Source organism: Trinickia symbiotica (assembly GCF_002934455.1).
GTDB classification, from domain to species: domain Bacteria; phylum Pseudomonadota; class Gammaproteobacteria; order Burkholderiales; family Burkholderiaceae; genus Trinickia; species Trinickia symbiotica.
Map to the genome: position 1 here is coordinate 56,855 of NZ_PTIR01000021.1, position 55,064 is coordinate 111,918.

The window sequence follows — 55,064 nt, forward strand, 5'->3', positions numbered from 1 at the left end:
CGATTTTCCTGCTGTCGATCTTCGCCGAGATCTATACGACGACCTCGGGCGGGCCCGGCAACGCGACGACGATCCTCTCGTACCTGATCTACGCGCTGGGCCTACAGCAGTTCGATGTCGGCCTCGCATCGGCGGGCGGCATTCTCGCGGTGGTGCTCGCGAACATCGTGGCGTTCTTCCTAGTGCGCATGCTCGCGAAGAACTTGAAAGGGGAGTACGAAAAATGAGCAATCCGACCGTACCTGTCGCGCGCCCGCCCGTGCACATCACGGTGCCGGCACTCGGCGCCGTCAAGCGCGTGCTGCCCGGCGCGCTCGCGTGGCTGATCTCGATCGCGCTCTTCTTCCCGATCTTCTGGATGACGATCACCGCGTTCAAGACCGAGCGCGATGCCTACTCGCTGTCGCTCGTCTTCTCGCCGACCTTCGACAGCTTCCGCGAGGTCTTCGCTCGCAGCGACTACTTCGCGTTCGCGCGCAATTCGATTCTGATCTCCGTCGGCGTGACCGTCTTGTGCCTTGCGCTCGCCGTGCCGGCCGCCTATACGATGGCCTTCTTTCCGACGCGCCGCACGCAAAAGCTGCTGCTCTGGATGCTGTCGACAAAGATGATGCCGTCGGTCGGCGTGCTCGTGCCGATCTACGTGCTCTGGAAGGACGTCGGGTTGCTCGATACCGTCTCCGGCCTCGTCATCGTCTACACGCTGATGAATCTGCCGATCGCAGTGTGGATGGCCTTTACGTATTTCAACGAAATTCCACGCGACATTCTCGAAGCAGGGCGCATCGACGGTGCGGCGACCTGGCAGGAGATCGTTTATCTGCTGATGCCGATGGCGTTGCCGGGGCTCGCATCCACGGCGTTGCTGCTCGTGATTCTTTCGTGGAACGAAGCGTTCTGGAGCATCAATCTGTCGAGCTCGGCCGCCGCGCCGCTCACCGTGTTCATCGCGTCGTACTCGAGCCCCGAAGGGCTCTTCTGGGCGAAGCTGTCGGCCGCCTCGCTGCTCGCCGTCGCGCCGATTCTGCTCGTCGGCTGGCTGTCGCAAAAGCAGCTCGTGCGCGGGCTCACGTTCGGGGCCGTCAAATGACGAGAGAAGCGAGCGACGAAGCATCGCGCGAGGCGCGTCTGCTCATTTGCGATTGTGACGGCGTCCTCATCGATAGCGAGACTGTGGCGGCGAGCATGCTCGTGCGCGAGTTGAGCGCGCGGTGGCCCGACAGCGATATCGAGCCTGTGGTGCTGCCGCTCCTGGGCTTGCGCATCGAGCGCGTGCTCGAGGAAAGCGCGGTTGCGCTCGGCAAGACGCTCACCGCCGCCGATATCGATGCGATACGCGGCTCGGTGGAGGCGGCGGCGCGCCAAGCGCCCGTCGTAGACGGAGTCGAGGCGGCGCTCTCGCAGATCGCGCTGACGAAGGCTTGCGCGAGCAACAGCTATACCGGCTATGTCGAGGCCGTCCTCGCGCGTACCGGGCTCGGGCGTTTCTTCGGCACACGGCTTTTTTGCGCGGATCGCGTTGCTCGACCGAAGCCCGCGCCCGATGTCTACGTCGCCGCGGCCGATACGCTCGGTGTCGCGCGCGAGGCGTGCCTCGTCGTGGAGGACAGCGTGGCCGGCGTGGCGGCCGCGAACGCGGCGGGCATGCCCGTACTAGGCTTCGTCGGCGGCGGACACGCCACCCGGGCGCAGATGGAAGCGCTCATCACCGCCGGTGCGAAACATGTGTTCGACGATATGCGCGAGTTGCCAGCGCTCGTCGATCGATGGATCGAGGCGCGGCTCGAAAGCGCGCGCCTGGCAACGAACATCAAAGGAGACGAATCATGGCAAGCGTGACTTTGCGCGGCGTTGCGAAGCGCTACGACGAGCATGAGGTGCTCAGGAATGTCAACCTCGATATCGCCGACGGTGAATTCGTCGTTTTCGTCGGCCCGAGCGGCTGCGGGAAATCGACGCTTTTGCGCATGATCGCGGGGCTCGAAGAGATCAGCGCCGGCGATCTCACAATCGACAATGCGCGGATGAATGAGGTGCCGCCCGCAAAGCGCGGCATCGCGATGGTGTTCCAGTCGTACGCGCTCTACCCGCACATGTCGCTCTACGACAACATGGCATTCGGGCTCAAGCTCGCCGGCACGAAAAAGCCCGAGATCGACGAGGCCGTCCGCAACGCGGCCAAGATCCTCCACATCGATCATCTGCTCGACCGCAAGCCGAAGCAGCTTTCGGGCGGGCAGCGCCAGCGCGTCGCGATCGGACGCGCGATCACGCGCAAGCCTAAGGTCTTTCTCTTCGACGAGCCGCTCTCGAACCTCGATGCGGCGCTGCGCGTGAAGATGCGGCTCGAGTTCGCGCGGCTGCATGACGAGCTCAAGACGACGATGATCTACGTCACGCACGATCAGGTCGAGGCGATGACGCTCGCGGACAAGATCGTCGTGATGTCGGCCGGCAACGTCGAACAAGTCGGCAGTCCTAATCGTCTCTATCATGCGCCGGCCAATCGCTTCGTGGCCGGATTCATCGGCTCACCGAAGATGAACTTTCTTTCGGGCGTCGTCGAAGAGACGAACGCCGACGGCGTGCTCGTTCGCTACGAGACCGGCGAGACGCAACGCGTGGCCGTCGAGCCGCGCGGCGTGCAAAGAGGTACGCGCGTAGCCGTCGGCATTCGGCCCGAGCACCTCCATACGCGCGCGGCGGGGGCGACCGAGTTTGGCGTGGCTTCGACCGTTACGGCGGTCGAATCGCTCGGCGATGCGGCTTATCTCTACGCCGATTCGCCTGTCGCGGCCGATGGCTTGATCGCGCGCATTCCGCCGCTCGAGCGGCACGAGCGCGGCGAAGCGCTGAAGCTCGGCGCGGACCCGGAGCATTGCCATCTCTTCGACGAGGAAGGACACGCGTTCGAGCGCAAGATCGTCGAGGTGCTGTCGGCGGCGTAGGCTGTTTGAACGATTGCGCCGGGTGCGCGGTGAAGCGCTGACACGAGAAGCCGAAGCTTCATGCGCGCAACCGGATTTTGCTCGTCACTTCACATCACGCGCGACGCGAAACCCGTTCGCCGTGTAGCGAACGCCGCTGTCGTACTTGAAGCGCGTGGCCGTGAGCATATACGAGGCGCCGTCGCGCCATGAGCCGCCGCGAATCACGTGGGACTGGCAATTGGGCTCGTCCCACGAACGGCCGTCGGCCGGTGCGTTCTTGTACGAGATGTGCCAGCAGTCGCTGACCCATTCCCAGACACCGCCCCCCATGTCGTAGAGACCGAACGGATTGGCAGCGAACGAGCCCACATCGGCCGGAGCTTCGTCGTGCCACGGCTGCCCGCAGTCCTTGCAGTTCACCTTGCCCGCGCGCATTTCATCGCCCCACCAGTAGCGTGTCGTCGTGCCGCCGCGCGCCGCGTATTCCCATTCGGCCTCGGTCGGCAGGCGGTAGTGCTTGCCCGTCGTTTTGCTCAGCCACGCCACGTATTGCTGTGCATCGTCCCAACTGACATCGTGCACGGGCGCGTTGGGTGACGTACTGTTGTCGCTCGCGAGCGGTGCGCATGCACGCGCGCTGACACACGCATTCCATTGCGCGACTGTCACGACGTATTTCGCGAGCGCGAACGCGTGGTCGATCGTCACGCGATGAGGTGGCCGCTCCGAAGGATCGTCCGCATTGGTCCCCATGACGAAGCTGCCGGGCGCGATCGAGACGAGCGCCGGGCAGGCGGCGCAATCTTTGATCTCATGCGCGCTCGCGGCGGCGGAAGGGCCGGGCGCCGGGGGTGCCGCGGCCGCGGCGGGTGGCGCGCTCGAAGCCGCTGTCGCAGGTGGTGCCTTCGCAGCGGGCGTCGGTGTCTGAGCCGGTCGCGTGTTCGGCGCGGCGGTTGGAGGCGCTGGTGCCGTCGGCGACTTTCCCGCCGACGTTGGCGGCGTCGCCGACGCGGCGGCGCGCAAGCGAGCGAGGCGCGCTTGCGCGAGCGGCGCGAAACGACCATTCGGATACGCCTTCAGGTAGGCCTCGTAGTCGCCGGCGTAGTTGCTGTCCTTGATCGACTCCCAGAACGTGATCTCGTACTGCTCGCTGCTGTCTTTCGGCAGCACACCGGCGTGCACGAGGCCAGCCCCCGTGCAGACCGTCGACGCGAGGAGCGCAATGCACAGCAGTCTTGGCAGCATTGAAACCCCCGTTCGGGCATCGATATCGATAGCAGCAGTTTGCGCGCAAGGAAGAACGCGCAGTCTGTGCGCCAGCGCGCAGTGGCGCCCCATGCGCATGGGCCAGCATACGGTTCTAGCCTGTCGCGGCCCATCGAGCGTCGGCATGCGCCGCTCGAATCAGAAAGATCGCGCCGGGCGACCGGAACCGCTATGCGGGAAATCGCGAAGAGGAGGGGGCGGCCATGCAACGGAGAACGATGCTCATCGCATGCGTGGTCGCCGGCGTGGCGCCGCGCGTTGCGTTCGCCGGCCCCACGCCCTCGCCGCCTGGCGCGCAGGTCTACATCATCTGGCCATACGACGGCGCCCGCATCAAGGGCGCGTTCTGGCTCCGCATGGGGCTGACCAACATGGGCGTGTGTCCGAAGGGCGTCGACCGGCCTGCCACGGGTCATCATCATGTGCTGATCGATGCCGACTTGCCACCCATGGACCAGGCCATTCCGTCGGACAGAAACCATCTCCATTTCGGTGCGGGCGAAACGGAGGCGCGCATCGAGCTGCCGCCGGGCAAGCATACGCTGCAGTTGCTCATGGGCGACTACAACCACGTCCCACACAATCCGCCGGTCTACTCGAAGAAGATCACGATAACGGTCGAGTGACTGGACGCCCACCGCCCTCGCCCCGAGCAGGCAAGGCTTGATGAAACGTCGGAGCTCACGTCATGAACCATCGCTTCGGTTTCTCCGCAATCGCCGCACGATTCCTGTCTTTCATCGTAGCAACGCTCGCAATGATGCTGCTGGCGATTTCGATCACTGCAGCTCCAGCCTTTGCGGGCGGTACGCCGGCCGATCCGCGCGCGCTCGTCTATATCGGCTGGCCAAACGATGGCCAAGTGCTGCCCGCCGGCAAGCCGTTCAAAGTCTGGTTCGGACTCCGCTACATGGGCGTCGCGCCGGCCGGCGTGAGCTTCCCGAATACGGGCCACCACCATCTGCTCATCGATACCGACCTGCCGCCGATGGACCAAAGGATTCCGTCCGACCGGAACCACCTGCATTTCGGCGCGGGCCAGACTGAAACGATGATCGAGTTGCCACCGGGCAAGCACACGCTGCAACTGCTGCTCGGCGATGAGAATCATGTCCCGCACAATCCCCCCGTCTTCTCGAAGAAGATCACGATCTACGTGAAATGAGGCGGGCGCTTAAACGTGTCCGCAATCGGCGGCATTGTTCCGACGGCGAGCGCGTCCGCATCTCGATCCGCATCAGCATCCGCATGTCGGTTATCGACCGACACCTCGTCCCGTGACTGTCGGCGTACCGCCATCACTCTCGATGCGCAGTGTTCCTCGGCGCGCGTGCGCGCAAAGCCCCTGTCAGCGCTGAGCCCCTTATCTGGCAAGCACTTGCGGGCTGCTGCGCATCGTCACGGGCACGCATGGCACACCCTGTGCAGTAGAAGGCTCGAGCCCGCAACACATTGCAGCTCAATTCGAAACCCAGCCTTATCTTTACTTGCCTTCAGGAGAACTGCCATGAAATCGCTCATGATCGAAGACCTCGGTGCCGCCAAAGAACTCGACGCCCGCGCCATGTCCGCCGTACGCGGCGGTACGCTCGGCTACTTGCCTCTGCCGTACTACTCGCCCGTTCACGTCACTGACACGACGAACTTCAGCGCGCAACAGCTGATCAGCCAGTCGAACAGCATCGTCAACAACACGGGCAACGATGTCGCGTTCTCTTCCGGCATCCACTCGACGGTCAACCCGTCGCAGAGCGCGAAGAACACGATCAACTTCTGATCGCATTCACGCGCTCGAGCCGCGAGCCGTCCGTCAGGCGGCACATCGCCTGACCTGACGGCGGCCCGGCCCGAAAGAGCCAGCCGATATCGGCCGCATCGCCCACCGCCCCGCCGTCCCCCACCGCTCGCCGACATTCCGAAAGGAGCCCGTCGTGAACACGTCGATCTGTTCCGTTGGCACCGTCCTCAGCCGCGTCGTTGCACGTTCGTTCTTTTCTCGCGTCGTGACAGCAGGAGTCTGCGCGGCGGCGTTCTCGGGCTGCATGGATCTGAAGATCCCGGCCTACCAGCGCCCGGATACGCCCGCGAAGACGAATTGGGCGCACGTGGATCATCGCGTGTCGGCCGCGGATACCGTCGATCCGCAGTGGTGGAAGGCATTCGACGACCCCTATCTCGACACGCTGATCGACAAGGCGATCAGCGGGAACGTCGACATCAAGGTGCTTGCCGCCCGCATCGGCATCGCGGGCGCGCAAATCGGCGAGGCGCGTGCCGGCGCGCTGCCGAGCGCCGATCTCGGCGCGGGTGTCGACATCGAAAAGAACACGCACCAGCCGGTCACGAAGTCCTACAACCTCGGCGCACAGGTGAATTGGGACATCGACATCTGGGGCAAGGTCGCGAAAGGCGTCTCAGCGCAAAAGGCGGAATTCCATGCGACCGAGGCGGACTGGCGCGCAGGGTATCTGACGCTCGTCGCCGGCGTCTCGAGCACCTACTTTCAGATTCTTCAATTCGACGATCAGATCGACGAGGAGCAAAAGACGCTCTACAAGAATCGGCAGATTCTGACGATCTATCGCTCGATGTACGCGAACGGCGTCGTGCCGCAAACCGAAGTGCTGCGGCAGGAGGCGGAAATCAACGGGCTCGCGAACGAGCTCATCGAACTGCACCGCTCGCGCGATCTCGCCGAGAATGCGCTGGCCACGCTCGTCGGCGTGCCTGCGGGCGAGTTCAAGGTTCCCGTCGGTCACTTGCGCGAGCGGATTAAGCTGCCCGATGTTCCGATGGGGCTGCCGGCCCAACTGCTCGCGCGCCGGCCCGACGTCGTCGCCGCGCAATTTCGCGTGCTCGAATCGTACGACGAGATCGGCGCCGCCAAGCTCGCGCAATTGCCGAGCATCAGCTTGACGGGCCGCGGCGGCACGGCGGCGTTCGCGCTGACCGACTTGATGAAAGCGTTCACGTTCAGCTTCTTGCCGAGCATCGATCTGCCGATGTTCGATCCGAGCGTGAAGGCCCATATCAAAACGACGGAGGCGCAAAGCGAGCTCGCGCGGCAGCAGTATCGTCAGACCGTGTTCGCGGCGTTCGAGGAGGTCGAGAATGCGCTCGTCGATCTCACCGCGCACAAGCAGCAGCGCGTCGAGCTTGAAGCGCAGAACGCGCGGTTGCAACTCGTGGCCGCGCAGGTCGAGGCGCAACTGAAAGAAGGCATCGTGTCGCAACTCGAGGTGCTCGAGTCGGAGCGCTCGCTTGCCGCGGCCGAGCTCGCGCTCGTCGCCAATCATCAGCAGATCCTCGCCGACACGGTGACGCTCTACAAGGCGATCGGCGGCGGCTGGCCCGAGGTGGTCGTCGCCGACGAGAAAGGCGCAGACACGCGCTCTCCCAGCGCTCATGAATTGGCCGCCAATCACTGATCGGGACCGATGCCATGCACACGATCGAAGAGGCGACGAGCGGTGCCGCGCTTGAGGCACGGCGCGCACCGATTGACTGCCGCACCGCGTCGCCTACACTTTGGACACACTCGCTTCATCGCATGCACCCCTGCGAACCGTGCCGCACCGCGGTCTTTCGGGCTTCGCGCCGCCAACGAGGTGGCCGATAAATGCTGAGTGTCGGAACGAGCCCCCGGTCCATTGCGTCGCGACGGTCGCTCGTGGCGGAACCTACAGCAGCAGGCGCCGTGGGCGGCGACCCGGCGTTTTCCCGCAGGTGTCGAACGATGGCTTCCGACGATGCTCCGATTGCCGAAACGAAGCGACCCGCGCGCTCGTCAGGCTCGCTTGTGGACGAACCGTCGCATTGCGCCGAGGCGGACGCCGCGCCCACGCGCTGCTACGACGTCGTGCTCGAGCCGCTCTCGCATCGCGAGCTCGGCGAGATTCGCATCACGCGCGAGCTCTTTGCGGTAGGGCGTGCCGAAGCGCCGTTCGCGTCGGCGCGAGCCGAGGTCGTCGCCGAGCTGTCGCGCCGTCACGCGAAGATCTTTTTCGAGCGCGGCGATGCTTATGTCGCCGACTTGAGCAGCAAAAACGGCACGACGGTCGGCGGCGTCGAGGTCCGCGAAAGACCGCGTCAGCTTCGCGACGGCGATACGCTATCGTTCGCGGGGGTCTTCACCTATCGCGTGGCATTCGTCCCGCGCGACGCGCGCGCCGACGCCGGATGCCAGCGCTCCGTACTTCTCACCCTGACGCCCGAGCGCGGCGATCTCGGGCTCGAACCGATCGTCGTGACCACCTTTCCGTTTCTGATCAGCAAGACCGACGAGACGTTCTCACGCTATCGCAGCACCTACGCGCATCAGGTCAACTACCTGTCGCGCCGGCATGCGCATTTCTTCGTCGCCGACGGAAAAGTCTTCATCGAAGACCTCGGCAGCACTAACGGGACGTTCCTCGACGGCAAACGTCTCGACGAAGGCGCGCAGCCGCTCGAAGATGGTGCGCGGCTCGCATTCGGCGGCAATCATTTCGTCTACCGGGTCGGCGTGAAAAGCGGCACGCCGGCGGATCCAACGGTGACGCAGGTCGATGCGGCGGCGCGTGCGGAAGCAGCAAACGCGAAGGCGCCAGCCGCGGCGATCGATGCGCGCATCGGGGCGGCCGGCGCCGGCGCCGATGCCGATCGCACGACGTTCATCGCGGCGCCGCACTCGTTCCTCGACATCTTTTGCGTCGATCCCGCGCGCGCAGAGGACGACGAAATCAATCCCGACGCCGTCGCGCCGGCTGTCGATTCGAAGCGCGCGGTTTCGCATTGGCGCTGGAGCGCGAGACTTGCCACGGTTCTCAGCGAATTGAGCGCCGCGTTGGGCGGTGGCGCCGATGTCGACATTCGGAAGATCGGCCGCTGGGCCGGCGCCGCCTTGGCGCTGCTGGCGGCGCTGGCCGTATTCTCGTATTGGCGCGGCGCGCCGCAGCGCGACATGAAGACGCTGCTTGCGGCAGCGCGGTACGAAACCGCGTCGCGCTTCGCGGACCAGTATCTCGCGCAGCATCCCGACGACGCCGCGTTCCAGTCCGAAGGTGCGGAGGCCCTCGTCAAATCGAAGGTGCCCGATTGGATCGGCGCCGAGAAGGCGCATGCGTTCGATCGCGCACGCTCGATCGCCGCGCAAATGAGGCAGCTTGCGCGCCACAACGCGCAGGCGGGCGCGCTCGTCGACGAGATCGAATGGATCGGCGATCTCGAGGCCTTCTGGGCGAGCCGCGGTGGGGCTCAGGCGCCGGTCGCGATTTACCGCGACGAGCCGGTCATCGAGGGATTGGTCGCGCGTTGGAACCGCGACACGAACGCGCATCAGCACGCACTCGATCAAATTGCGTCGTACGTCCCCGCATTCGGCGAGTTTTATGCCGATGCGCTCAGTCATCTGCGCGCGCTCGAGAGCGACAATTCGGTCTACGTGGCAGCACTGGAGCGTCTTCAGACGGCCATCGCCAAAGCGCTGGACGACGGTCGCGACGATCAGCTCGACGCCTTGTCGAACATGCTCGCCGATTATGGCGATCGCTATCCGCGGCTCGCGGGCCTCGATCGTGTACGTGACGATTTGCAACGCTATCGACAGATCGAGCGCGACGTTCGCGCTGGCCGCGCGGACGAGGCAGCCGCGGCGCTGAAGGCGGCTCGCTTTGCGACACCGCCCTTCCAGGCCCGCGTACCGGCGCTTGCGAAGCGGGTCGGCGAGACGCCAAGGAGCGCGCCATGACGTCCGGCGCCCATCAATCGCGAGGCATGAAGCCGCTCGCCGAAGCGCTGACGGACCATGAGGCGGAAGGCATCGCGATCCTCAGCGAGCAACCCAAGCGGCTCATCGAGGCGGCCATCGCAATCGTGGCTGCGCTCGTATTCAGCGGCTTTCTCTGGTCTTTCTTCGGGCACGCGGACGTCATCGTGACGGCCGGCGGCACGCTTGCGCCGGAGTCCGAGGTGCGGCGCATCTATGCGCCGGTCGACGGCGAGCTGGCCGATATTTATATCGCCGAAGGTCAGCCCGTGAAGAAGGACGACGTGATCGGACGCATCAACGCGCGCGGCGCGATCGAGGCCGCGACGAACGCGCTCGATGCACGTCTGAAGCTCGAGGATGCGGAGCGCGAATGGCAACAGTTCCCGCAGAAGAAGGCGCTGATGGAGCGCAAGGCGGAAGCGCTGAAGGCGCAGATCGAAGTCGAAGAGCATCTGCACGAGAACCGCATCGCCGAAGGCACGAGCAAGCTCGTGCAGGCGCAAAAGGCGCAGCTCGACGAGGCGCGCAGCAATGTCGACAGCGCGCAGCACGCGCGCGATCTCGCTCGCGACGAGGCCGAGAAGTTCGCGCGCCTCTTGGCGCTGCCCGGAGGCGGGGGCGTTTCACAGACACAGGTCGCCGAAAAGAAGAGCGCGTACCTGCAGGCGGAAAACAACGTGCGAATCGCCGAGGCGCGCCTCGCGCAGCTCCAAGCGCAACTGTCTCATGACTTCGCGCAGGCGAAGGCGCAGCTCGAAGGCAGTGCCGAGACACTCACGAACCTGCGCATCGAATACGATGCGACGTTGCGCGAGATCGCCAACACGGAAGACAAGCTGCGCCTTCAAGTGCAAACGGCCCGGCTCGCCGCCGACGCGGCCGCGCGCATACGCTTCGAGAACATCGACAAGGACAACTTCCTGCTCGTGCTCGCGCCCGTTTCGGGCGTCGTCACGGATGTCACGACGACGCAGCCCGGCGACAAGATTCAGGCGAATACACCGCTCGGCGGCATTGCGCCCGCCAACGCGCGAGCCGTCGTGCGCATCGAGATCGCCGAGGAAGACCGCGCGTTCCTGCGTGAGGGGCTGCCCGTCAAGCTCAAGTTCAATGCGTTTCCTTATCAGCGCTACGGCGTGATCGACGGCACGCTCGAATACATCGCGCCGGCCGCGAAGCCGTCGGCGCATACGAAGCAACCCGTCTACGAAGGCCGCGTCACGCTCGCGCGCGACTACTACTCGGTGGGTGATGCGCGTTATCCGCTGCGCTACGGCATGACCGCATCGGCCGAGATCGTCGTGCGTGAGCGGCGGCTGATCGACTTCGCGCTCGATCCGATGAGACGCGTGGCCGGCTGAGGATGACGGCGGATACGAGGAGGATGACATGGCGGCAATCGTGCGAATCGACGACGAGGTCATCGGCACCGACGACTTCATACGGGCACTCAAGCTGACGGGCCAGTTCGAAGCGCTCGTCGAGCAGCAGGTGCGCGACCGGCTGACGGTCATCGCCGCGAAGAGCCATGGCGTGCACGTATCGACGGAAGAGATCCAGGCTCGCGCCGATCAGTTCCGCCGCGTGCGGGGGCTCCATCGCGCGGCGGACATGAATCGGTTTCTCGATACGTTCGGCATCAGCCTCGACGAGTTCGAGGCGTTCGTGACCGACACCCTCTATCAAGAGAAGATGTTGGCGGAAGTCTGCAGCGACGAGGCCGTCGAGGCTTACTTCAAGCTGAATTCGCCGAAGTTCGATAGTGTTGAAGTGAGCCACATCGTGCTCGACAGCGAGGGGCAGGCGAAGGAAGTCATGTCGATCCTCGACGACGACCCGTCGAGTTTCGCCGAGATCGCGCGCGAGCATTCGATTGCCGATACGCGCGAGCGCGGCGGCGTGATCGGCAAGGTGTTGCGAGGGTCGCTTAAGACCGAGATCGAAGCGAAGGTTTTCAATGCGCATGCCGGCGATCTGCTCGGCCCGTTCGCCGCCCTTGATGGTTCGTTCTACGAAATTTTCTCGGTGACGGCTAAGTATCCGGCCGTGCTCGATCACGAGGTCGCCTCCGAGGTCCGGCGCGTGCTGCGCGAAGAGTGGCTCGCCGCGCGGGCGCAGGAACATGTCATCGAAGCGCGATAGGTCGGAACGGGGATAACTCATGGACACGCAGGCATCGGCATCGCCGCCGCTCGACGCGCAATCGCTGGCGCAATTCCTCTCGTCGGTGGAGCCGCTGTCGGTGTTTCCGCCCGATGCGCTCGACGAACTCGCCGCGCATGCCGTGTCGCGCGCCTACGCGTTCGGCGAAACGATCGCATGCCGAGGCGAGGCGGCCGACGGTCTTTTCATCGTCCGCTCGGGGACGGTGCGGCTTTTCACCGAGGAAAGCGGTAAGGAGACGAGTCTCGGCGTGCGCAAGGAGCGCGAAGTGTTCGCCGAAATCGCGATGCTGCGCGAGTATTGGCACGAGGCTTCGGTGCGCGCATCGTCGAAGGTCGAACTGCTCTTCATCCCACGCACCGCGATCGCACCGATCGTCGCCGCCAACGCGTCCGTGCAGTCGTTCGTCACGAGCTACGTTGCCATCAGCTCGGCGGGCGGCTTCGTTGCGCGCCTCTTCGATTTGCGCGGCAAGCTGACGCGGGCCGAGCTCGAGGAGTATGTATCTAGTGTGGGCGTCAAGCGCGTCGCGGCAGGCAAGGACATTCTGGTGCAAGGCTCGCGCGACGACATGCGGCTTTATGTCGTGCGCCAGGGCGAAGTGCGCCTTGCCCACCGCGGGAGCGGCACCGACTACACGCTCGCCACGCTCGGCGCGGGCGCGATATTCGGCGAGCGCGCCTGCTTGCTGAGACAGGAGCAGCAGGCCACGGTGACGGCGACGGCCGATACGAGACTCATCGTCATTCCAGAGAAGACCGTCCACTTCATGCTGGGGCGCAATGCGAAGTTGCGCGAAGTGCTCGAGGAGCGGATCCGCTTTGTCGATCGCGAGCTCGAGCGGCAAAAGAAGGTTGCCGAGCGGACGAGGCGGGCCGATCGGCTCGACCTCGAATCACGCGACGAGATCGGCGCGAAGCTCGTCAAGCGATTCGCGCTCGTCGAGCAAGCCGAGGAGATGGATTGCGGGGCCGCCTGTCTCGCGATGATCTGCCGCCATTACGGCATTCCGATGACGCTCGGCAAGCTGCGCGAGCTCGCCAACGTGACGACGCAGGGCGCGACGCTCGAGAGCCTTGCGCGCACGGCCGAATCGCTTGGCTTGACCGCGCGCGGGATGCAGTGCACCTATGAGGCGATGCTCGGGTTCGACCTTCCGTTCATCGTGCATTGGGAAGGCTATCACTACATCGTCGTCTATGGCATGAGCAAGCGCGGGGTGCGCGTGGCGGATCCGGCGCTCGGGTTCAGAAAGCTCACCGTGGAGGAGTTCGAGCGAGGGTGGAGCGGCACTTGCCTCGTCTTCTCGGCTTCGGAAACGCTCGGCCAGCGCACGATCGGCAGCTCGCCGTGGGTGCGTTTCGTCGGTTATCTGGCGCCCTACAAACGCATTCTGGCGCACCTTTTTCTCGCGACGTTCGTCATTCAGATGCTCGGCATCGTGCCGCCGCTCATCATCCAGAACATTCTCGACAGCGTCGTCGTTCATCAGAACGTGAGCCTCCTGAACCTGCTCATCGTCGGTCTCGTCATATCGAATCTCTTTACGCAGCTCATGACGACGATTCGCGCCTATCTCTCGAACTTCATGGTGCGAAGCCTCGATTTTTCGATGATGTCGCACTTTTTCAGACACACGATGTCGCTGCCGCTCGGATTCTTCGCCAAGCGAAAGACGGGAGACGTGTTTGCGCGCTTCCAGGAAAACCAGACGATCCGGGCGTTCTTGACGGAATCGACCGTCACGACGGTGTTGAACCTGCTCATGATCGTCATCTACTTCACGGTCATGTTTCTCTACAACGTGAAGCTGACGTTGCTGCTGATCGCCTTCGTGATACCGATCATGGGGCTTACCGCGTTCGCGACGCCGAGAACGAAGCGCTTCGCGCGCGAGGTGTTTTCGGCTTCCACGGAAGCGCGGTCGCTGCTGATGGAGACGTTGAGCGGTGTGGAGACCGTGAAGGGGATGGGAATCGAGCGTCCCGTCAGGCTCAAATGGGAGCGCAAGTACGCCAAAGCGCTCGATGTGCAATATCGCGCGCAGGCATTCCATGTACTCATCGCCCTCGGCAGCCAACTGCTCAATGCCGCGACGACGATCGTCATTCTATGGGTCGGTGCGCGGCTCGTGCTCGCACAGGAGCTCAGCATCGGGCAATTGATCGCGTTCAACGCATTCATGGGGAGCGTGCTCGCGCCGCTGATGGGGCTCGTCGGACTCTGGAGTCTCATGAACGATGCGGCTGTCGCGATGGAGCGCCTCGGGGACGTGCTCGACATCGAGCCGGAGCAAAAGCCGGCCGAGCTTGCGACACGCGTCGTCTTGCCCGATCTGCGCGGCGAGATCAAGCTCGAGGGCGTCTATTTCCGCTACGGCGGCAACGAGACCCCATACGTGCTGGAGAATGTGACGTTCGACGTGAAGCCCGGCGAAATGATCGCGATCGTCGGCAGGAGCGGCTCCGGCAAGACGACGCTCGCCAAGCTGCTCGTCGGCTTTTATGCCCCGACGGAGGGCAGGATCGCCGTCGACGGCTACGACATGAGCGCCGTCGATCAGGGCAGCTACCGCGCGCAGATCGGCTATGTGATGCAGACGAATCTCGTCTTCTCGGGCTCGATCGCCGAGAACATCGCCTGCGGCGATCCGAGCCCGGATCGTCGCCGCATCGAGGAAGTGGCGAAGATGGCCGATGCCCATGCGTTCATCGCCAAGATGCCTCTTGGCTACGAACAGGTCGTCGGCGAGCGCGGCGTCGGACTCTCGGGCGGCCAGATTCAGCGGCTTTGCATTGCGCGCGCGCTCTATCACGATCCGCGTCTCATCGTCTTCGACGAGGCGACGTCCTCGCTCGACACGCAGTCGGAGAGCAACATCCTGGCGAACATGCACGAGATTCTCAAAGGACGCACGGCCATCATCATTGCGCACCGGTTGAGCACGATCATGCGCGCGGACAAGATACTCGTGCTCTACGACGGCGCCATCGTAGAGGAAGGGTCGCACGATGCGCTGATCGAGCGAAAGGGCATGTATTACCAACTGGTTCAGAAGCAGCTGAGCCATGCCGCCGTCGAATCGTCATGAAACTCTTCGATCCGCTCGGTACCGGAAGCTCGACCGTCTCTTACGCGGGGCTCATCGAGAAGATCGAGATATTGCGCTCGACGCTACGCTGGGCGCCAAAGCTCGAGCGCGCCGACATCGAAAAGCTGCTCGGTCAGGCCAATACGTTGCGCGACGAAGTGATGCAGCTTTCGCGCAAGGAGCGTTTCGTCGCGGCGGCGGAGGTCGAGCCTCCTATGCCGGCCGACGCGGCCGCGGCGGCTGTTCCGACGGCGCGTATGCGCAGACAGGCGCTCATCGATCGCAGCTTCGTTTTTGAAGGGACCTTCGGCGACAATCCGAAGCTCCTCGCCGCGCTCGAGATCGCCGAAAAAGCCGCGCCGACGGATTTGCCCGTGCTGATCGACGGCGAGAGCGGCACCGGCAAGGAACTGATGGCGAAGGTTATCCATGCGAACGGCTCGCGTGCCGACAAGCCGTTCGTATCGGTCAATTGCGGCGCAATCCCCGAGAACCTGCTCGAGTCTGAGCTGTTCGGCCACAAGCGCGGCGCGTTCACGGGAGCGTCATCGGACCGCAAGGGTAAATTCGAAAGCGCGCACCTGGGCACGATCTTTCTCGACGAGATCGGTGAACTGCCGCTCATCGGCCAGGTGAAACTCTTGCGCGTGCTCGAAGCGCACGAGATCCAGCGCGTGGGCTCCGACGAGCGCATTGCCGTCGATACGCGCATCGTCGCGGCGACGAATCGCAATCTACGACGAATGAGCGAAGAGGGGCAGTTTCGCGAGGACCTGTTTTACCGGTTGGGCGTCATTCATTTGACGCTTCCGGCCCTGCGCGAGCGCCGCGACGAAATTCCGCTGCTCTTTTCGTACTTCGGCGACGAGGCGGCCGAGGCGCTCAAGCGCAGGCCGATCAAGATGACACCGAAGCTGCGGGAGTTCCTGCTCAACTACGCTTACCCGGGGAACATCCGCGAGTTACGCAACCTCATCTATCGGCTGTCATGCCTCGCCGGCGACGTGGCCGACATCGAGCATTTGCCCGAGGACATTCGGCCGCAGCCGGCAACCGCCGGCCGCTTCGGCGCCGAGCTCGGCAACGGCGTCGACGGTACGGCGGCGATGCCGATTTCGCTGGCCGAGGCGAAGCGCGCGGCGAGCGACGAGGCCGAGCGCACGTTCCTCGAGCGGGGGCTGCAGGAGACGGGCGGCACGGTGGCCGAGCTCGCGCGTCGCTGTGAAATGAACCGCTCGCACCTGCAGATGCTGCTGAAAAAGCACGGCATTCGCTCGAAGGACTTCCGGCATCGCGATGATGCCGGGCGAGCGAAGGACGGCAAATAGTCGGGCCCTCCCGCTTGCGCAGGCAAGCTCGCATGCTCGCGCTTATCGCGCAATGGACGGATTGACGAGCGTCTTGTCCGTCGTGACCGGGTCTTCGGCGCGAACGACGATAGCCGAGACGTTGTCGCGCGCCCCCGCGCGCAACGCCAACTCGATCAGCGAGTGCGTCGCTTGTTCGCAATCGCCGCACGCAAGCACCTCGGCGATCTCGGCATCGCTGGCTTCGTTCGTCAACCCGTCGCTGCAGAGCAGAAACAGATCGCCGTCCCGTACGTCGACGACGGTTTCGTCGAGCTCGAGCTCGTCGGCCGCGCCGACCGCGCGCGTGATCAGGTGCTGAGCCGGATGATGGAGCGCTTCTTCGGCGCTCAGATAGCCCTGGCTCCTCATCTCTTCGACCGCGCTGTGGTCGCGCGTGAGCTGGGCCAGCCGTGCATCCCGGTAGAGATAGACGCGGCTGTCGCCGGCCCACAACATCGCGCAGCGCCGCCCGCACGCGAGACAGACGGCGACCGTCGTGCCGATCGTGCGCACATGGCGCGACGCCGCTTCATGGCGAAGCCGGCGGTTTGCCACGTCGAGCGCATCGCGCGCCGCGTCGACATAGTCTTCGAGACTGTCGGGCGCGGACAGGCTCGCGAGTGTTTCGACGACCATCCGGCTTGCGACATCGCCGGCGGCGTGGCCGCCCATGCCGTCGGCGACGGCCCACAGCCCGCGCTCAGGCCTGTCGAGACAGGCGTCCTCGTTGATCGCGCGCACGAGTCCGACGTCGGTTCGCGCGGCGGACGTCCAGATGAGTTCGGTTTCCATGGCTCGTGCCACGCTCGTCTAACCGAGGCCGTTTTTCCCGTTTTGTCCGGCGACGACAGTGAGATTCGAGTTTGCACCCGTATTGTTCACGTTGAGAAGCTGGAACTGATTGACGACCTGATCGGCATAGAAGGTGTTGTTCGTCTGATAGAGATTGACGACGGGCCCCACGCTCGGAACGGGTGGCGCGAACGGCTGAATCCACCCGAATATCCACGGTGCGCCGGCGCCGCGGATGAGCGACATCGATCGACGCGATAGATCGCACGTCAGCGGAAGGTCGGTGATCGTAATCGCGGCCATGATAGGACTCCTCAGTATTCGATCTCGTCGATCGCGATGCATGACCGATCGGCGATCGGCCCAGGCCGCCGTTCCAATGCAAGGGGTATGCCATCGCCGCTTAGCGTGCGGTACGCGCCGGGTCGCTGAGGCGCCGCTCTCCAGCGATGCCTTTTCCCGCGGGGCTTCGCGCAGCCTGCGTGTCCCGCGTCTCCATCGGCGCCCTCCGGCAGACGGCCTGCGCTGATCGCCATAAACGTCGTTGCCTGGCCGACATTCGAAGCCCGAAGTCGGCGAAAAGCCGACAGTGCGTGTGCGCATCCCCGTTGGCGTGCGCGTGCGCAAAGTGATGCTTCGAGACCAACAGAACCGCCGCCGATCAGTCGGGCGCGCGCCGACATTTCGGACTCCATATCAACCTTCGTTGGTCGCAACGCCTTGCCTGGCGGGGATGTGCGCCATTGGCACAGCCCATGCAGAAGGTTTGGCAACGGCAAACCATTTATGAAAGAAGCGGTGTTGCCGCAGCCCACCCCCTTATGGCAAGACGAGTCGTCGAGGAGTCCGAAATGAATACGCAGCATGCATCGCTTCGCGAGCTCGTCGACAAATGGCTCGCTCCGAGCCTGGCCTCGCCGGGGCGTGTGACGCATTTCTCCCGCACGCCCGATCGCCTGCACAGGTACGTTCGCATCGAGGCCGCTCATGCCACCGGCACGCTCGCGATCTTCTTCTTTCGTCATGACGACGGCTCGTGGTGTGTGTTCCCGCCCGCCGTCACACGGCCGGCGATGTCGACGCGGCTCGAACGCCTTGCGGCTTGATCGGTCAGCGCAGCAGTGACGTAGTCGCGGCAAAGAGAAGCGTAGTCCGGACAGCGGACGCCGGCGTCGCAGTCACAGTCGGGCCGTGGCTTTCGAGCCCGGTCAGCGTTTGCTGCCGCGCCGCCAATCGCGCAGCCTGCCCTCGAATCATCGCGCCGCCCGTGATGGCGGCCATCGCCTGCCGGTCCAGTTCGACGCTTTCGGGGAGATCGTTGATGACGAGTGTGGCCATGATTGCGCTCCGCACGGGCGAAGGCGCTGACGACCGTTGACGACGAGCGTGTTAAGCGAAGCCCGCGCGACGCGTTTCGTAGCGCTTCAATACGTCGTCTCAGTATAGGCGGTGCGGCGAGCGAAAACGCAGGGGGCATCGAAAATCGAGTCGGGCAAGCGAGGCCGCGAAGCCTGACTTGCCCGATCGCGCGGAGTTCAGAGTCCGAACCCGGTGTTCGCGAACTGCGAAGGGCTGACGTCGAGCTTCAGCGGGCCGAAGCCGGCGCCGATGAAGCCGATGTTGTTGAGCGCGTTGACGACGACGGCCTGGTTCTGATTGATGTGCTGGTCGACGCCGACGGCCACGTTGATGTTGGGGCTCCCCGGCACGAGCGGCGAGCCGGTGCCGCCGCTTACGCGCGACATGGCCTTGCGGTCGAGCGCGGCGCCGGGCGCCAGCTCATGAATGACGATGGACGACATGGCAATTCTCCTGGGATGGATTTGAACGGATGCGGCCGACGAGACCCGCAGGCAAGAGAGCCTCGGCGGCTGGCGGCAAATGCGCTTAGAAATTGATCGTGTTCTTGGCGGTCTGCGACGGGTTCACCGTCGAGTGGATGCCAGACACGAACGCGGCGTCGTTGCCCGTGTTGTTGACGATGTTGTTCGATTGGCCGATGAGCTGTTGCGCGCTGAAGTTCGTCGTATCCGAAACGTGCACGGGCGAGTAGTACGGCAGCGGCAGGTAGTAGCCGAGCGTACCGCCGCGCACGGCGGACATGGCACGGTCGTCGAGTTCTTTGGCAACACCGAGGTCTTCGATCATGAGCGATTTCATGGCAGTTCTCCTGAAGGCAAGTAAAGATAAGGCTGGGTTGGGAATCGAGCTGCAATCTGTTGCGGGCTCGCGCCTACTACTGCAGGAGGTGTGCCAATGAGCGGTGCTCGAGGTGCGTGATGCGCGCAAACGCCCATGCGGCAAGGAGTTCAACATGTTCGCGGTGAATCGTATGGCGACGCGCGGCAACCGGGTCCGCTCGACATCGTCGCCGGCGCACCAACAGGTTCGGGCGACACTGTTGGGCGAGCTGCAACAGCGGGGCCGTGGACCCCGTCGCGGCCTGGGCGGCGCTTGAGCGGAAGGACGATCGGTGCTTAACAGTGAGCTTGCGCACGGATTGCGCAAGGTACGAGCGCAGACTAGTATCGATCGAGGGCGTCGTTTCGTGCGGTATGGCCTTGTCGGTACCGCACCGTGACCCCATCCGATTCGAAGCCTGAAGAGGCGCACGAATGACGAGCCTTGCGGAGCTGATCCAAATCTTTCAGAGCGGGGCGCTTTCGCACGACGCATTCTTCGCGCAGATCGACCGTGCGCTCGCGATCGATCCGACCAATTGCACGCGGCTGCGCGAAGTGCTCGACGAGACGCAGACCAAGGATCCGCTGCCCGACGACGTCTACGCCGAAGTCATCAAGCATATCGAACGATTCGCGGCAACCGAAGTCCAGTTCGGCGACGAGACGCGCGTGCAGGTCGCGCCGCCGCCCGTCGGGCGCGCCGCCGTACCGGCCAGCGCGGGCGAGACGAACGGCGCCAGCGACACGCTTGGCGCGCGAGGCGAGGGGCTCGCCGCCTCGGGCGAGCGCGTGAAGGGTATCGGCGATACCTTGAACGGACGCTTCGTACTCGAAGAGTGTCTCGGCGTGGGCGGCATGGGGACGGTCTACAAAGCGCTCGATCTACGCAAGCTCGAAGCGGCCGACCGCAAGCCCTACATCGCTATCAAAGTGCTGAATGTCCAGTTCCGTGGGCAGCCGACGTCGCTGATCGCGTTGCAGCGCGAGGCGCGCAAGGCCCAAACGCTCGCGCACCGGAACATCGTGACCGTTCATGACTTCGATCGCGACGGTCCGGTCGTCTACATCACGATGGAGTACCTCTCGGGCAGTCCGCTCAGCCGGATGCTGCGTGCGCCGGGCTTCGCCGGGCTGCCATACGACAAGGCGCTGCCGATCATCGCGGGCATGGGGAACGCGCTCGCCTATGCGCACGAGCGCGGCTTCGTCCACTGCGACTTCAAGCCGGCCAACGTGTTCCTGACCGACAGCAGTGAGGTGAAGGTCATCGATTTCGGCATCGCGCGCGCGTTGCGTCGTCCCGACGACGAAAGCGAGGCCACGATCTTCGACCCGGCGACGCTTGGCGGGATCACGCCGGCCTACGCGAGCCCGGAAATGTTCGAGCATCGCGAGCCCGATCCACGCGACGATATCTATGCGCTCGGTTGCGTCACCTACGAGCTGCTGACGGGACGCCATCCGTTCAATCGCGTGTCGGCTTTGCAGGCCCGCGGCGAAAAGAGACAGCCGGAGCGACCGAAGGACTTGGGCAGCCGCCAATGGCGAACGCTGAAGGCGGCACTGTCGTTCGACAGGCAGACGCGCACGGCGAGCGTCGAGCAGTTTCTCGAAGGAATGGGCGCCAACGCGCCCGCTCGCCGAGCGCCCGTAGCGCAGGCGGTGCACAGGTCGCGCGCGGGCAGCGGCGCGGCGGTCCTCGCCAGAAAGCACTCGCGCACCGCACTGGCGGCCGGGGCCGGGACATGTGTCGTCGCGATCGCTGTCGGCGCTGCCGTCTGGTATGGCTATCGTGGCGGGCAGACGGGCGCGGACACTGCCCGCGATCGGCAGCCGGTTTCCGATGTTGCCGCAGCCGGCGCATCCTCATCGGCATCGACCTCGTCCACCGGCATCGTGGTACCGCGCGCGGCGCCGTCGCCCGCGGATCTGCCGCGTGTCCTTGCCTCGTTGCCGTGTTCCGCGTTGAGCGCGTCGATGCAGGGAAGCTCGGTCTCCGTTCGCGGCTATGTCGGTGAGCACGACGGTCTCGCGCATCTGCGCAATGCGCTCGCGGGCATGACGGGAGCAGGCGTCGCCGATGCGAACCTCGACGTGCGTTCCGTCGGCGAGAACGAATGCGATGTCGTGAAGGCGTTCGCTCCATTCTGGGTATCGACGCATCAGGCAGCGAGCATCGCATCGGGCACGTCGATACGAACGAAGGCAAGGAACGGGCAGTTGACCGAGGGCAGCCCGCTCGTCCTCGACTTGACGACGCCTGGCTACGACACCTATGTCAGCGTCGATTATTACGTGCTGGACGGCAGCGTGGTCCATCTCGTGCCGAGCCGCCGCGAAAAAGACAACCAGGCGCCGCCGAATTACTCGGCGACGATCGGCGGCATGGGGGAATGGGTGATTGCCAAACCGCTGGGCAGCGAGATGATCGTGCTCGTCGCGACACCGGCGCCGCTTTTCGACACCTTACGTCCCGAGAGCGAGCCGCGCGCCGCTTATCTGGCGGCCGTCGACGCGCGATTGAAGGCGATCGCCGCAAAGTACGGGGAAGGACGGATCGCCGTGGACTTCGCGCCGATCACAACGCGACCCGCGGGGCACTAACCGCATTGCCTGAAGTGACAGCGTCGATCGCATTGACCGCATCGACCGCATCGACAAAACGAAGCCGCGCCAAGACGCTTTCACCGAACGCATGCGCGCGCCTCGCGCCCGCTCAGCTCAATCGCCCAACGCGGCGCGCGCACAAGCCTCGTCGGTCACGAGCCCCGAGAGCCAACCACCCTTCAGCGCCGCAAGGACCGCGCGGTGCTTCCTCGCGCCGCCGGCAAAGCCGATCGTCGGCCGCTTCGGCGGGGCGTCGAGCTGCAGGCTCGTTACGCGCCGTCCCGTCGGCGATTCCACGCGCTTGCCTTCGTCATCGATTGGCAGTCCTAACATTTCCGCCACGGCGCCGCGGCTCATCAGCTCGTCGACTTCCGCCGCGGTGATGAATCCGTCGACGTGAAGCGGACACTTCGGACCGATATCGCCGATGCCGACGAATGCCACGTCGGCCTGCGCGGACAGCGTCTCGACGATCCGGTACAGCCGGTGATTGCACCACTGCGCCCGTTCGGCTTCGTTATCGGCGATGAGCGGCGCCGGCAGCAGGAAGTGCTTGCCGCCCGTCTTTTCGGAAATATGCAGCGCCACGTCGTAACGATTCGACGAGCCGTCCTGTGCGATCGCACCGACCATCGAAACGAGCCGGTGCTGCGGTCGGTCGATCAGCCCGAGCTGATCGACGGCCGCTTTCAGCGTGCGCCCGCTGCTGACCGCGACGACGATCGGATTTTCTTCGCTCAAGTACCGCTCCATCACCTGGGCGCCGGCGACAGCGAGCTTGCGGTCGATCGCTTCGGGCATGTCGTCGTCGACCGGCACGACCTCGCACATCGACAGCCCGAAGCGCGTGCACAGACGGTCGGCGAGCGTGAGGCAATCGGCCAGTCGATGCTCGATCCGCACCCGGATCAGATTCTTCTCGACGGCATAGGCCACGAGCCGTTGTGCGACGGGGCGCGAGACCTGGAGCTTCTCGGCGATCTCGTTTTGCGTGTTGCCGGCGACGTAATAGAGCCATGCTGCACGCGTCGCCAAGTCGAGTTTTTCGTTGGATCTGGACACGGATGCGATGCCTGCGTCGTAAGGTAAGGAGTCCGAAACGGTTGCCGATGGCTGGAGCGAGTTCAGGCGAGCCGCTTGCGCGACGGATCGAAAAGCGGCCGCACGTGCCGATAGAGCTCGCGGTAGGCGAGGAGGCGGGCGCGCAGCTCGTCATGGCGCCGCGGGTTCGGCGCGAACTCGGCCACGATGGGCGGCTTGGCGAGCACTACACCGGGATCGCCCCCGGCCGCGAGCCAGCCGAGACGAGCGGCACCGAGCGCCGCGCCCGTTTCGCCGCCGCCGTGCTGACGCGTTGGCGTGGCGAGCGCATCGGCGAGCAGTTGCGCCCAGTACGCGCTGCGCGCGCCGCCGCCGAGCAGCGACAGCGCATTCGGTGTCGTGCCGGCTGTCGCGAGCGCGTCGAGGCCGTCCGCGAGCGCCAGCGTGACGCCTTCGAGCACCGCATAGCCGAGGAGCGCGCGGTTCGTCGCGTGCGTCATGCCGAAGAAAACCCCTTCGGCGTACGGATCGTTATGCGGCGTCCGCTCTCCGGAGAGGTATGGCAGAAAGAGCGGGGCGTCGGCGAGCGACGCGGGCTCGAGCGCCGCCGCCTCCGCGACGAGCGTCGGCTCGTCGGTGCCGGTCAACGTGCAGACCCAGCGCAGACAGCTCGCCGCCGATAGCACGACGCTCATCTGATGCCACCGGTCGGGAATCGCATGGCAGAACGCGTGCACGGCCGAGGCGGGATTCGGCAGGAAACGGTCGCCGACGACGCAAAGCACGCCCGAGGTGCCGAGCGAGACGAATCCGTCGCCAGGCTCGGTCGCGCCGATGCCGATCGCGCTCGTCGCGTTGTCGCCGCCGCCGGCCGCCACGACGATCTCGCCGGACAAGCCCCATTCGCGCGCGAGCTCGGGCCGCAAAACCCCCGAAGGTGCACTGCCTTCGGCAAGGCTCGGCATCTGCGAGCGGCGCATACCGCAGGCATCGAGCAGCTCGTCGGACCAGTCGCGCCGCGCGACGTCGAGCCATAGCGTCCCGGCGGCGTCCGAGGGATCCGAGACTTTGCCGCCCGTCATCCGCAGTCGCAGATAGTCCTTCGGCAACAGCACGCAGGCCGTGCGGCGAAATATGTCGGACTCGTGACGGGCCACCCAGAGCAGCTTCGGCGCCGTGAAGCCCGGCATCGCCAGGTTGCCGGCGATCTCGTGCAGACGCGATGCGCGCCGGGTCAGCTCCTCGCACTCGTCGGCGCTGCGCATGTCGTTCCAGAGAATCGCCGGGCGCAGGACGCGATCGGCGTCGTCGAGGAGGACCGCGCCATGCATCTGCCCCGAGAGGCCGATCGCGCGTACTTGCGCGAACGCTTCGCCGTGCGCCTCCCGCAGCTTCGCGAGCGCGACGCAGGTCCCCTCCCACCAGTCGGCCGGATTCTGTTCCGCCCAGCGCGGATGCGGGCGTGAAACGGTGAAGGGCGACCCGGCCGTGCCGAGCACCCGCCCGTCGGGCGCGAGCAACAAGACTTTCACTTCGGATGTGCCGAGGTCGATGCCGAGGTACATGGGAGGCAGTCCTTGAAGGTTTCGGTTCGCGTCAGCGCGGAAGCGCTACTTTATCCGCGGCCCGCGGCGCGCAGCAATGCGGGCGAGCCCGGTGGGGCGAGCGATGACAAAGCCGGCGCCGCTGAGCGGCCCAGGCGCGGGCCGCCGATGGGAGTGAGCGTCGCTGAGGTCAAGCCCGCGAGACCAGCCATGCATCGACGCGTGCGAGCGCCGAGCGCAGCGTCTCGACGAGCCGAGGGCTGCCTGCCATGCCGCCCCAGAGCAGCCGCGATCCGCAGAAGGCGGCGAGCGGGTCCGCCGCCGCGAAGAAGGCGCGCGCCGTCGCCTCGTCCATTACGCCGTCCTGATACGTGTAGGGCAGGGTACCTTCGCGCCAGCGATCGAGAAAGCGGAAGAAGAGAGCGGGCAGTACCGCCGTCGCATTCGGCTCGGCATTGCGCGCGAACGATTCGGCGAGCGTCGGCGCGATGAAGCCGGGGATCTTCGAAAAGCCGTCCGCGGCGACGCGTTGATTCGTATCCTGGATATAAGGGTTGCTGAACCGGTCGAGCACGACGTCGCGGTAGCGAGCGAGGTCGAGCGGGCTCGGCGTGAGACATGGAATGACATCCTGCGTGACGTATTCGTGCGCGAAGCGGCGGATGTCGGCGTCAGCCGTGCCTTCGTGGATATAAGAAAGGCCCACGAGCGTGCCGGCCCAGGCAATGCAGCTATGGCTAGCATTGAGAATGCGGATTTTCGCTTCCTCGTAGGGCAGCACCGAAGCGACGAGCTCAGCCCCCGCGCGCTCCCAGGCCGGGCGGCCTGCGCGGAAGCGATCCTCGATGACCCACTGGATGAACGCCTCGCCCATGACGGGGCAGGCATCGTCGATGCCCGTCGCCGCTTTCACGCGCTCGCGCACGTCGGGTGTCGGGCGCGGCGTGATGCGGTCGACCATCGAGTTCGGGCAAGCCGTGTTTTCCTCGAACCAGGTGGCGAGCTCGGCTTGCCCGCGTGCCTCGAGGAAAGCGCGCATGCCAGCTTCGAATCGCTCGCCGTTGCTGCGCAAGTTGTCGCAGCTTTGCAGCGTGAGCGCGCCGCCATTGCGCGCGCGACGCGCGTCGAGGATGGCGGCGAGCGCGCCGTAGATCGTCGTGCGTCCGCCCGCCAGGTCGGCCGCGAGGTCAGGATTGGAGGTGTCGAGCCGATCGTGCTCGTCGAGGTAATAGCCGCCCTCGGTCACGGTGAACGAGATAATCTTGCAGGCCGGGTCGGCACCGGCTTCGATCAACCCCTTGAGTGTCGGGGACCACGGCACGACGCGCCTGATCGAGCGGATCGTCTCGTAGGCGCGCTCGCCTTGCGGCGTGACCGTCTCGAGCGTATAGACGCCGTTTTGCGCGGCGAGGGCGTCGAGCACGGCGTTCATGTCGCCGCGGATGTTGCCGACCGTGAGCGACCAGGCGGCATCGCCGGACGCGGCCGAGGACGCATTGAGACGGTGCAGATACCACGCTTGGTGGGCGCGGTGAAACGATCCCGCCCCGATGTGCAGAATCACGTTCGAAGCGCTGACGGGCGCATTGTCCATCGCTTGTCTCCCGATTGAGATCGGCTGGCGCGTCGGGGCCGCAACGGGCGGGCGGGGTACGACGCTCGAACCGATCTTTTGTTCTGTCGATGAGCGAATGATCGGTTCGCGGTCGGCGAAAGTCAAGGCGCGATGCGGGAAGATCGGGATGCCGTGAAAGGCAGAATGACTTTCCGCGAGGCAGAGCGGTTCTCCATTATGTAGCTTTGCTTCACGGTGCATGCGGATTGAGCCGGTTTATCGAATGACGCCGGGCGTGTAGCGTATGGGTCACTCAACCGTCAGGAGCACAGTCATGGATACGCCCACCCAACGCGCGCAAACCCATTACGGCGGAGCGGGCTTGATGGCGAAGGTGCAAGCCGCGCTTGCGGCCTTCGGTCCCGAGGAAACCGTGCTGACGGTTTCGCAATTGGCCATGCTCGACCAGTTCCATACGCGCGGCATGCTCGCCACGGGCGAGCTCGCCGAGGCGATGGAGCTCGAAGCCGGCATGGCGGTACTTGATCTCGGTTGCGGGATCGGCGGGCCGACGCGCTATTTGGCCGCGAACTATGGCGTCCACGTCACGGGCGTCGACCTCAGCCCATCTTTTGTCGACACCGCTCGCTATCTGAGCCAGCGCTGCGCGCTTGGCGACAGCACGACGTTCCTCACCGGCGATGCGACCCAGCCGCCCGTCGCGGATGGCAGCATCGACCGCGTGTTTCTGCAGCATGTCGCCATGAACATCGCTGATCGGGCAGCGCTCTATCGCGCGATTCGTCGTGTACTGAAGCCGGCAGGACGGTTCGCGACTTACGACATCGTCGCCAAGGACGGCGCCCCGCATTTTCCGGTGCCGTGGGCGACCACGCCCGAAAACAGCCACTTGCGGACCGAGGCCGAAACGCGCGATGCGTTGACCGCCGCGGGATTCACGATCGATCTCTGGCGCGATGATACGGAGGTGGCGTCGCAATGGTTCGCGAAAATGGTGGCAGGCGGACCACCCGCCGGCCCCACCCTCGCGCTGGTGCTTGGAGCGGACTTTCCGGCGATGATGGCCAACCTCGCTCGCAGTCTGCGCGAAGGGCGGATCGGTGTGTTGACGGCGATCGCGAGCTGCCGATAGCGGCGAGCGGGTTCCTCGGCTATTCCGATGCCGAGGGTTTGCCTTTGATTTTGGACGTGTTCAGTGCCACGGCGGCGCGAATGAGCTTTTTGAACGCCTCTTCGTCGATTTCCTCGCCCTCGCGGAAATCGATGGCGCGCCGCGTGTTCCCCTCGAGGCTGGAGTTGAAGAGCCCGGAAGGATCCTTCAAAGCCGCCCCTTTGGCGAAAGTCGTCTTCACGACGCTCTTATACGTCTCGCCCGTGCAGATCAAACCTTCGTGCGACCACACCGGCACGCCTCTCCACTTCCACTCCTCGACGACTTCGGGATCGGCTTCCTTGATGAGCGCGCGCAGGCGGCTGAGCGTCTCGCCCCGCCAGTCGCCGAGCTCTTCGATTCTCGCATCGATGAGCTGCGGCGCGGACATTTCTTCTTGCGATCCAACTTTCTTCATGGTTTTAATCCTCGAGCGGAGAGCAGGAAAGTCTCTGCCGAGTGTACTCTCTGGTACATCCAATAATCGTCTTACTCAGGTTGGCAATCGCTTGCAACTATCCTCTATCGGCGCGCGAGCAGACTCGCGCAGTAGACGAGCGCCGCGAGCGCGGTGATCCAGAAGCTCGTCGGCCAATCGGTGTAGAACGCGAGCGTCACGCCGAGCCACGCTTGCCCGAGCGCGAAGAGCGCCGCAAGCGGGATGCCGCGCGAGAGCCGCATCGTGAGGTTCTGCGCCGCCGCCGCTGGACCGACCATCAACGTGAAGACGAGCAGCACGCCGACGATTTGCGTGCAGGCCGCGACGGCGAGCGCCGCGATCGCGAGAAACAGCATCGAGACGAAGCGCAGGGAGACGCCCTTCGCTTCCGCGAGCTCCGGCTGCAGCGTCGCGAAGAGCAGCGGGCGCATGATGGCGCCGAGTGCGATCAGGCTTGCGGCGCCGATGCAAGCAAGAATGACGAGCGTCTCCACGGTGACGCCAAGCACGTTGCCGAAGAGCAGCGACGTCACTTGCGTGGCATAAGCCGTGAAGAAATGCAGGAACAACAGGCCGCAGCCGAGCGAGAGCGAAAGTACGACGCCGATCGCCACGTCGCGGCCCGCGAGCCGCTCGCCGAGCGCGCCCATCGACAACCCGGCCGCAAGCGTGAAGCCGATCATGCCCCAGAGCGGCGAGATGCCGACGAGCACGGCACCCGTCGCGCCCGTGAAGCCGACGTGCGACAGCGCGTGTCCCGCGAACGTCTGCCCCCGCATGACGAGAAAGTAGCCGACGATTCCTGCAAGGACGGCGACGATGCCCGACGCCGCGAACGCGTTGACCATGAAGTCATATTCAAACATCGTGCGTATGTCCGTGCGTGTGGCCGTGCTGATGGTCGTGACCCTGCTCGTGCGGCCCATCGTCTTCGTGCTCGTGATCGTGCTTTTCGATTTCGACGTCGCCCGACATCACGAAGATGCGCCCGTTCACCCGCATGACATCGATCGTCGACCCATATAGACGCGAAAGGACGGGCCGCGTGATGACCTCGTCGACGGTACCGAGCGCGGCCGCGCCGTTGCCGAGATAGAGGACGCGATCGAGCGCGTTGAGCAGCGGGTTGAGCTCGTGAGCGGAGAACAGGACCGCGATGCAGAGTTCGCGCTGCACGCGGCGCACGAGTTCGACGACGCCGCGCTGATGATGCGGATCGAGGCTGATGAGCGGCTCGTCGAGCAGCAAAAGGCGCGGCTTGCCGAGCAGACACTGCGCGATCAGCAGCCGTTGGCGCTCGCCGCCCGAGAGTTCGGAGAGCGGACGTGCCGCAAGCGCCTGCCCGTCGACGAGGTCGAGCACACGCTCGACGTCGGCGCGCGTCGCGGCATCCGCGCGCGGCAGGCCCCAGCGATGGCCATCTGCCGCCATCGCGACGAATTCGCGCCCGCGCAGGCGCCGGCCCGCGAGCGCACTGCGCGTTTGCGGCATGTAACCGATCGCCACGTTGCCGCGCGCAACCGCTTGCCCCGCGACGCGGATCGCGCCGCTCGCGACCGGGACGAGGCCCAGCACGGCACGCATCAGCGTTGTCTTGCCCGCGCCGTTCGGCCCGAGCACCCCGATGAACTCACCCTCGTCGATTGCGAAGCTCGCTTCGTTCAGGATGGTCCGGCCGCCCAGCATGAGCGTCGCCCGGTCGAACTCGAGCGCGTAACGTTGCGATGGGTTGGCGTGGGTCGTCATCATGGCGTGCCTACTGCTGTCCTCCCAGTGCGGCCGAGAGCTCGTCGAGCTGCGAGAGCATCCATTGCTGGAAAGTCGTGCGCGCCGGCTGCGTCTCGGTCACGCTCACGGTCGGCACATGCGATTGATGGGCAAGCTTCAACATTCGCTTGGTAATCGCTTCGATCGCCTGGCTGTTGTAGATGAGCGCATGCACTTGCTTAGTCTTCAGGTCATTCTCGAAGGCGGCGACGTCGGATGCGCTCGGCTCAGTGTCGTTCATGATCGCAAGCTGAAATCGGTCATTGCGCATCGCGAGGCCGATGGCGTCGGACATGTAGCCGAATACGGGCTCGGTCGCGGTAACGGGCGTGCCGTGGAATCGGGACTTGAGCTCGGCCACCTTGTCGTCGATCGGCTTCAACGACTCGAGAAACTTAGTCAGATTCGCGTCATAGTCGGCCTTGTTCGCCGGATCCTTGTCGTCGAGCGCTTTGACCACCGCGCGCGCGACGGCGGGCATTGTTCGTGGGTCGTACCAGAGATGCGGGTTGTCGCCGCTCTTCTTGCCGACGAGAGCGGCGGCAACGATCGTCGTGCGTTTGGCGCTCTTCGATGCGGCGAGGAGCTTATCCATCCACGGATCGTAGGCGGCGCCGTTATAGACGACGAGGTCCGCATGCTGCAATGCGCGCGCCGTCTTCGGGCTCGCTTCGAAGAGGTGCGGATCCTGATCGGGGTTGCTGAGAATGCTCGTGACCTCGACGTGCTTGCCGCCGAGCTGGCTGACAACGTCGCCATAAAAGTTTTCGGCTGCGACGACGTTGATGGTCTTCGCGGCTTGCGCGAGCGCCGGTCCGCTCAACGATAACGCCGCAAGGACTGCCACCGCGAGTACGGGCAGCCGGCGCACGCGCTCGGCGGCCCGTCGGAATTTCAAAGCTGCGTTCACGAGTTTTCCTTGGTATTGATCTTCTTTGTCTTGCATTCGCCGCAGAGCCCTGAGAGCTCGACGACTTGCTTATGCACTTCGAAACCGTGCGCGGGTGCGCTCGCGGAAAGCCGCTCCGCGAGCTCTTCGCCCGGAATTTCCACCGTATCACCGCAGCGCTCGCAGATGAGGAACTGGCTCTGATGCGGCTTGCCGACCTCGCAGCAGGCGACGAACGCGTTGCGCGATTCGATCTTGTGGACGAAGCCGTGCTCGACGAGAAAGTCGAGCGCACGGTAGACGGTGGTCGGCGGCACGCGGCCGCGCTCGGGCTCGAGCGCCGCAAGGAGGTCGTAGGCGCCGATCGGCCGGGCCGCGACGACGACGAGCGCGTAGACCTGCCGGCGCAGCGGCGTCAGCGCCAGGCCGTGCTCGGCCGCGAATGCGTCGGCGCGGGCGAGCTGTTCGGAGACGGAATGGACGGCGGCGGCTGACATGGCATCGTTCTCGTTCGGGCAACAACCGAGATGATATAACATATCACCGCCGGCTGCGACCGGGGCGAGCGGCTATGCCGCCAAGCTCTAAAGCACCGTACGCACGTGCCAAAGCTCGGGGAACAGCACGACGTCGAGCATCTTGCGCAGATAGGGCGCGCCGCTCGTGCCTCCCGTGCCTTGCTTGAAACCGATGATCCGCTCGACGGTCGTCACATGCCGAAAGCGCCACTGGCGGAATGCGTCTTCGAGATCGACGAGCTCCTCGGCCATCTCGTAGAGCTCCCAGTGCTTCGACGGATTGCGATAAACCTCGAGCCATGCCGCTTCGACCGTCGCGTCGTGGACGGTCGGTTGCGTCCAATCGCGCTCGAGCCGTGCGGGATCGATCGTGAATCCGCGCCGCGCCAGCAGGCGCACGACTTCGTCATAGAACGACGGCGCCTGGAGCGCGGCGCGCACGAGCGCCAACACATCGGGACGATGCTCATGCGGCTTGAGCATCTGGACGTTCTTGTTGCCGAGCAGGAATTCGATCTGGCGGTACTGATACGACTGAAACCCCGACGAGGCTCCCAGATAGGGCCGCATGGCCGTGTACTCCGACGGCGTGAGCGTGGCGAGCACGTTCCACGCCTGGACGAGCTGCTCGAGAATGCGCGAAATGCGCGCCAGCATCTTGAAGGCTGGCGGCAATGCATCGCGCTTCACGCAATCGAGCGCGGCACGCAGCTCGTAGAGTCCGAGCTTCATCCAGAGCTCGCTCGTCTGATGCTGGACGATGAACAGCATCTCGTTGTGATCGGGCGAGAGCGGGTGTTGCGCCGAGAGAATGCGATCGAGTGAAAGATAGTCGCCATAGCTCATCGATTTCGAGAAGTCGAGCTGTGCGCCGTGCCAGCCGTTCGTCGATTGCGATTGATTCGAGGCGTCGGGCAGATCGGGCAACGCCATGTGATCATTCATTTCGGTGTCCTCATCATGTTCCGGTCAGTGCCGCTCATGGAGCGGCCTTCCCCCTCACGACATCATTTGCCGATCGATCTCAGGTAACTGAATGGCGTGCGGCGAACTCGGGCGCGCGCCAGCTTTCGTTCGCGAGAATATCGCGCAGCGTTTCCACCGCGTCCCAGACATCGACGAACCGCGTATAGAGCGGCGTGAAGCCGAAGCGCAGGACATGCGGCTCGCGATAGTCGCCGATCACGCCGCGCGCAATCAGTGCTTGCATGACCTCATACCCGTGCGGGTGCGCGAAACTCACGTGCGAGCCGCGTTGGGCGTGAGCGCGCGGTGTCACGAGCGTCAGCGCATGGCCGGCGCAGCGCGATTCCACGAGCTCGATGAAGCGATCGGTCAGCGCAAGCGATTTGTGCCGCACGGCCCCGATGTCCGTCTCGAGAAAGACGTCGAGCCCGGCTTCGACGAGCGCCATCGAGACGATCGGCTGAGTGCCGCAAAGAAACCGCCCGATGCCTTGGTCGGGTGCATAAACGGCATCCATCGCGAACGGCGCGCGATGTCCCCACCAGCCCGAGAGCGGCTGCGAGATCGCGTCCTGGTGGTGCTTGGCGACCCACGCGAAGGCCGGGGCGCCCGGCCCGCCGTTCAGATACTTGTAGGTACAGCCGACGGCGAAGTCGGCGCCCGCGCCGCGCAGATCGACAGGGACGGCGCCCGCCGAGTGCGCGAGGTCCCAAAGCGCAAGCGCGCCCGCTCGATGGGCGATCTTCGTCAGCGCCGTCATGTCGTGCATGTAGCCCGTGCGGTAGTTGACGTGCGTGAGCATCACGACGGCCGTTTGATCGTCGATCGCTTCGGGCAGCTCGGCGGGGTCGTCGACGAGGCGTAGCACGTGCCCTCGATCGAGCTGATCGATGAGCCCTTGCGCGATATAGAGATCGGTCGGAAAGTTGGCGCGCTCGGAGACGATCACCCGGCGCTTGCCGTCGCGTGCCGCGGCGAGCCTCAGCGCGGCCGAAAGCAGCTTGAAGACGTTGATCGAAATGGTATCGGTCACGACGATCTCGCCCGCACCGGCACCAACGAGCGGTGCGAGCTTGTCGCCGAGCCGCCGCGGCAGCGCATACCATCCGGCCGCGTTCCAGCTGCGAATGAGCCCGTCGGCCCATTCCTCGCCGATGACGGCCTGGGCGCGCGCGGCGGCGGCGAGCGGCGGCACGCCGAGTGAATTGCCGTCGAGATAGATCACTTGCGGGTTCAGTGCAAACCGGCTGCGCAGGTCGGCAAGAGGGTCGTCGCGATCGAGCGCGAGTGCTTCTTCACGGGTTTTCATGGCGAGAACGAGAGAACGTAAGAGTAATCAGTTGGCGTTGTTCGATACGACCGAGGGCAATCCGCTTGGCGAAGCGATAGGACGGACACTCGACTCAACGGCGCCCGGACGGCAGCGAACGCAGCACGGCACGCACGGGGCTCGCGTCGAGCGTCGCGAACTTGAGCGGCAGCGCGATCAATTCATAATCGCCGGCCGCGACGGCATCGAGCACGAGTCCTTCCAGTATCACCATGCCATGAGCGCGCACACGGCGGTGCGCATCCATTGTTTTGGACTCCTGAGGATCGAGCGACGGCGTGTCGATGCCGATGAGTGTCACGCCGCGCTCGGCCAGCAGGTCGATCGTCTCCGGCGCGACCGCGCAAAAGTCACTGTCCCAGTGAGCGAGCGGCGCTTCCGCATAGGTGCGCAGCAAGACGCGCGGCGGCAGTGGGCCGCCGAGATGCGCCGCAAGATGCTCGGGGCGGACTCGTGGCGCGGCGCCGATGCAATGAATCACGCGGCAGGCGCCGAGATACCGATCGAGCGGCACGGCACCAATCGCGGCGCCGTCAGCGTCGTAGTGCAGTGGGGCGTCAGCATGGGCGCCTGTGTGCGGCGAAAGCGTGAGCCGCGCCACGTTGACGGGCGAACCGGCTTCCATTTTCCACACGCGTTCTATGTGCACGGCCGTGTCGCCCGGCCAGACTGGCGTCGAGCAATCGATGGCCGGCGAGATGTCCCAGAGCGTCTCCATACCCTATCCGCGTAGTCGATCTGGCGATGATAGGCGCCTCTTCGCGCAATGTGCTTGCGATATCGGCGAGCAAAGTGACGCGTCTTAGAACATAATTCGAGATCCGACAGAAAAAGGGGCCAAAAATGACTGCGATCTCGCTCGATGCCACCGATTGCCGGATCCTGAGCGTGCTGCAGAACGAAGGGCGCATCAGCAACCTGGACCTGGCCGAACGCATTTCCCTTTCGCCGTCCGCGTGCCTGCGCCGGCTGCGCCTGCTCGAGGAGCAAGGCGTGATCGAGCGCTATCGCGCGTGTCTGAACCGCGAGGCGCTCGGCTTCGAGTTGGAGGCGTTCGTGCAGGTATCGATGCGTAACGACCAAGCCAACTGGCATGAGCGCTTTGCGGAGGCGGTGCGCGAGTGGCCCGAGGTCGTGGGCGCGTTCGTCGTGACAGGTGAAACGCATTACCTGCTGCACGTGCTCGCGCAAAGCCTCAAGCACTACTCGGATTTCGTGCTGACCAAGCTCTACAAGGCGCCCGGCGTCATGGATATTCGCTCGAACATCGTCTTGCAGACGCTCAAGGAAGATGCTGGCGTACCCGTGATCGTTCGAGAGGCGCAGCGGTAGGACGCTAACGCGGGGCGGCGCGCTCGGCCGCATCCGCGCCAATTCGTCCCGCAAAGAGCGCGCGAGAGACGTGACTCAGGCCGTTGTGCCTTGTCCGGTCTCGTCTTGGCGGCGCCGCTCGTCACAGCGGCTTCAATCCGTGAAAGCCGCCGCCGTGAAAAACGAGCGGCGCCATTCCGGCGGCGTCGGGGTGCAAGCCGCAACGCTCGACTTCTCCCACGAAGATGACGTGGTCGCCTTCTTCGTAGCGGCTGCGGTTGTGGCATTCGAACCAGGCGAGCGCGCCGTCGAGAACGGGCATGCCGCTATCGCCGGCCGCGTGCGAGACGCCCGCGAAACGATCGCCCTTGACGGTTGCAAAGCGTTGGCAGAGCTCGAATTGCGAATCCGACAGCACATTGACGACGTAATGACTATTGGTCCGGAAGACCGGCATCGAAGCCGATTTCGTCGCGAGGCTCCAGAGCACGAGCGGCGGATCGAGCGAGACCGAGTTGAACGAGCTCGCGGTAATGCCGATCAGTTGTCCGGACGATGAGCGCGTAGTGATGACGGTCACGCCGGTCGCGAATTGAGCGAGTGCGCGACGGAACGAAGTCGAATCGAAGTTCGGGGGGCTGGCGCGTTTCATCAGGCGCACGCTCCGTGTTTTCTTTGCCGGCCTTGGAGGGTCGGCGGTCGCGGCGTCTTAGGCGGCAGCAAATGAGAAACCATGGCATGAATGGGCAGATATCCGAGATTTTAATGGAATCCGGACGTTCCGCCCGCGACCCGCGTCGGCGGGATGGCATCAAGAACGGTTGCGCAGGCGGCGGCGCCGGCTCCTGCGGCCGTCCGCAACCAAGCGAAGGAAAGGCCACTTGGCGTCGTCGAACTGCACGGTTGCGGTCGCGGGCACGAAAAACGCACTAAGCTGTGTGGGCGGCGAGATTCGCCGCCGCATCGACCGTTCCCTGAAAATCGAAGGAGCAGCAGCCATGTCTGAGGCAAGCGAAACCGCCACGCTGGGCGGCGGATGTTTCTGGTGTCTCGAGGCAGTCTATCTCGATGTCGACGGCGTGAAGTCCGTCGAGTCGGGCTATGCGGGCGGCACTGTCGAGCGGCCCACTTACGAGCAGGTTTGCGATGGCGATACGGGGCATGCCGAAGTCGTCAAAGTCGAGTTCGATCCGGTCAAGATCAGCTATCGCGAGATTCTGCAGATCTTTTTCTCCATTCATGATCCGACCCAGCTCAACCGGCAGGGCAACGATGTCGGCACGCAGTATCGCTCTGTCATTTTCACTCACTCGGACGCGCAGCGCGAAACCGCCGCGGAATTGATTCGCGAGCTCACGCGTGAAGCCCTCTTCGATCGGCCGATCGTCACGCAAATCGAGCCGCTTGACGGCAATTACTGGCCGGCCGAAGCCTATCATCAGAATTATTTCGCTCAGCATCCGGACCAGGGGTATTGCACGTTCGTCGTTGCCCCGAAGGTCGCGAAGTTCCGCGCCAAATTCGCCGCCTGGATGCGCCCCGGCGCGTGAGACTAGTTGCGCGCACACGCCGCCGCGATTTCGCGCGCAAGCGCCAAGCAAGTGAGCGGTGCCGAGCCTTCGGCCTTGTTGTTCGCGACGATGAGGACGGGTTGCCCCGCGAGCGCGTAACGGGCGGCCAACTCGGCCAGCGCCGATCGCGTGCCCGGATCCTCGTCGACGAGCCGGTTGAACGGCTCGTATTTCGCTCTCGCCTGCTCGTACTTGAAGCCGCCATGAAGGCTCCAGCGGACGATGAGCGGCCCGGCGGGCACGTCCCCGTCGAGGAGCGCTAGCGCGGCCGCCTGACGTAGCGGATGGGGCATGCGCGCATGCAATCCGACGCAGTACCGCGCACCGCGCTCGCGCAACATCCGAACGAACCGCGGCGTGAGAAGGCACGCGTCGCGAATCTCGACCGCATAGCAAGAGGCCGGCATGCCGCCGGCGGCTTGGGGCAGCGCGGGCAAGGCGGCGAGAAAGTCCGCGAGCCGGGCGACGAACGCGGCGGGATCCGCCAGCATGCGCTCGGGCAGCGGCGGAAACTGGAATACGAGTGCGCCGGCTTTTGCGCCGAGGCCGGCGAGGCACGGCTCGACGAATTCGCTTGCCGCGAGCCGCGCATCGAGAAAGCAAGGATTGTCGGCGACAGGCTCGCCGCGCTCGGCGCGCAGCGTCGCGTCGGTGACGGAAGCAGGCGCTTTGACGATGAAGCGAAAGTCGTCGGGCACCTGTTGGGCATAGCGAAGATAGTCGGCGATGCTGAGCGGCGCGTAGAACGAGCGGTCGATGCTGACCGTGCGCAGCAGCGGATGCGCGCCGTAGGCGGTAAGCCCATCGCGCGCGAGCTTCGAATCGCTGTAGGCATCGCCGTAGACGATGCCCTCCCAGCCCGGAAAGGACCATGACGAGGTGCCGAGGTGCACTTGCGGCGGCAATCCGGCAGCCGCCGCGAGTGCATCGGCCGAGGCGGGCGCGGGCAAAATCTCACGTGCGCGGCGCTTCGGCTTGGCGGGCTCCGTGCGCGGCGCCGCCGTTGCCAGCGTCGGCGGCGCCCCGAACAGGTCCAGTTGCGGCTTCAGTGGCGGATCGTCTTCTCTTTCGTCCATCAAGACACTTGGCCGCGCGACGCGGTCGAACGCTCAAAGCGGCTGATCGTACATGTAGCGGCGCGACCAAGGCAACGTCTGCGCACTGCGGCCGGCCTTGCGGCAGACCACTTGATAGAGCGACACGTCGTCGTGCTCGAACGCGTAGGCGCAGCCGGCGAGATAGACCCGCCAGATGCGGAATTTTTCGTCGTCGACGAGCTTTTTCGCCTCTTGGGCACGTGCCTCGAAGTTCTCGGACCAGAGGTCGAGCGTGTGCTTGTAATGACGACGCAGGCTTTCCACATCGACAGCCTCGAGCCCGCCGCGCTGCATCGATTCCAGTGCAAGGCTGATGTGCGGCAGCTCGCCGTCCGGGAACACGTAGCGGTCGATGAACTCGCCGCCGCCCAACGCCGTCTCGCCGCTTTCATAATCGGTCGACGTGATGCCGTGATTCATCGCGATCCCGTCGTCGACGAGCAGATCGCGGATCTTGCCGAAATAAGTCGGCAGATTCTTGCGGCCGACGTGCTCGAACATGCCGACGCTCGTGATGCGGTCGAACTGTCCATCGACGTCACGGTAGTCCTGCAGGCGAATCTCGATCCGATCGGCAAGGCCGGCGGCCTTGACGCGCTCGGTCGCGAGATCGAACTGGTTCTGCGACAGCGTCACGCCGACGCAGCGCGCGCCGAACTTGCTCGCCGCGCGCAAGACGAGGGCGCCCCAGCCGCAGCCGATGTCGAGCAGGCGCTGGCCCGGCTGCACCTGGATCTTGCGCAGGATGTGGTCGATCTTCTTGAGTTGCGCCGTGCCGAGGTCTTCGTTGCCGTTTTCGAAGTAGGCGCACGAGTAGACCATGTTCTCGTCGAGCCAGAGCTTGTAAAACTCGTTCGAGACGTCGTAGTGATATTGGATCGCCTTCTTGTCCGACGATTTCGTGTGATTGAAGTAGCGGCGCACACGGGCGAGCTTGCTTGCGCTAGTCACTGTACTGCGGGCGAGCGAGTAGCCGATATTGATGATGTCGGAAAGCTTGCCTTCGATATCGATCTTGCCCTTGACGTAGGCTTCGCCGAGGTTGTCGAGACTCGGCTCCAGCAAGAGCGGCAACGCCGAAGCGCTATTGACCTTCAGCGTGACCTGCGGCGCCGCGAAGCTGCCGAAATCGAGCTGCTGACCGTTCCATAAGACGAGACGCGCCGGCAGGTTCGTCTTCATCTTCACATCGTCCACCCACTGCGCGAGCTTCTTTTCCCAGAACATGCTTGTTCTCCGTGTCTTATCCGTTGACCTCAACATCAAAAGCACAGCCTAAAAAAGCACAGCAAATGCGCGGGCGGGCCCCGGCGAGCGGGCGGCGCGGCGCGACCTGCGAAAGCGGTCGGACGTGGCGGACGACGCGTCGAGCGGGCAACATCGTCGCGCCGCCATCGACATCCGGTCAGGGCGCTTCGGGGGCTCCCTTCAAGGCGAAAGTCGGGCGATGCGCCAGTGGCCGTCGGCTTCGCGAGTGTAAAGAATGCGATCGTGCAGTCGCGACGGGCGGCCCTGCCAGAATTCGATCCGCTCGGGCACGAGCCGGTAGCCGCCCCAGTGAGGCGGGCGCGGCGGGCCTTCGCCGAACCGATCGGTGTACGCTTTCTCGCGTGCTTCGAGCTCAGCGCGGCTCGCGATTTCGCGGCTTTGCTCGGAGGCCCATGCGCCGATGCGCGAGCCGAGCGGGCGCGACGCGAAGTAGGCGTCGCTCTCCTGCGCGCTCGTTTTCTCGACGGCGCCTTCGATTCGAACCTGGCGTTCGAGCTCGGTCCAGAAAAAGAGGAGGCTCGCATGCGGGTTCGCGGCAAGCTCGCGGCCCTTGCGGCTTTCGTAGTTCGTGAAAAAGACGAAGCCACGATCGTCGACGCCCTTGATCAGCAAAATGCGCGCCGACGGGCGGCCATCGGCATCGACGGTGGCGACCGTCATGGCGTTGGGTTCGGGCAATTCAGCATCGAGCGCCTGCTGGAACCAGAGCTGAAATTGCCGGATCGGGTCGCGCTCGACGCTGCTTTCGTCGAGCGAGCCGCGCGCGTAGTCTTTGCGAAGTTCGGCAAGGGTGAGCATTTTCTTTTATGCGACCGCTTCAGTCGGGCACAGTATAGCCAAGGCAGGAAAATCTTGCCGGGAGGCGATCGGCGCCGAGGCGTGCAAAAATACGCGTTTCGACTGCAGTCAACGCCCGACGCATCATGTCCAGGACCTTGGTCACGAGCACCGATCTTACTCCCGCGCCAGCGCTCGATGAGGAGAGCGACGACGCCGAGCGCGCGCGCCGCTTCGGCGGTGTGGCGCGGCTTTACGGCGCACCGGCGCTCGCGGCGTTCGAGCGCGCGCACGTGGCCGTGATCGGGATCGGGGGCGTCGGCTCGTGGGCGGCCGAGGCGCTCGCCCGCAGCGCGATCGGCCAGCTCACGCTCGTCGATCTCGACAACGTCGCCATCAGCAATACGAATCGGCAGATCCACGCGCTCGACGGCAACTACGGGAAACCGAAAGTGGAGGCGATGGCGGAGCGCATCGCGCTGATCGATCGCGCCTGCGAGGTCCGCCTCGTCGAGGATTTCGCGGAACCGGACAACTTCGAGGCGCTGCTGGGCGCGGGCTTCGACTACGTGATCGACGCGATCGACAGTGTCCGGACGAAGACGGCCTTGATCGCCTGGTGCGCGGCGCGCGGCCAGCCGCTCGTCACCGTCGGCGGTGCCGGCGGCCAGCTCGACCCGACGCGCATCCGCATCGACGATCTCGCGCTGACGATCCAGGACCCTTTGCTCTCGAAGGTGCGCGCGCAATTGCGCAAGCACCATGGCTTCCCGCGCGGGCCGAAGTCGAAGTTCAAGGTGAGCGCCGTTTTCTCGGACGAGCCGCTGATCTACCCAGAAGCGGCGGTCTGCGACATCGACGAGGCCGCCGAGCACGTCCCCACATCGCCGGGCCACCAGGGCCCGGTCGGCCTCAATTGCGCGGGATTCGGCTCGAGCGTCTGCGTGACGGCGAGCTTCGGTTTCGCGGCCGCGGCCCACGTCCTGTCGACGCTGGCCAAGAAGGCGGCCGCGAGCACGCCGGCCGGCTGAGCGGGACGCCCGCTCAGTGCAGCGTGGCGCTGAGCTTGCGGCGCCACTCGGAAACGAGCTCCGGCCGGTGCGCAGCCAGATCGAAGACCGACAGCATCGTCTTGCGGCCGACATCGTCGCGGAACGTCCGATCGCGTTTCACGATTTCGAGCAGATGCTCGAGCGCCCCTTCGTAGGCCCGCCGCGCGATCAGCAGATTCGCCAGATCGAAGCGCGCGTCGAGATCGCCGGGATTCGCGGCGATGCGCGCTTCGAGCGCGTCCGTCGGCGGGAGCTCGGTCGCGGCATCGAGCGCATCGAGCCGCGTCTTGAGCGAGTTGTAGCGCACGTCGATGCCCTGCGTCACTTTCGGCGAAAGTCGCTCGGCCTCGTTGCGCGCCTCGTCGACCCGCTCCTCGTCGATCAACAGCTCGAGCAGATCGAGCCGCGCTTCGTCGAAACCCGGGTCGAGTGCGAGCGCCGCCTTCAGGTGATCGAGCGCAACGCCGCGCCGCCCCTCTTCGAGCGCGGCAAGCGCCGCACGGCGCTCCGCCTCCGCGGCGTTCGGGACGAGCCCGTCGATGAACGCGCGCAGTTGCCCTTCCGGCAATACGCCGATGAATTGATCGATCGGCTGTCCGTCGGCGAATGCGACGACGTGCGGGATGCTGCGCACCTGGAAATGGGCTGCGAGCTGCGGATTTTCGTCGACATTGACCTTCACGAGCCGCCACTTGCCGGCGGACTCGTGCTCGAGCTTTTCGAGCAGGGGGCCTAGCGCCTTGCAGGGCCCGCACCAGGGCGCCCAGAAATCGACGAGCACCGGGACGAGCTTCGACGCCTCGAGCACGTCCGTTTCGAAAGTGGCGAGAGTAGTGTTCATCAGGACCTCGTTGACCTCTTCAACACTGGACCGCTCCGAGAGTGGGGGCGGCGAAGGGAATTTCAACCGCTTAGCCCTACCGCGGATGCCGCTCCGGCAGCGGAATCCACTCGGTCTCGCCGGGAATCTTGCCCATCGCTTGCTCGGTCCACGCCGCCTTGGCGCGCTCGATCCGCTCGTGCGTGCTGGCCACGAAATTCCATTCGATGAAGCGCTCACCCTCGAGCTTCGCGCCGCCCAGCACCATGACGGTCGCGCCCGTCGCGCTCGCGAGCGTCGGCGTCTCGCCCTCGACCAGCACCGCCATCCGCCCTGCCGGAAGCGGCTCGCCGTCGAGCGACAGGTCGCCGTCCACGAGATAGACACCGCGTTCCTGGTGCTCGGGTTCGAGCGCCAATGCACTGCCGGCGGAGAAACGCGCCGCGACGTAAAGCGTCGCGGAGAACGTCGTCACGGGGGAGCGGGCCCCGAAGGCCGTTCCCGCGATGACGTCGAGCCGCACGCCGTTGCGCTCGAGGTGCGGCAGCGTTGCGGCGGCGTGGTGCTCGAACGACGGCTCGGCTTCTTCGTGCTCGAGCGGCAGGGCGACCCAGGTCTGAATGCCGTGCAGGACGTGATTGTGGCTGCGCTCGTCTTCGGGCGTGCGCTCCGAATGGACGATGCCGCGGCCGGCCGTCATCCAGTTGACGTCGCCCGGCACGATTTTCTGGACGGAGCCGATGCTGTCGCGATGCATCATCGCTCCCTCGAAGAGGTAGGTGACCGTCGCGAGTCCGATATGCGGGTGCGGCCGCACGTCGAGGCTCGCGCCCGGCGCGAACGAGGCGGGCCCCATATGATCGAAAAAGATGAACGGGCCGACGAGACGCGCGGCCATTGCCGGCAGCACGCGGCGAACGGTGACGCCGCCCACGTCGCGCTCCGAGGGCTTGAGAATGATCCTGATCGACGACGACATGAGCCGCTCCGTTTGGGTGACCGGGACATTCTACCGCCCAGTCCCCTGGGCTCGCGGCTCACCGGTCGGCGGTGAGCGTCCCTGTTACGTCATACGATTCTTTGCGAGCGGCGGATTCGCGGCGAAGTAGCGCTTGATGCCTTTCATGATGGCGTTCGCCATCTGGTTGCGGTAGCCGTCGTCGTTCAGACGCGTCTCTTCCTCGGGATTGCTGATGAAAGCCGTCTCGACGAGGATCGACGGAATGTCAGGGGCCTTCAGCACGGCGAAGCCCGCCTGCTCGACCGATCCCTTGTGCAACTTGTTGATGTCGCCGATCTCGCGCAGCACATAACCGCCGTAGCGCAGCGAATCCCGGATCTGCGCCGTAGTCGACATGTCGAAGAGCGCGCGGTTGACGGTATCGTCCTGCGTCTTGACGTTGATTCCGCCGATGAGATCGGACGCATTCTCCTTGTTCGCCATCCAGCGTGCTGCCGCGCTCGACGCACCATGCTCGGACAGCGCGAACACCGACGAGCCCCGCGCCGTCGGCGTCGTGAACGCGTCGGCGTGAATCGACACGAAGAGGTCGGCATTGACGCGCCGCGCCTTTTGCACGCGCACGTTGAGCGGAACGAAGAAGTCCGCGTCGCGCGTCATCATCGCGCGCATGTTCGGCTGCGCATCGATCATCGCGCGCAGCTTCTTGGCGATGTCGAGCGCGACGTGCTTCTCGTAGGTCCCGGCGCTGCCGATCGCGCCCGGATCCTCGCCGCCGTGGCCCGGGTCGATCGCCACCGTCAGCAGGCGTACGGTGCGGCCCGTTTTCGGCGTCGCGAACGGGTAGGTCTCGCCGCCGAGACCGTCCTCGCCATTGCCGAGACCGTTTTGCGCGAGGGCGCTGCCCGTGCCGTCGTTACCGCCGCTGGGCGGCACGGATTTGTCACGAGCGACGTCCGACTTGCGCCGCGCTCGCCCCGCCGCGCCTTCGCCCGCGCCCGCGCCGCCCGGTGCCGGGGCTCCTTCGGGCGCGGAATTTTGCGCGTAGCGCTGGAAGAATGCGTCGCTGTTGTCGGCGGGCGCGCCGGGCGGCGTGGCGGGCCCGGCGAGCGGTGGCGTCGGCCCCGGAGGCGGCGTTGCCGGCCCGGCGAGCGGCGCCGGTGCGAGCGCCTCGGCGTCGGGCCGGCTTTCGCTAAACTCTTTTTCCTTGCGCTCCGTTTGCGCGAGCAGATCCATGAGCGGATCGGGCGCGACGGTCGGATAAAGATCGAGCACGAGCCGGTAGCGATAGCTGCCGATCGGCTCGAGCGAGAAGACCTGTGGCTTCACCGAGCCCTTCAGGTCGAAGACGAGCCGCACCACGTGCGGCTGAAATTGTCCGACACGCACGGAGCGGATCTGAGGATCGTTCGGCGCGATCTTCGAGACGAGGTCGCGCAGCGCCTGATCGAGATCGAGGCCGTTCAAGTCGACCACGAGCCGGTCCGGCCCTTGCAGCAGTTGCTGCGTCGTTTGCAGCGGCTGATCGGATTCGATCGTGACACGCGTATAGTCGCGCGCGGGCCAGACGCGCACGCCGAGCACCGAGCTCGCGAAGGCCGAGCGAGCGAGGAACGGCGCGGCGAGGCCGACGATGAGCGTCGAGGCCCCGGCGCGCAGCACCTGACGGCGGCGCCAGCTATGGGTCGCGGTGGCAGCCGATTCGATCGAGTGGAACGGTTTGATCAACATCTTTCGAGGCATGCTTTTCCTGATTCGCTGTATGCGCGCACATCGAGCAGACGGTGCTCGTCGCTACCGGGAGCGATTCCTCGCGCGTCGACGCTGAGCGCCAAGACGAGATCGGGCGTGCCGAGCAGGTCGCCGGCCTTTTCGGGCCATTCGACGAGACAGATCGCGCCCGAGTCGAAATACTCGCGAAAGCCGGCGTCGGCCCATTCGGCCGGATCGGCGAAACGATAGAGATCGAAGTGATAGACCTCGAGCTCGCCGCCGGGCCGGCCGAGCGCGTAAGGCTCGACGAGCGTGTAGGTGGGGCTGCGCACGCGCCCTTTGTGGCCGAGGCCCGCGAGCGTCGCGCGCACGAGTGTGGTCTTGCCTGCGCCGAGATCGCCGCGGAGCTGCGCATGCAGCCCATTGAACGCCGGCAGCGTGCGCACGTGCTCGAGTGCTTGCGCGAAACGGGCGCCGAACGCCTCCGTGGCGGCCAGGTCCTCGAGCACGAAGCGGCGTTCGAGTAGGACGCTCGCGGACGGAGCAAACGGAGAATCGGGCGCCACGGGCAATCTCGTAAAATAGCTTGGATGAAACGATGTCCGGAAAGGCCGCTCTTCATATGACAGCGCTCCATGCGGCTGCCTCCTCAGCCGAAACTTATCGCTTCGACGGCGCGGCGCTGGCGGCACTTGCGCGGCGGATTAAGGCATGGGGCCGTGAGCTCGGCTTCGGTGCGATCGGTGTCAGCGACACGGATCTGTCCCAGGCCGAAGCGGCGCTTAGCGCCTGGCTCGCGGCGGGCTGCCACGGCGAGATGGATTATATGGCCAAACATGGGATGAAACGCGCGCGTCCGGCCGAGCTTGTGGCCGGCACGCTACGCATCATCACCGCGCGCATGGCCTATTTGCCGGCGGCCACGCTTGCCGTTGCCGACGATGAAAGCGCATCGTCAGACTCGAAGGCTGCCGCTATGGCAGAGGACGCACCGGCATCGGCGGAGCGTGAGCGAAATGAAAGCGATCAACCCGATGAGCGCGATGAGCGCGATGAGCGCGCGGGCGCCCTCGATTGGCGCGCGCGCGAGCGGGCGCGCCTTGACGATCCCACCGCGGCTGTCGTTTCGCTCTATGCGCGTGGGCGCGACTATCACAAGGTGATGCGCCAGCGGCTGCAGCAGCTCGCCGAGCGAATTGAGCGCGAGATCGGCCCGTACGGTCATCGCGTCTTTACCGATTCGGCGCCGGTGCTCGAGGTGGAGCTAGCGCAAAAGGCAAGCATCGGCTGGCGCGGTAAGCATACTTTGCTCATCGAGCGCGATGCGGGATCGCTGTTTTTCCTCGGCGAAATCTATGTCGATGTTCCGCTGCCGGTCGATGTCGATGTCGATGTCGATGTCGATGTCGATGTCGATGTCGATGTCGATGCCGATGTTGATGCCGATGTTGATGCCGATGTTGATGCCGATGTCGATGCCGATGCCGATGCCGATGCCGATGCCGTTGCCGATGCCGATGCGGAGGCCGAAAAACCGGCCGTCAAGAAAGCGCCGCGCACGGCAGGCGAGTCTTGCGGGCGCTGCACGCGCTGTATCGACGTGTGCCCGACCGGTGCGATCGTCGGACCTTATCGCGTCGACGCGCGCCGCTGCATTTCCTATCTGACGATCGAATTGAAGGGCAGCATTCCGGAGGCGCTGCGTCCGCTCATCGGCAATCGTGTGTACGGATGCGACGACTGTCAGCTCGTCTGCCCGTGGAACAAGTTCGCGCAAGCGGCGCCCGTCGACGATTTCGATACCCGGCACGGCCTCGATCGCGCATCGCTGGTCGATCTTTTCTCGTGGAGCGCCGAGGAGTTCGATACACGAATGCAAGGCAGCGCGATTCGCCGCATCGGCTATGAATGCTGGCTGCGCAACCTGGCCGTCGGGCTCGGCAACGCGTTGCGCGCCGGAGGCGGGACGGCGCTCGGGCAGGCGGACAGGAGCCGGATCGTCGATGCGCTGCGAAGGCGGGCCGACGACGCATCGCCCCTCGTGCGCGAGCACGTGGAGTGGGCGCTCGAAGCCGCATAGAGACACAGTGATGAGGGAGCGAGCCATGCATGACGCCGTGATCGACGCACCGTTCGGCAAAGTCGGCATTCGTGTCGACGAGGCGGCCGGCGTGGTGAGCCTCATTGAATATCTGCCGGGAGAGGTTGCGTCCGTTGCGCCCCATTGCCCGTTGGCCGACGAAGCCGCGCGGCAGATCGCGCATTACTTGACGTCGCCGCGCGCGACGTTCGACCTGCCGCTCGCGGCTGTCGGCACGCCGTTTCAGCGGCGCGTGTGGGAAGCGATGTGCGCAATCCCGCCTGGTGAGACGCGCACCTATGGCGAGTTGGCGCGGCAAGTCGGCGGAACGCCGCGCGCGGTGGGTCAGGCGTGCGGCGACAACCCGTTCCCGATCGTCATTCCTTGTCACCGAGTCGTTGCCGCCAACGGGCTCGGCGGCTTTGCCCACCACGCCGGCGACGGCTTCTATCCACGCGTGAAGCGCTGGCTGCTCGATCATGAGAGCGCGCAACAGGCCCTCCCGCTATGAGCGATATGCTGAAAGTCGACAAGTTGCCCGCACGGCGCGAGGGGCGTGAAGGCGAGGGGGTTTCGGCCGAAAAAGTCTCGACGGCGCATGACGCCGCGAACACTCAGTCCATCGATGCATTTTGCGACGCCCTCTGGCTCGAGCATGGCCTTGCGCGCAATTCGCTCGATGCCTACCGGCGCGACTTGCGGCTCTTCGCCGTTTGGCTCGCGCGCGAGCACGGTGTGCCGCTCGATGCGGCGGGTGAGGCGCACGTGAACGGCTACCTGGCGGCCCGCAGCGACGGCAAGGCGACCTCGGCGAACCGGCGTCTCTCGGTCTTTCGCCGCTACTTCGCGTGGGCCATCCGCGAGCACCGCACGGCGGCCGATCCGACGCTCAAGATCCGCTCCGCCAAGCAGCCGCTGCGCTTCCCGTCGACATTGTCGGAGCAGCAAGTCGAGGCGCTGCTCGCCGCGCCCGACGTCGATACGGCGCTAGGCCTGCGCGACCGGACGATGCTCGAGCTCATGTACGCGAGCGGGTTGCGCGTTTCCGAGCTCGTCGGCCTCAAAACAGTCGAAGTAGGGCTCAACGAGGGTGTCGTGCGTGTGATGGGCAAGGGCGCCAAGGAGCGGCTCGTGCCGTTCGGCGAAGAAGCGCACGGTTGGCTCGCGCGCTACTTGCGCGAGGCGCGTCCCGCGCTCCTCGGCGCGCGCGCCGCCGATGCGCTCTTTGTCACAGCGCGCGGCGAAGGCATGACGAGGCAGCAGTTCTGGAACATCATCAAGCGCCACGCCCGGGCGGCCGAGATTCACGCGCCGCTTTCGCCCCACACGCTGCGCCACGCGTTCGCGACGCATCTCCTGAACCACGGGGCCGACTTGCGCGTCGTGCAACTGCTGCTCGGTCACGCCGACATTTCCACGACGCAGATCTACACGCACGTCGCGCGCGAAAGGCTCAAGACGCTGCATGCGCAGCATCATCCGCGCGGGTGAGCTGGCCGCGGGCGCGACCGATGCCGAATCGACCGCGTGAGTAGCGGTGAACCGGCCGCCGCCCTTAAAATGCGGCGATGAGCAAAGCCAAACACATTTCGGAGACGCCTGCCACGCAGTTCTTGCGCCGCCATGGAGTGAGCTTCGGCGAGCATCCGTACGATTACGTTGAACACGGCGGTACCGCCGAATCGGCTCGGCAGCTAGGCGTCGACGAGCATCATGTCGTCAAGACCCTCGTCATGGAGGATGAGCACGCGAAGCCGCTCGTCGTTCTCATGCACGGCGATCGCACTGTGTCCACAAAGAACCTCGCGCGGCAGATCGGGGCGAAGCGCGTGGAGCCCTGCAAGCCCGAAGTCGCCAACCGGCATTCCGGATACTTGATCGGCGGGACGTCGCCCTTCGGCACGAAGAAGCCGATGCCCGTCTATGTCGAGCAAAGCATCCTCGAGCTTGCTTCGATCTATCTGAACGGCGGGCGCCGTGGTTATTTGATCAGCATCGCGCCTTCGGTGCTGACGACGCTCGTGCACGCGCGACCCGTCAACTGCGCGAGCGTCGATTGAGCGCAACAGGTCGGCGGGGCAGTGCAGGCGATTGCACCGTTGAGGCCGGACCGCCTCAGTCGATCCACCAATAGACTGTCCCGCACCGGGCTTCGGTAGAATGAGCGCCGCGCCCGGGTGCCGCGTTCCGTCTCATGCGGGCGGACGCGCGTGGATCGAATCGACCGCTCGCCCTACTACACGCCAAAACAACCGCTTATGGAACTCGTAATCGTTGCTGTCGCCGCCTATCTGATCGGATCGGTCTCGTTCGCCGTGATAGTGAGTGCGGTGATGGGGCTGGCCGATCCGCGCTCGTACGGCTCGGGCAATCCCGGCGCGACCAACGTGCTGCGAACCGGCAACAAGAAGGCAGCCGTCCTGACCTTGATCGGCGACGCCTTCAAAGGCTGGCTCGCGGTCTGGCTCGCCGCGCATCTCGGCCCGCGCTATGGGCTCGACGACACCGCAGTGGCGGTTGCCGCGCTGGCCGTCTTCCTCGGCCACCTTTACCCGGTCTTCTTCAAGTTCAAGGGAGGCAAGGGCGTCGCGACGGCGGCCGGCGTGCTGCTCGCGATCAACCCGGTGCTCGGCCTCGCGACCGTCGCGACCTGGCTCATCATCGCGTTCTTCTTCCGCTATTCGTCGCTCGCGGCGCTCGTGTCGGCCGTCTTCGCACCGCTCTTCGATATCTTCATGTTCGGCCCGAACACGGTCGCCTGGGCCATCTTCGCGATGAGCGCGCTGCTCGTCTGGCGCCACCGGGGAAACATCTCGAAGCTGATCGCGGGCAAGGAAGGCCGGATCGGCGAGAAAAAGACGGACGCGGCGGCACACGCCAAACACGAAGCGGGCGCCCATCAACATCACGCCCGCAAGCATTGATCTGATCTGCCCCGCTCGCCGGCGCGTGGCCGGCCAACGGGGGAAGTGGCGCAACCCGGCGGGCGTGCTTCAGTCGCGGAAGTTGTTGAAATCGAGCGGCGTATCGGTGACATCCTTGCGCAGCATCGCGATCACGTTTTGCAAGTCGTCGCGCTTCGCGCCCGTGACGCGCACGGCATCGCCCTGGATGCTAGCCTGAACCTTCAGCTTGCTGTCCTTCACCAGTTTGACGATCTTCTTGGCGAGGTCGCCGGACACGCCTTTCTTGATCGTGACGACTTGCTTTACCTTGTCGCCGCCGATCTTCTCGACCTTGCCGTAATCGAGGAAGCGCACGTCGACACCGCGCTTCGCCATTTTGCCGACGAGCACATCCTTCACCTGACCGAGCTTGAAATCGTCGTCGGCGAACATCGTCAGCTCGCGCTCCTTTTGCTCGACGCGCGCGTCGGACCCTTTGAAGTCGAAGCGCGTCGAGATTTCCTTGTTGGATTGTTCGATCGCGTTTTTCACTTCGACCATATTGGCTTCGCAAACGACATCGAACGACGGCATGCTATCTCTCCCAGGTTTGAGGCTGCGGCGGCGCCCGCGCGGCAGCGCAGGCGGCACTCGCTATAATCACGGACCGAACGTCATTCTACCGATCCCGTCCTCAATGCCCAAGCCGCGCCGTCGGCCGCGGCGCCGCAGAGAAGCGCTTTGCCGATGTCTTCGCCCGATCCGATCGCCTTGATTTCCGATTTTCCGCTGCGCGCGCACAACACGTTCGGCTTCGATGTTCGCGCCCGCCTCGCATGCCGCGTCGAAACGGCCGGGCAGTTCGCCGCCGCCGCGCGCGATGCGCGTGTCGCGGGGCTGCCAAGGCTCGTGCTTGGCGGCGGCAGCAATATCGTCTTCACGAAAGATTTTGATGGTCTGGTGCTGCTCGCCGCATTGACCGGCAAGCGCCTCGTGCGCGAAGACGACGAGGCGTGGTACGTCGAGGCGGCCGCCGGGGAGAATTGGCACGGATTCGTCGCCTGGACGTTGGCGACGGGCTTGCCGGGCCTCGAGAACCTGGCGCTGATTCCAGGCACCGTCGGGGCCGCGCCGATCCAGAACATCGGCGCTTACGGGCTCGAGATGGGCGAGCGCTTCGCGTCGCTGCGCGCGGTTGAGCTCGCGACGGGCGAAGTGCGCGATTTCGACTTCGACGCCTGCCGTTTTGGCTATCGCGACAGCTTTTTCAAGCGCGAGGGGCGTGATCGGTTCGCGATTACGTCGGTGACGTTTCGTCTGCCGAAGGCATGGACGCCCCGCGCTGACTATGCCGATGTGGCACGCGAGCTCGACGCGCGCGGCGCCGCGGCGACGCCGCAGGCGATTTTCGACGCGGTCGTCGCCATCCGCCGGGCCAAGCTGCCCGATCCGCTCGCGCTCGGCAATGCGGGAAGCTTCTTCAAGAACCCTGTCGTCGATGCGGCGACGTACGAAGCGTTGCGGGCAAAGGAGCCGCGGCTCGTCGGCTATGCGCAGCCCGACGGGCGGTTCAAGCTCGCGGCCGGTTGGCTCATCGATCGATGCGGATGGAAAGGGAGAGCGATGGGGGCGGCCGCGGTTCACGACAGGCAGGCGCTCGTGCTCGTCAACCGCGGCGGCGCCACGGGCGCGGACGTCCTCGCACTCGCGCGGGCGATCCAGCTCGACATCAAAGAACGGTTCGGCGTCGAGCTGGAACCGGAGCCTTTAGTGGTTTAGGGCTTGCTCACACTCATTGCCGGCTTGTGCTGGCCAACAAAACGGCCGGCGTCGGCCCGGCACGCGCGGATTGTCACCGCGCGTTGAACGACCTCCGCGCCGCTGTGTCGCGACACGGCCGGCGCGAAGGGTCGAGTTCAAGCACGCGGACGAAGCGATCAGCCGCGTTGCCGGCGAGCGTTTTCGGCGATGCGCATGCGCAGCGCGTTGAGCTTGATGAAGCCGCCGGCGTCGGCCTGGTTGTACGCGCCGCCGTCATCGTCAAACGTCGCGATCGTTTTGTCGAACAGCGTGTTCTTCGAATCGCGCGCGACGACCGACACGGAGCCCTTGTAGAGCTTCACGCGCACCCAGCCGTTGACGTTTTCCTGCGTGTGATCGATGAGCACTTGCAGCGCGCGGCGCTCGGGCGCCCACCAGTAGCCGTTGTAGATCAGCGAGGCATAGCGTGCGAGCAGATCGTCCTTCAGGTGGGCGACTTCGCGATCGAGCGTAATCGATTCGATGCCGCGATGCGCCTTGAGCATGATGGTGCCGCCCGGCGTTTCATAGCAGCCACGCGATTTCATGCCGACGTAGCGGTTCTCGACGAGGTCGAGCCGGCCGATGCCGTGCTTGCCGCCGAGGCGGTTAAGCTCCGTCAGCATGTCGGCCGGCGATAGCCGCTTGCCGTTGATTGCAACGGGATCGCCGCGCTCGTATTCGATATCGAGGTACTCCGGCGAATCGGGCGCGTCCTCGGGCGCGACGGTCCAACGCCACATGTCGGACTCGGCTTCGGCGCGCGGATCTTCGAGGTGGCGGCCCTCATAGGAGATGTGCAGCAGGTTCGCGTCCATCGAGTAGGGCGCGCCGCCTTGGCGGTGCTTCATATCGATCGGAATGCCGGCCTTCTCCGCGTATGCGAGCAGCTTCTCGCGCGACAGCAGATCCCATTCGCGCCACGGCGCGATGACCTTGATGCCGGGCTCGAGCCCGTAGTAGCCGAGCTCGAAGCGAACCTGATCGTTGCCCTTGCCCGTCGCGCCGTGCGAGACGGCTTGGGCGCCCACCTGGCGGGCAATCTCGATCTGGCGTTTCGCGATCAGCGGCCGTGCGATCGAGGTGCCGAGCAGATACTCGCCCTCATAGATCGCGTTCGCGCGGAACATCGGGAAGACGAAGTCGCGCACGAACTCCTCGCGCAGATCGTCGATGAAGATGTTTTCCTGCTTGATGCCGAGCTGCAGCGCCTTCTTGCGGGCGGGCTCGAGCTCCTCGCCCTGGCCGATGTCGGCCGTGAACGTGACGACTTCGGCCGAGTAGTTGTCCTGCAACCATTTCAGGATGACGGAGGTGTCGAGGCCGCCCGAATAGGCGAGCACGACCTTTTTGATATCGCTCATGGTGAACTCGTGGCTGGTGCGTAACTGAAGACGATGACGACTAAAAACAGCGTTGCGCCGGCGTGCGGCCGACGCTGAAAACTCGTCGCGCGACGGCCCCACGCTGGGTGTGGCCGCGCCGCGGCGAATCAATGGTTCAACTTGCCGAGCAGCAGAAACTCCATCAGCGCCTTTTGGACATGCAGGCGGTTTTCGGCCTCATCCCAGACGACGCTTTGCGGGCCGTCGATGACGTCGGCGGTCACTTCCTCGCCGCGGTGCGCGGGCAGGCAGTGCATGAAAAGCGCGTCGGGATTCGCGCGGCCCATCATCTCGGCATCGATACACCAGTCGGCGAAAGCGGCCTTGCGGACCTCGTTCTCGGCCTCGAAGCCCATGCTAGTCCAGACATCGGTGGTCACCAGATCGGCCCCGCGGCATGCTTCGTGCGGATCGTCCAAGACTTCGAACGCGGGGGCGCTTTCGGGCGCGACGAGCGCCTGATCGAGCGGGTAGCCGGGCGGCGTGGAGATCCGCAGCTTGAAGCCCAGAATCTTTGCGGCCTCGATCCACGTATAGAGCATGTTGTTCGCGTCGCCCACCCACGTCACCGTCTTGCCGGCGATCGGACCGCGGTGCTCGTAGAACGTGAAGATGTCGGCCAATACCTGGCACGGGTGGTACTCGTTCGTCAGGCCGTTGATGACGGGCACGCGCGAGTTCTCGGCGAAGCGCCGCAAAATGTCCTGCCCGAACGTGCGGATCATGATGATGTCGACCATCCGCGACATCACTTGCGCGGCGTCCTCGATCGGTTCGCCGCGGCCGAGCTGGGTATCGCGCGTGCTCAAATAGACGGCGTGGCCCCCGAGCTGGAACATGCCGGCCTCGAACGACAGGCGCGTGCGCGTGGAATGCTTCTCGAAGATCATCGCGAGCGTGCGGTCGTGCAGCGGATGATAAGTCTCGTAGTTCTTGAACTTGCGCTTCAGAATGCGCGCGCGCTCGAGCACGTACTCGTAGTCTTCCAACGAGAAGTCATTGAATTGCAGATAGTGGCGGATTTTTTTGTCGGACATGAAACAAATACGGCGGACTGACCCGGCCGTGAGACCGGACGGCGCCGCCGTCGAATGGGATAACTCCCCGCAGCATAAAGGATTTTTGCCGGTTTGACGAGCCGCCGCCGAGGTTCGCTCCGTGTGCGCACCGTTTGTGTGCGGTGCGGAAAAGACAGTCGGGGGTGGTATAATCCCCGAGTTTTCTCCAGCCCGGCGGGTAAAGCTTCGGGCGCACCATATGGGTTTCATACATGGCCGAAGCACCGTTCACCGAATACTTCATTCAGGGCATCACCAAGGACGGAAGGAAGTTTCGGCCGAGCGACTGGGCGGAGCGTCTGGCGGGGGTCATGTCCAGCTACGGTCCCGGCGTGAAAGGCCCCAACGCACGCCTTCAATACTCGGTGTATGTGCGCCCCGTGCTGCTCGGTGATGTCAAGGTCGTGATCGTCGACTCGCGGCTGCGCAACATCGAACCGATGGCATTCGATTTCTGCATGAACTTCGCGAAAGACAACAACCTCGTCGTGACCGAGGCTTGCGAGTTGCCCCACCATCACGGCGCCGTGCAAAAAGCAAAGCGTTGACGCGGCGGGGGCGGACGCAATGTCCGCCGCAGGTCGATAGCGCGGCGGTTTCGCGCGCGAACGTCAACGGTTGGTGCCTTCCTTCCTCACCGACACATTCCCGACACACCCGATTCGCGGCAGCAAAACAAAATGCCGCTCAGCGGCCAGCTGAACGGCATTTGCGGGGACGCTCCGGACGAGCTTACTGCGCGGCGGCGGGTTGCTGCATGCCTTTGAGGGCGGCCACGAGGCGGCTCTTGTGGCGAGCGGCCTTGTTCTTGTGGACGATTTTCTTGTCGGCGATGATGTCGAGCGTCTTGGCCGAGAGGCGGAAGACTTCGGCGGCCTTGGCTTGATCGCCGGCTTCGATTGCCTTGCGGACAGCCTTGATCGCCGTGCGGTACTTCGAGCGCAGCGCCGAGTTGTGCGAGTTCGCCTTCGCGGCTTGGCGGGCGCGCTTGCGTGCTTGCTTGGAGTTAGCCATGAGAGTTCCTAGTCCTGTATTGTTCGCGGTGCCCGAAGTCGCGCACTAAACGACCGTTCGAGCGTCCTTCGATCGAAACCTTCGGGAACGATTGCCCGAAGGCGCAAAACGTCGGCATCGCTGCATCTGATCGCGTCTTCGCGACGCAACGCAGAAGGCGAGCTTCGAAACGCGCGAGTATATCAGCAAAATCAGAGAGATGGCAAATATCGCGACGAGACGGCCGGAAGCCACGGCGGCTGCCCGTATAATAGCCGGCCCATGAATCTATTCCGAGCCCTGCTGACGGTCAGCGGTTTTACGCTGCTCTCGCGCGTAACCGGCCTCATCCGTGAAACGCTGATCGCGCGCGCCTTTGGCGCGAGTCAATTCACCGACGCCTTTTACGTCGCCTTTCGCATTCCGAATCTGCTGCGGCGGCTTTCGGCCGAGGGCGCGTTTTCACAGGCGTTCGTGCCGATCCTCGCCGAATTCAAGAACAGTCAGGGGCACGGGCCGACGAAAGCGCTCGTCGATGCGATGTCGACGGTGCTCACCTGGGCGCTTGCGCTGCTTTCGCTCGTCGGCATCGTCGCGGCTTCCGCGGTCGTCTTCGCCGTGGCCTCGGGCTTGAAGGGTGACGGTCAGGCGTTCGGCCTCGCGGTGACGATGACGCAGATCATGTTTCCGTACATCGTCTTCGTCTCGCTGACCACGCTCGCGGCCGGCGTCGCGAACACCTACGGCAGCTTTTCGCTGCCCGCGTTCGCACCGGTGCTGCTCAACGTCTCGTTCATCGCGGCGGCCGTGTTCGTCGCTCCGCACTTGAAGGTGCCGGTCTTCGCGCTTGCCTGGGCCGTCATCGTCGGCGGCGTGCTGCAGTTCGCGGTGCAATGGCCGGGCCTCGCGAAGATCGACATGACGCCGCGCATCGGCCTCAAT

The 55,064-nt window shown here is 64.9% G+C and carries 56 protein-coding genes (2 of these 56 running past the window's edge); 27 read left to right on the top strand and 29 right to left on the bottom strand.

What is annotated here, in order from left to right; translation table 11 throughout:
- The 4 genes in view from B0G57_RS24780 to B0G57_RS24795 are tightly spaced (each overlapping or abutting the next) and all read left to right on the top strand, a layout consistent with a single transcriptional unit that may run on beyond the window.
- A protein-coding gene (locus B0G57_RS24780) for a carbohydrate ABC transporter permease (RefSeq protein WP_026229691.1) crosses the window boundary here: on the top strand, nucleotides 1–227 show its 3' end. 712 nt of this gene lie to the left of the window's left edge; only the last 227 of its 939 coding nucleotides appear in the window; the start codon falls outside the window, past its left edge; the stop codon is at nucleotides 225–227.
- Nucleotides 224–1,090: a carbohydrate ABC transporter permease gene (locus B0G57_RS24785; RefSeq protein ID WP_018440828.1), complete on the top strand. Its 867-nt coding sequence runs from the start codon at nucleotides 224–226 to the stop codon at nucleotides 1,088–1,090. The genes B0G57_RS24780 and B0G57_RS24785 overlap by 4 nt, the downstream gene beginning before the upstream one ends.
- A complete protein-coding gene (locus tag B0G57_RS24790; RefSeq protein ID WP_018440827.1) occupies nucleotides 1,087–1,839 on the top strand; it encodes an HAD family hydrolase in 753 nt (250 codons plus the stop codon). The genes B0G57_RS24785 and B0G57_RS24790 overlap by 4 nt, the downstream gene beginning before the upstream one ends.
- Nucleotides 1,827–2,948 carry an ABC transporter ATP-binding protein gene (locus B0G57_RS24795; protein ID WP_018440826.1) on the top strand — a complete coding sequence of 374 codons (1,122 nt, stop codon included), beginning with the start codon at nucleotides 1,827–1,829 and terminating at the stop codon, nucleotides 2,946–2,948. The genes B0G57_RS24790 and B0G57_RS24795 overlap by 13 nt, the downstream gene beginning before the upstream one ends.
- A gap of 84 nt (nucleotides 2,949–3,032) precedes the next feature.
- Here the strand turns inward: B0G57_RS24795 and B0G57_RS24800 are convergent, their stop codons facing one another.
- Nucleotides 3,033–4,175, bottom strand: coding sequence for a formylglycine-generating enzyme family protein (locus B0G57_RS24800; RefSeq protein ID WP_018440825.1), 1,143 nt, complete (start codon nucleotides 4,173–4,175; stop codon nucleotides 3,033–3,035).
- Between the two features lie 224 nt (nucleotides 4,176–4,399).
- Here B0G57_RS24800 and B0G57_RS24805 point away from each other — a divergent pair, with 224 nt between their 5' ends.
- From B0G57_RS24805 to B0G57_RS24845, 9 genes are all read left to right on the top strand, one after another.
- On the top strand, nucleotides 4,400–4,822 hold the full coding sequence (locus B0G57_RS24805) for a DUF4399 domain-containing protein (protein ID WP_026229690.1): 423 nt from the start codon (nucleotides 4,400–4,402) through the stop codon (nucleotides 4,820–4,822).
- A 131-nt stretch (nucleotides 4,823–4,953) separates the two neighbouring features.
- Nucleotides 4,954–5,361 carry a DUF4399 domain-containing protein gene (locus B0G57_RS24810; RefSeq protein WP_051090034.1) on the top strand — a complete coding sequence of 136 codons (408 nt, stop codon included), beginning with the start codon at nucleotides 4,954–4,956 and terminating at the stop codon, nucleotides 5,359–5,361.
- A 342-nt stretch (nucleotides 5,362–5,703) separates the two neighbouring features.
- Complete coding sequence (locus tag B0G57_RS24815) at nucleotides 5,704–5,973, top strand: hypothetical protein (protein ID WP_018440822.1); 270 nt, start codon at nucleotides 5,704–5,706, stop codon at nucleotides 5,971–5,973.
- Nucleotides 5,974–6,127: 154 nt separating this feature from the next.
- Nucleotides 6,128–7,624, top strand: a complete 1,497-nt coding sequence (locus tag B0G57_RS24820; protein ID WP_018440820.1) for an efflux transporter outer membrane subunit — start codon at nucleotides 6,128–6,130, stop codon at nucleotides 7,622–7,624.
- Nucleotides 7,625–7,932: 308 nt separating this feature from the next.
- Nucleotides 7,933–9,924, top strand: coding sequence for an FHA domain-containing protein (locus B0G57_RS24825; RefSeq protein ID WP_018440819.1), 1,992 nt, complete (start codon nucleotides 7,933–7,935; stop codon nucleotides 9,922–9,924).
- On the top strand, nucleotides 9,921–11,306 hold the full coding sequence (locus B0G57_RS24830; RefSeq protein WP_018440818.1) for an HlyD family efflux transporter periplasmic adaptor subunit: 1,386 nt from the start codon (nucleotides 9,921–9,923) through the stop codon (nucleotides 11,304–11,306). Before B0G57_RS24825 ends, B0G57_RS24830 begins: the two co-directional genes overlap by 4 nt.
- A gap of 28 nt (nucleotides 11,307–11,334) precedes the next feature.
- A complete protein-coding gene (locus B0G57_RS24835) occupies nucleotides 11,335–12,087 on the top strand; it encodes a peptidylprolyl isomerase (protein ID WP_018440817.1) in 753 nt (250 codons plus the stop codon).
- 19 nt (nucleotides 12,088–12,106) lie between these two features.
- Entirely contained in the window at nucleotides 12,107–15,199 is a 3,093-nt protein-coding gene (locus B0G57_RS24840; RefSeq protein WP_018440816.1) for a peptidase domain-containing ABC transporter, read from the top strand.
- Nucleotides 15,196–16,527, top strand: a complete 1,332-nt coding sequence (locus B0G57_RS24845) for a sigma-54 interaction domain-containing protein (RefSeq protein ID WP_018440815.1) — start codon at nucleotides 15,196–15,198, stop codon at nucleotides 16,525–16,527. The genes B0G57_RS24840 and B0G57_RS24845 overlap by 4 nt, the downstream gene beginning before the upstream one ends.
- Before the next feature lie 42 nt (nucleotides 16,528–16,569).
- On the opposite strand, the gene B0G57_RS24850 is transcribed toward B0G57_RS24845, so the two are convergent.
- Nucleotides 16,570–17,340, bottom strand: a complete 771-nt coding sequence (locus tag B0G57_RS24850) for a PP2C family protein-serine/threonine phosphatase (protein ID WP_018440814.1) — start codon at nucleotides 17,338–17,340, stop codon at nucleotides 16,570–16,572.
- An 18-nt stretch (nucleotides 17,341–17,358) separates the two neighbouring features.
- Nucleotides 17,359–17,643, bottom strand: coding sequence for a hypothetical protein (locus B0G57_RS24855; RefSeq protein ID WP_018440813.1), 285 nt, complete (start codon nucleotides 17,641–17,643; stop codon nucleotides 17,359–17,361).
- 548 nt (nucleotides 17,644–18,191) lie between these two features.
- On the opposite strand from B0G57_RS24855, the gene B0G57_RS24865 reads away from it, so the two are divergent.
- Complete coding sequence (locus B0G57_RS24865) at nucleotides 18,192–18,446, top strand: hypothetical protein (protein WP_026229687.1); 255 nt, start codon at nucleotides 18,192–18,194, stop codon at nucleotides 18,444–18,446.
- A 4-nt stretch (nucleotides 18,447–18,450) separates the two neighbouring features.
- Here the strand turns inward: B0G57_RS24865 and B0G57_RS24870 are convergent, their stop codons facing one another.
- The 3 genes from B0G57_RS24870 to B0G57_RS24880 form a co-directional block, all read right to left on the bottom strand.
- Nucleotides 18,451–18,678: a hypothetical protein gene (locus tag B0G57_RS24870; protein ID WP_018440810.1), complete on the bottom strand. Its 228-nt coding sequence runs from the start codon at nucleotides 18,676–18,678 to the stop codon at nucleotides 18,451–18,453.
- 197 nt (nucleotides 18,679–18,875) lie between these two features.
- On the bottom strand, nucleotides 18,876–19,142 hold the full coding sequence (locus tag B0G57_RS24875; protein WP_018440809.1) for a hypothetical protein: 267 nt from the start codon (nucleotides 19,140–19,142) through the stop codon (nucleotides 18,876–18,878).
- 85 nt (nucleotides 19,143–19,227) lie between these two features.
- On the bottom strand, nucleotides 19,228–19,500 hold the full coding sequence (locus B0G57_RS24880; protein ID WP_026229686.1) for a hypothetical protein: 273 nt from the start codon (nucleotides 19,498–19,500) through the stop codon (nucleotides 19,228–19,230).
- Between the two features lie 455 nt (nucleotides 19,501–19,955).
- Between B0G57_RS24880 and B0G57_RS24890 the strand changes: the two genes are divergently transcribed.
- Complete coding sequence (locus B0G57_RS24890) at nucleotides 19,956–22,127, top strand: serine/threonine protein kinase (protein ID WP_018440805.1); 2,172 nt, start codon at nucleotides 19,956–19,958, stop codon at nucleotides 22,125–22,127.
- Nucleotides 22,128–22,244: 117 nt separating this feature from the next.
- On the opposite strand, the gene B0G57_RS24895 is transcribed toward B0G57_RS24890, so the two are convergent.
- The 3 genes from B0G57_RS24895 to dalD form a co-directional block, all read right to left on the bottom strand.
- On the bottom strand, nucleotides 22,245–23,192 hold the full coding sequence (locus B0G57_RS24895; protein WP_026229685.1) for a sugar-binding transcriptional regulator: 948 nt from the start codon (nucleotides 23,190–23,192) through the stop codon (nucleotides 22,245–22,247).
- Nucleotides 23,193–23,254: 62 nt separating this feature from the next.
- Complete coding sequence (gene xylB, locus B0G57_RS24900; protein ID WP_018440803.1) at nucleotides 23,255–24,736, bottom strand: xylulokinase; 1,482 nt, start codon at nucleotides 24,734–24,736, stop codon at nucleotides 23,255–23,257.
- Nucleotides 24,737–24,905: 169 nt separating this feature from the next.
- Entirely contained in the window at nucleotides 24,906–26,309 is a 1,404-nt protein-coding gene (dalD, locus tag B0G57_RS24905; protein WP_026229684.1) for a D-arabinitol 4-dehydrogenase, read from the bottom strand.
- A 295-nt stretch (nucleotides 26,310–26,604) separates the two neighbouring features.
- Between dalD and B0G57_RS24910 the strand changes: the two genes are divergently transcribed.
- Nucleotides 26,605–27,423 (top strand): SAM-dependent methyltransferase, encoded by an 819-nt coding sequence (locus tag B0G57_RS24910; protein WP_018440801.1) that lies wholly within the window; start codon nucleotides 26,605–26,607, stop codon nucleotides 27,421–27,423.
- 19 nt (nucleotides 27,424–27,442) lie between these two features.
- On the opposite strand, the gene B0G57_RS24915 is transcribed toward B0G57_RS24910, so the two are convergent.
- From B0G57_RS24915 to kynB, 8 genes are all read right to left on the bottom strand, one after another.
- The gene (locus tag B0G57_RS24915) at nucleotides 27,443–27,859 is read right to left on the bottom strand and encodes a DUF1801 domain-containing protein (RefSeq protein ID WP_020566192.1); all 417 of its coding nucleotides are present in this window, start codon (nucleotides 27,857–27,859) and stop codon (nucleotides 27,443–27,445) included.
- A 104-nt stretch (nucleotides 27,860–27,963) separates the two neighbouring features.
- Nucleotides 27,964–28,746 (bottom strand): metal ABC transporter permease, encoded by a 783-nt coding sequence (locus tag B0G57_RS24920; RefSeq protein ID WP_018440799.1) that lies wholly within the window; start codon nucleotides 28,744–28,746, stop codon nucleotides 27,964–27,966.
- Complete coding sequence (locus tag B0G57_RS24925) at nucleotides 28,739–29,629, bottom strand: ATP-binding cassette domain-containing protein (RefSeq protein ID WP_018440798.1); 891 nt, start codon at nucleotides 29,627–29,629, stop codon at nucleotides 28,739–28,741. Before B0G57_RS24925 ends, B0G57_RS24920 begins: the two co-directional genes overlap by 8 nt.
- Before the next feature lie 7 nt (nucleotides 29,630–29,636).
- Nucleotides 29,637–30,557 (bottom strand): metal ABC transporter solute-binding protein, encoded by a 921-nt coding sequence (locus tag B0G57_RS24930; protein ID WP_018440797.1) that lies wholly within the window; start codon nucleotides 30,555–30,557, stop codon nucleotides 29,637–29,639.
- Nucleotides 30,554–31,033 (bottom strand): Fur family transcriptional regulator, encoded by a 480-nt coding sequence (locus tag B0G57_RS24935; protein ID WP_020566191.1) that lies wholly within the window; start codon nucleotides 31,031–31,033, stop codon nucleotides 30,554–30,556. Before B0G57_RS24935 ends, B0G57_RS24930 begins: the two co-directional genes overlap by 4 nt.
- 87 nt (nucleotides 31,034–31,120) lie before the next feature.
- Nucleotides 31,121–31,999: a tryptophan 2,3-dioxygenase gene (kynA, locus tag B0G57_RS24940; RefSeq protein WP_018440795.1), complete on the bottom strand. Its 879-nt coding sequence runs from the start codon at nucleotides 31,997–31,999 to the stop codon at nucleotides 31,121–31,123.
- A gap of 79 nt (nucleotides 32,000–32,078) precedes the next feature.
- Nucleotides 32,079–33,329 (bottom strand): kynureninase, encoded by a 1,251-nt coding sequence (kynU, locus tag B0G57_RS24945; RefSeq protein WP_018440794.1) that lies wholly within the window; start codon nucleotides 33,327–33,329, stop codon nucleotides 32,079–32,081.
- Nucleotides 33,330–33,423: 94 nt separating this feature from the next.
- Nucleotides 33,424–34,068, bottom strand: a complete 645-nt coding sequence (gene kynB / locus B0G57_RS24950; RefSeq protein WP_018440793.1) for an arylformamidase — start codon at nucleotides 34,066–34,068, stop codon at nucleotides 33,424–33,426.
- Between the two features lie 125 nt (nucleotides 34,069–34,193).
- Here kynB and B0G57_RS24955 point away from each other — a divergent pair, with 125 nt between their 5' ends.
- The gene (locus tag B0G57_RS24955; RefSeq protein ID WP_018440792.1) at nucleotides 34,194–34,682 is read left to right on the top strand and encodes an Lrp/AsnC family transcriptional regulator; all 489 of its coding nucleotides are present in this window, start codon (nucleotides 34,194–34,196) and stop codon (nucleotides 34,680–34,682) included.
- A 121-nt stretch (nucleotides 34,683–34,803) separates the two neighbouring features.
- Here the strand turns inward: B0G57_RS24955 and B0G57_RS24960 are convergent, their stop codons facing one another.
- Complete coding sequence (locus B0G57_RS24960; protein ID WP_018440791.1) at nucleotides 34,804–35,313, bottom strand: flavin reductase family protein; 510 nt, start codon at nucleotides 35,311–35,313, stop codon at nucleotides 34,804–34,806.
- 346 nt (nucleotides 35,314–35,659) lie between these two features.
- Here B0G57_RS24960 and msrA point away from each other — a divergent pair, with 346 nt between their 5' ends.
- Nucleotides 35,660–36,211, top strand: a complete 552-nt coding sequence (gene msrA / locus B0G57_RS24965; RefSeq protein ID WP_018440790.1) for a peptide-methionine (S)-S-oxide reductase MsrA — start codon at nucleotides 35,660–35,662, stop codon at nucleotides 36,209–36,211.
- Nucleotides 36,212–36,213: 2 nt separating this feature from the next.
- Here msrA and B0G57_RS24970 read toward each other — a convergent pair whose 3' ends face one another.
- The 3 genes from B0G57_RS24970 to pdxH form a co-directional block, all read right to left on the bottom strand.
- The gene (locus B0G57_RS24970) at nucleotides 36,214–37,308 is read right to left on the bottom strand and encodes a DUF72 domain-containing protein (protein WP_018440789.1); all 1,095 of its coding nucleotides are present in this window, start codon (nucleotides 37,306–37,308) and stop codon (nucleotides 36,214–36,216) included.
- Between the two features lie 33 nt (nucleotides 37,309–37,341).
- Complete coding sequence (locus B0G57_RS24975; protein ID WP_018440788.1) at nucleotides 37,342–38,556, bottom strand: SAM-dependent methyltransferase; 1,215 nt, start codon at nucleotides 38,554–38,556, stop codon at nucleotides 37,342–37,344.
- A 201-nt stretch (nucleotides 38,557–38,757) separates the two neighbouring features.
- The gene (gene pdxH, locus B0G57_RS24980; RefSeq protein ID WP_018440787.1) at nucleotides 38,758–39,396 is read right to left on the bottom strand and encodes a pyridoxamine 5'-phosphate oxidase; all 639 of its coding nucleotides are present in this window, start codon (nucleotides 39,394–39,396) and stop codon (nucleotides 38,758–38,760) included.
- Nucleotides 39,397–39,521: 125 nt separating this feature from the next.
- Here pdxH and tcdA point away from each other — a divergent pair, with 125 nt between their 5' ends.
- Nucleotides 39,522–40,406 carry a tRNA cyclic N6-threonylcarbamoyladenosine(37) synthase TcdA gene (tcdA, locus tag B0G57_RS24985; protein ID WP_018440786.1) on the top strand — a complete coding sequence of 295 codons (885 nt, stop codon included), beginning with the start codon at nucleotides 39,522–39,524 and terminating at the stop codon, nucleotides 40,404–40,406.
- Nucleotides 40,407–40,419: 13 nt separating this feature from the next.
- Here the strand turns inward: tcdA and trxA are convergent, their stop codons facing one another.
- The 4 genes from trxA to tsaE form a co-directional block, all read right to left on the bottom strand.
- Nucleotides 40,420–41,268 (bottom strand): thioredoxin, encoded by an 849-nt coding sequence (gene trxA / locus B0G57_RS24990; protein ID WP_018440785.1) that lies wholly within the window; start codon nucleotides 41,266–41,268, stop codon nucleotides 40,420–40,422.
- A gap of 76 nt (nucleotides 41,269–41,344) precedes the next feature.
- On the bottom strand, nucleotides 41,345–42,226 hold the full coding sequence (locus tag B0G57_RS24995) for a pirin family protein (protein WP_018440784.1): 882 nt from the start codon (nucleotides 42,224–42,226) through the stop codon (nucleotides 41,345–41,347).
- 84 nt (nucleotides 42,227–42,310) lie between these two features.
- Nucleotides 42,311–43,951, bottom strand: coding sequence for an N-acetylmuramoyl-L-alanine amidase (locus tag B0G57_RS25000; RefSeq protein ID WP_102607230.1), 1,641 nt, complete (start codon nucleotides 43,949–43,951; stop codon nucleotides 42,311–42,313).
- Nucleotides 43,933–44,493, bottom strand: a complete 561-nt coding sequence (gene tsaE, locus B0G57_RS25005; RefSeq protein ID WP_026229682.1) for a tRNA (adenosine(37)-N6)-threonylcarbamoyltransferase complex ATPase subunit type 1 TsaE — start codon at nucleotides 44,491–44,493, stop codon at nucleotides 43,933–43,935. The genes B0G57_RS25000 and tsaE overlap by 19 nt, the downstream gene beginning before the upstream one ends.
- 50 nt (nucleotides 44,494–44,543) lie before the next feature.
- Here tsaE and queG point away from each other — a divergent pair, with 50 nt between their 5' ends.
- From queG to plsY, 5 genes are all read left to right on the top strand, one after another.
- Nucleotides 44,544–46,001: a tRNA epoxyqueuosine(34) reductase QueG gene (gene queG, locus B0G57_RS25010; RefSeq protein WP_104489601.1), complete on the top strand. Its 1,458-nt coding sequence runs from the start codon at nucleotides 44,544–44,546 to the stop codon at nucleotides 45,999–46,001.
- 25 nt (nucleotides 46,002–46,026) lie between these two features.
- Complete coding sequence (locus B0G57_RS25015; protein WP_018440780.1) at nucleotides 46,027–46,512, top strand: methylated-DNA--[protein]-cysteine S-methyltransferase; 486 nt, start codon at nucleotides 46,027–46,029, stop codon at nucleotides 46,510–46,512.
- A complete protein-coding gene (gene xerD, locus B0G57_RS25020; RefSeq protein ID WP_018440779.1) occupies nucleotides 46,509–47,492 on the top strand; it encodes a site-specific tyrosine recombinase XerD in 984 nt (327 codons plus the stop codon). The genes B0G57_RS25015 and xerD overlap by 4 nt, the downstream gene beginning before the upstream one ends.
- A gap of 77 nt (nucleotides 47,493–47,569) precedes the next feature.
- Nucleotides 47,570–48,061, top strand: coding sequence for a Cys-tRNA(Pro) deacylase (gene ybaK, locus B0G57_RS25025; RefSeq protein ID WP_018440778.1), 492 nt, complete (start codon nucleotides 47,570–47,572; stop codon nucleotides 48,059–48,061).
- A 198-nt stretch (nucleotides 48,062–48,259) separates the two neighbouring features.
- Nucleotides 48,260–48,925, top strand: coding sequence for a glycerol-3-phosphate 1-O-acyltransferase PlsY (gene plsY / locus B0G57_RS25030; protein ID WP_018440777.1), 666 nt, complete (start codon nucleotides 48,260–48,262; stop codon nucleotides 48,923–48,925).
- Nucleotides 48,926–48,994: 69 nt separating this feature from the next.
- Here the strand turns inward: plsY and B0G57_RS25035 are convergent, their stop codons facing one another.
- Complete coding sequence (locus tag B0G57_RS25035) at nucleotides 48,995–49,480, bottom strand: YajQ family cyclic di-GMP-binding protein (RefSeq protein ID WP_018440776.1); 486 nt, start codon at nucleotides 49,478–49,480, stop codon at nucleotides 48,995–48,997.
- A gap of 153 nt (nucleotides 49,481–49,633) precedes the next feature.
- Here B0G57_RS25035 and murB point away from each other — a divergent pair, with 153 nt between their 5' ends.
- The gene (murB, locus tag B0G57_RS25040; protein WP_018440775.1) at nucleotides 49,634–50,665 is read left to right on the top strand and encodes a UDP-N-acetylmuramate dehydrogenase; all 1,032 of its coding nucleotides are present in this window, start codon (nucleotides 49,634–49,636) and stop codon (nucleotides 50,663–50,665) included.
- 158 nt (nucleotides 50,666–50,823) lie between these two features.
- On the opposite strand, the gene B0G57_RS25045 is transcribed toward murB, so the two are convergent.
- A complete protein-coding gene (locus tag B0G57_RS25045; protein ID WP_018440774.1) occupies nucleotides 50,824–52,050 on the bottom strand; it encodes an argininosuccinate synthase in 1,227 nt (408 codons plus the stop codon).
- 128 nt (nucleotides 52,051–52,178) lie between these two features.
- Complete coding sequence (gene argF, locus B0G57_RS25050) at nucleotides 52,179–53,108, bottom strand: ornithine carbamoyltransferase (protein ID WP_018440773.1); 930 nt, start codon at nucleotides 53,106–53,108, stop codon at nucleotides 52,179–52,181.
- Between the two features lie 233 nt (nucleotides 53,109–53,341).
- On the opposite strand from argF, the gene B0G57_RS25055 reads away from it, so the two are divergent.
- Nucleotides 53,342–53,677 carry a DUF3579 domain-containing protein gene (locus tag B0G57_RS25055; RefSeq protein ID WP_018440772.1) on the top strand — a complete coding sequence of 112 codons (336 nt, stop codon included), beginning with the start codon at nucleotides 53,342–53,344 and terminating at the stop codon, nucleotides 53,675–53,677.
- 184 nt (nucleotides 53,678–53,861) lie between these two features.
- On the opposite strand, the gene rpsT is transcribed toward B0G57_RS25055, so the two are convergent.
- Nucleotides 53,862–54,143 carry a 30S ribosomal protein S20 gene (gene rpsT / locus B0G57_RS25060; protein WP_018440771.1) on the bottom strand — a complete coding sequence of 94 codons (282 nt, stop codon included), beginning with the start codon at nucleotides 54,141–54,143 and terminating at the stop codon, nucleotides 53,862–53,864.
- Between the two features lie 261 nt (nucleotides 54,144–54,404).
- On the opposite strand from rpsT, the gene murJ reads away from it, so the two are divergent.
- On the top strand, nucleotides 54,405–55,064 hold the beginning of the coding sequence (gene murJ / locus B0G57_RS25065) for a murein biosynthesis integral membrane protein MurJ (protein ID WP_018440770.1). Its footprint extends 891 nt past the window's final position; 660 of the gene's 1,551 nt are visible here — the first part of the coding sequence; it begins with the start codon at nucleotides 54,405–54,407; the stop codon falls past the right edge of the window.

Coding starts and splice junctions, on each gene's coding strand:
- B0G57_RS24785 (WP_018440828.1), top strand. CDS start 224: ATGAGCAATCCGACCGTACCTGTCGCGCGCCCGCCCGTGCACATCACG.
- B0G57_RS24790 (WP_018440827.1), top strand. CDS start 1,087: ATGACGAGAGAAGCGAGCGACGAAGCATCGCGCGAGGCGCGTCTGCTC.
- B0G57_RS24795 (WP_018440826.1), top strand. CDS start 1,827: ATGGCAAGCGTGACTTTGCGCGGCGTTGCGAAGCGCTACGACGAGCAT.
- B0G57_RS24800 (WP_018440825.1), bottom strand. CDS start 4,175: ATGCTGCCAAGACTGCTGTGCATTGCGCTCCTCGCGTCGACGGTCTGC.
- B0G57_RS24805 (WP_026229690.1), top strand. CDS start 4,400: ATGCAACGGAGAACGATGCTCATCGCATGCGTGGTCGCCGGCGTGGCG.
- B0G57_RS24810 (WP_051090034.1), top strand. CDS start 4,954: ATGATGCTGCTGGCGATTTCGATCACTGCAGCTCCAGCCTTTGCGGGC.
- B0G57_RS24815 (WP_018440822.1), top strand. CDS start 5,704: ATGAAATCGCTCATGATCGAAGACCTCGGTGCCGCCAAAGAACTCGAC.
- B0G57_RS24825 (WP_018440819.1), top strand. CDS start 7,933: ATGGCTTCCGACGATGCTCCGATTGCCGAAACGAAGCGACCCGCGCGC.
- B0G57_RS24830 (WP_018440818.1), top strand. CDS start 9,921: ATGACGTCCGGCGCCCATCAATCGCGAGGCATGAAGCCGCTCGCCGAA.
- B0G57_RS24835 (WP_018440817.1), top strand. CDS start 11,335: ATGGCGGCAATCGTGCGAATCGACGACGAGGTCATCGGCACCGACGAC.
- B0G57_RS24840 (WP_018440816.1), top strand. CDS start 12,107: ATGGACACGCAGGCATCGGCATCGCCGCCGCTCGACGCGCAATCGCTG.
- B0G57_RS24845 (WP_018440815.1), top strand. CDS start 15,196: ATGAAACTCTTCGATCCGCTCGGTACCGGAAGCTCGACCGTCTCTTAC.
- B0G57_RS24850 (WP_018440814.1), bottom strand. CDS start 17,340: ATGGAAACCGAACTCATCTGGACGTCCGCCGCGCGAACCGACGTCGGA.
- B0G57_RS24855 (WP_018440813.1), bottom strand. CDS start 17,643: ATGGCCGCGATTACGATCACCGACCTTCCGCTGACGTGCGATCTATCG.
- B0G57_RS24865 (WP_026229687.1), top strand. CDS start 18,192: ATGAATACGCAGCATGCATCGCTTCGCGAGCTCGTCGACAAATGGCTC.
- B0G57_RS24870 (WP_018440810.1), bottom strand. CDS start 18,678: ATGGCCACACTCGTCATCAACGATCTCCCCGAAAGCGTCGAACTGGAC.
- B0G57_RS24875 (WP_018440809.1), bottom strand. CDS start 19,142: ATGTCGTCCATCGTCATTCATGAGCTGGCGCCCGGCGCCGCGCTCGAC.
- B0G57_RS24880 (WP_026229686.1), bottom strand. CDS start 19,500: ATGAAATCGCTCATGATCGAAGACCTCGGTGTTGCCAAAGAACTCGAC.
- B0G57_RS24890 (WP_018440805.1), top strand. CDS start 19,956: ATGACGAGCCTTGCGGAGCTGATCCAAATCTTTCAGAGCGGGGCGCTT.
- xylB (WP_018440803.1), bottom strand. CDS start 24,736: ATGTACCTCGGCATCGACCTCGGCACATCCGAAGTGAAAGTCTTGTTG.
- dalD (WP_026229684.1), bottom strand. CDS start 26,309: ATGGACAATGCGCCCGTCAGCGCTTCGAACGTGATTCTGCACATCGGG.
- B0G57_RS24910 (WP_018440801.1), top strand. CDS start 26,605: ATGGATACGCCCACCCAACGCGCGCAAACCCATTACGGCGGAGCGGGC.
- B0G57_RS24915 (WP_020566192.1), bottom strand. CDS start 27,859: ATGAAGAAAGTTGGATCGCAAGAAGAAATGTCCGCGCCGCAGCTCATC.
- B0G57_RS24920 (WP_018440799.1), bottom strand. CDS start 28,746: ATGTTTGAATATGACTTCATGGTCAACGCGTTCGCGGCGTCGGGCATC.
- B0G57_RS24925 (WP_018440798.1), bottom strand. CDS start 29,629: ATGATGACGACCCACGCCAACCCATCGCAACGTTACGCGCTCGAGTTC.
- B0G57_RS24935 (WP_020566191.1), bottom strand. CDS start 31,033: ATGTCAGCCGCCGCCGTCCATTCCGTCTCCGAACAGCTCGCCCGCGCC.
- kynA (WP_018440795.1), bottom strand. CDS start 31,999: ATGAATGATCACATGGCGTTGCCCGATCTGCCCGACGCCTCGAATCAA.
- kynU (WP_018440794.1), bottom strand. CDS start 33,329: ATGAAAACCCGTGAAGAAGCACTCGCGCTCGATCGCGACGACCCTCTT.
- kynB (WP_018440793.1), bottom strand. CDS start 34,068: ATGGAGACGCTCTGGGACATCTCGCCGGCCATCGATTGCTCGACGCCA.
- B0G57_RS24955 (WP_018440792.1), top strand. CDS start 34,194: ATGACTGCGATCTCGCTCGATGCCACCGATTGCCGGATCCTGAGCGTG.
- B0G57_RS24960 (WP_018440791.1), bottom strand. CDS start 35,313: ATGAAACGCGCCAGCCCCCCGAACTTCGATTCGACTTCGTTCCGTCGC.
- msrA (WP_018440790.1), top strand. CDS start 35,660: ATGTCTGAGGCAAGCGAAACCGCCACGCTGGGCGGCGGATGTTTCTGG.
- B0G57_RS24970 (WP_018440789.1), bottom strand. CDS start 37,308: ATGGACGAAAGAGAAGACGATCCGCCACTGAAGCCGCAACTGGACCTG.
- B0G57_RS24975 (WP_018440788.1), bottom strand. CDS start 38,556: ATGTTCTGGGAAAAGAAGCTCGCGCAGTGGGTGGACGATGTGAAGATG.
- pdxH (WP_018440787.1), bottom strand. CDS start 39,396: ATGCTCACCCTTGCCGAACTTCGCAAAGACTACGCGCGCGGCTCGCTC.
- tcdA (WP_018440786.1), top strand. CDS start 39,522: ATGTCCAGGACCTTGGTCACGAGCACCGATCTTACTCCCGCGCCAGCG.
- trxA (WP_018440785.1), bottom strand. CDS start 41,268: ATGAACACTACTCTCGCCACTTTCGAAACGGACGTGCTCGAGGCGTCG.
- B0G57_RS24995 (WP_018440784.1), bottom strand. CDS start 42,226: ATGTCGTCGTCGATCAGGATCATTCTCAAGCCCTCGGAGCGCGACGTG.
- B0G57_RS25000 (WP_102607230.1), bottom strand. CDS start 43,951: ATGCCTCGAAAGATGTTGATCAAACCGTTCCACTCGATCGAATCGGCT.
- queG (WP_104489601.1), top strand. CDS start 44,544: ATGACAGCGCTCCATGCGGCTGCCTCCTCAGCCGAAACTTATCGCTTC.
- B0G57_RS25015 (WP_018440780.1), top strand. CDS start 46,027: ATGCATGACGCCGTGATCGACGCACCGTTCGGCAAAGTCGGCATTCGT.
- xerD (WP_018440779.1), top strand. CDS start 46,509: ATGAGCGATATGCTGAAAGTCGACAAGTTGCCCGCACGGCGCGAGGGG.
- ybaK (WP_018440778.1), top strand. CDS start 47,570: ATGAGCAAAGCCAAACACATTTCGGAGACGCCTGCCACGCAGTTCTTG.
- plsY (WP_018440777.1), top strand. CDS start 48,260: ATGGAACTCGTAATCGTTGCTGTCGCCGCCTATCTGATCGGATCGGTC.
- B0G57_RS25035 (WP_018440776.1), bottom strand. CDS start 49,480: ATGCCGTCGTTCGATGTCGTTTGCGAAGCCAATATGGTCGAAGTGAAA.
- murB (WP_018440775.1), top strand. CDS start 49,634: ATGTCTTCGCCCGATCCGATCGCCTTGATTTCCGATTTTCCGCTGCGC.
- B0G57_RS25045 (WP_018440774.1), bottom strand. CDS start 52,050: ATGAGCGATATCAAAAAGGTCGTGCTCGCCTATTCGGGCGGCCTCGAC.
- argF (WP_018440773.1), bottom strand. CDS start 53,108: ATGTCCGACAAAAAAATCCGCCACTATCTGCAATTCAATGACTTCTCG.
- B0G57_RS25055 (WP_018440772.1), top strand. CDS start 53,342: ATGGCCGAAGCACCGTTCACCGAATACTTCATTCAGGGCATCACCAAG.
- rpsT (WP_018440771.1), bottom strand. CDS start 54,143: ATGGCTAACTCCAAGCAAGCACGCAAGCGCGCCCGCCAAGCCGCGAAG.